This is a genomic window from Pedobacter nototheniae (genome assembly GCF_032678625.1).
Lineage (GTDB): Bacteria > Bacteroidota > Bacteroidia > Sphingobacteriales > Sphingobacteriaceae > Pedobacter > Pedobacter nototheniae_A.
Map to the genome: position 1 here is coordinate 461,060 of NZ_JAVTSO010000001.1, position 57,671 is coordinate 518,730.

Here is a 57,671-nt window from a genome sequence, read left to right on the forward strand (position 1 = left end):
GTAAATTCCAGTTTTAAAACACCAACAGAATACGACCCGGAAATTGTTACCGACCTGATTAACAACAGCCAGGCCTCCATAGAAAATTTAAGAAAAAATATCATAACCAGATCAGGAACGGATTTATTTGATTTTATACGAGAAGATACCCAGGAATTAAAAAAGGTGCTGTTTAATCCGCAAAGTTTGGCTGTGATTATGGCTGCAATGAATGCTTCTTCATGGATTAATGAAAAGATGGACGCCTGGCTGGGCGAAAAAAATGCTGCAGACACTCTTTCTCAATCTGTACAAAATAACATCACCTCCGAAATGGGACTGGCCTTATTGGATGTAGCAGATGTAATCCGTCCTTACCCAACCGTGGTTGAATATTTAAAACAAGCAAAAGAGGATAATTTTTTAGATGGATTGATCGATTTTGACGGCGGAAAAAAAGCGCAAGAATCAATTTATGCTTATCTAAATAAATATGGAATGCGTTGTGCCGGTGAAATAGATATAACTAAAACACGCTGGAGTGAAAAACCTTTTACACTTATTTCCATAATTCTAAATCACATTAAAAACTTTGAACCCAATGCAAGCGCCCAGAAATTTGAACAAGGGCAACGAGAAGCGCTGCATAAAGAGCAATGGATGCTCCATCAGTTAATGCAATTGCCCGATGGAGCACAAAAAGCCAGGGAAACCAAGCAAAAGATCGATCTGATCCGCAATTTTATGGGGTATCGTGAATATCCGAAATATGGATTGGTGAATCGTTACTTCCTTTATAAGCAGGCTTTACTAAAAGAAGCCGAAAAACTGGTACAGACTAAGGTAATCTACGAAAAAGAGGACGTATTCTACCTCACTTTTGAAGAGTTTAGGGAAGTTGTACGCTGTAATAAATTAGATAAAGAAATGGTAAGTCAGCGAAAAGAAGAGCTTAAACGCTATGAAAAACTAAATCCGCCGCGGGTAATCACGTCCGATGGCGAGGTGATTACAGGCCAATACAAAAAAGAGAATCTCCCGTCAAAAGCAATTGTGGGTTTAGCCGTTTCTTCTGGAATTATTGAAGGAAGAGCAAGGGTAATATTAAATATGGATAATGTGCATCTGGAAGATGGAGATATACTGGTTACCTCATTTACGGACCCGAGCTGGACACCACTGTTTGTATCGGTAAAAGGTTTAGTTACTGAAGTTGGCGGATTGATGACACATGGAGCAGTTATTGCACGTGAATATGGCTTGCCGGCAGTTGTTGGGGTAGAAAATGCAACCAAGCTGATTAAAGATGGGCAGCGCATCAGGGTAAATGGAACACAAGGCTACGTAGAAATTATTTAAGCAGCTGATTTATTATAAATGCCCGCTTAAAACTAAAAAGCTTCGGCATAATGCCGAAGCTTTTCTTGGTAAGCCATTGAGGTTTTAGATGATTAATTAGCCTTATTTTTTAATAAAGCGCCGCGGTAGCATCTTTATCTTTTTGAGATAATACAGTCGCACCAGAATTACACTGCCCACCATTCATAAGTGATGATGCGTCTGTTCCGGTTACACCCGGAACATTGGTGGCTGATGATTCGCCTTGTGCAGACCAGTTGGTGTGTCTGAATGAAATACAATGTCCTAATTCATGGCAAATTGTTCTTGCCCGTTGTGCGAAAGAATTTCCTGCAATAGCCGTTTTATTGATGCGAACAAGCGTACCTGCTTTTCCAGCCGATGGAAACTCCGCCATGCCGCAGGTAACATAACCCGGAGGCGCTGTTAAAGCTTCGTTTTTGATTAAAATATCATACGTGCCGCTGGTTACAATATTAAAACGCAAAGTAGAGCCTGCTACTCCATTCCATTGAGCAATGGCGCTGGTTATTTCGCTATTCATAGAAGTCATGGATGGATCTACAAAAACTCTGATGTTTACTTTATTGGTGCTGTTTACGATACTGCCTGTATAATACTGCTCTGTTTTTGCACCTCCAGTAGATGTTGGCACCTCCATATTTTTAGGGAAGAGAATATCTTCTTCCACAATATATTCATTACCGTTATCTACAATACTGGAAGCCGGAAATCCAAGATCTTTTATGTACTGAAGTACTTTTTCCGAATGGTTTGCAAGTGGTTCTGCATCTGGCGTAATAGAATCTTTTTTCTTACTACAGGCAACGATTACCATTGCAGCAAACGCAACAAAGGCAATTTGTTTAAAAATGTTTTTCATAGGTTTAATAAGTTAGGTTGTTTTCAATGGCTTACTGAAACAAATATAATGTAACTAAATGTTTACATTTTAGTAGCCTTAATTAAATTTACACGAAACAACTACGCATACGCCAGAGGTTACAACGAACACCTATATTAATTTATTTTTTTACATAAAACACTAATTTTCAATATAAAACAAATTAAACAGCCATAAATATTTTACATTTCAAATAGAAATCGAATCCCATATTTTATTTATAAACACACAAGGAGTAAAACTAAACAGGTATATTTAATAGACCATAATTCATCACAGGAAAAATCTAATTATGAGCAAGAATAAAGAAATTGTAAATCGTTATATGGAAGGATTTAACACCAACGATCATTCAAAAATTCTTTCCTGCTTAACCAATGATATAATTTGGGAACTTCCAGGTGTTTATTTAAGAACCGGTAAAGAGGCTTTTGATCGGGAAATTGAAAATGAACATTTTATTAGCCCGCCAGAAATAGCAATAAGCAGGTTAATTGAAGAGAATAACATCGTAATTGCCGAAGGAGGTGTTAAAACAAAAAGAAAAGATGGTGAAGTAATCAATCTGGTATTTTGTGATGTATTTGAGATGGAAAACGAATTAATCAGAAAATTAACCAGCTACCTGATGAATAAACCAACTTAATGTTTAAAACATATTTCGTTAAGTTCTGTTAAATTTATGAAAGCCACCCTTTTAAAGTATAACTTCCCCAATACGTTTTAAACATGAAATACATTTTATCACTCGCAATAATTATTATTTCTACCCAGGCTTTTGCTCAGCAGCTAAGTGGCCAGGCAATGGATTTAGTTACCAAACTACCCGTTGTTAACGCAATGGTTATTTATGGCTCACAGGTTTCTAAAACAGGTAATGATGGTAAATTTATTTTAACCAGGCTCGGCACCTCTCAAAAAATCACCATTAAGCACATCGGCTACGAACCTTATGATGTAAATCCACTGAAAAAAGATAGTGTTTTAATCTACCTTACACCCATTTCAATTGATTTAAGTGATATAACCGTAAACGCGAGAAAAAATTATTCTAAAGAAATTTCAAAACTGCAGCAAGAATATGCCAATATGCAGGTTTACCAGGCCCCTATGTTCGGCAATGTTCTGGTGCAAAAAGGCTTACGAGGAAAATCAGAATTCGCTGGTTTAGCCTCAAACTCCACTTCGAGTATTGCCTCGGTGGATTTACTAAAAGTGGCAAGTTTATTTAAGCGTAAGAAACCAGTTCCTACAAACCTTAAAACAGCTCAAGAAATTGCGGAGGATCAAAAATATATTGAAGAACATTTTTCTGAAAAAACAATCACTTCAATTACCGGATTGCAGGGAGACTCGCTCCAAAATTTCATACAGAAATACAGACCATCCGTTTCTGAAATTAAACAGATGAATGATTACGAAATTTTGACCTATATTAAAAAGAGTTACACCGCATTTATGAAACCCAACTAATATTAAAATAAATATGACAGGAAATAATGTAATTATTACCGGTACTACTGGAATGGTTGGCGAAGGTGTATTGCATGAGTGCTTACAAAACCCAAAAATAGATCGTGTACTGATTATTAACCGTAAACCCTCCGCCTATAGCCATGTTAAATTAAAAGAAATTATACATGCCGATTTTTTTGATTTTTCAGCAATAGAAAAAGAGCTGACAGGATACAACGCCTGCTTTTTTTGTTTGGGTATAAGTTCAGTTGGAGTTGCTGAAGAGGAATATTATAAAATGACCTATTCCTTAACCATGCATGTAGCCAAAACACTTAGCAAGTTAAATGAAAACATGACTTTTTGTTACGTTTCCGGGGGTGGTACCGATAGTACCGAAAAAGGAAGGGTTGCCTGGGCGAGGGTAAAAGGTAAAACAGAAAACGATTTAATGAAATTACCTTTTTTACAAGTCTTTAACTTCCGCCCCGGTTTTATAAAACCCACAAAAGGATTAAAACATACGCACAAATTTTATAAATATATTAACTGGTTATTCCCGATTGGAAGAGCCATTTACCCTAAAGGTTTTTGCACGATGCAAGAATTAAGTTTAGCCATGATAAATACCCTCGATCGAAAAAATGAAAGAAAGATTGTAGAAGGGAAAGACATTATTGAAATGGCTAAAGCATAATTTAAAAATTATTTTTTCATTCTATTTCATACTGCCATAGGGTTGTCAGTTGCCTGCGTTTAATTTGTAAAAACAAATACAACTATGATACAGGAACAATTAAGACCAAAAACTATGGTGAAAGGAAATGCCATTACGGAGTTAATGAAGAATTATGCCAATTATAATTTTTGGGCAAACATGATGCTTGTAAACTGGCTTAAAAAACACCCGGAAACGCTGCTTGAAAAAGAAGTTAAATCAAGCTTTACAAGTGTTAAAGCAACCTTGATTCATATTTTGCAAACCCAGGAGTATTGGTTTTCTATTATAAGTAAAACAACCTTTTTTAAATCCTCATATTACTGTGATGTACATGAAGTATTTGATTTGTTGCTCCAGCAATCGGAAACATTAGCCAATTATATTAATGATCTGGAAATTGCGGCACTTGAAGAAAATGTTTTTGTTCAAAGCCCATGGTTTCATTCAAACTTCCAGAACTTTGAATACATACTGCAGGTATTTAACCACAGCACTTACCATCGAGGTCAAATTATCACTATTTGCCATAATTTAGGAATTACGGATGCTCCAATGACAGATTATAACTATTACAATGTAAACGCAAGATAATAGCGCAGCTTTAATTAAATTAATTTGTCACTTGAGCTTGCCGTGGGTTAGCCTAAGCATTTCGGCAAGCTCAAGATGACGGTTTTCTTATAGACAGGTTTTATTAGCTTTTGTGCTCGCGTTTCCGCTCATTATCTTTATTTGAAGTTTGATCAGACCGCTGGCCACCGCCATTAGTAATGCCTTGAATTTTCTTATCCGTTTTTACATCGTGGTTGGCTCTGTCGGCTATTGAACTCCCCTGCGTGGTTGGGTTGTTTTTTGGTGTGCTTGTGTTTTTCATGGCTTTATAATTTAAGTTAACAAGAATTACAAGAAGCGTTATATATACAACCACAGGTTAAGTATTATGTTTTATTTTTTTAAAACGGCTTAACTGTTATCATTTTCAACTATTTATTGTATAAAATCAATTACATGGACTGGTTTTTGTTTAATTGAGCTTTTGATTACTAATTTAGCACATCAGATAGACAACAAAACACACGTGAGAAAAATTTTAATTATCCTTGTTATTTTATGCTCTGCCGCTTTTTCGGGCTTTGCACAGCAAAAAACTTATTTAGAAATGTTAGCCAATCAGCCTAAATGGGTTGATTCTGTTTTTAATAAATTAAACCGCAGAGAACGTATTGCCCAAATGTTTTTTGTTAGGGCTCATACCAATTTGGGTAAAAAGTATTCTGACTCTGTTGGCGTGGTGATCAAAAAAGAACAACTTGGAGGAGTTGTATTTTTTCAGGGCGGGCCCGGCAGACAGGCAGCAGTAACCAATGCTTATCAAAAAGTAAGTCGTGTACCTTTAATTATTTCGAACGATGGCGAATGGGGTTTGGGCATGCGCTTAGACAGTACCATTTCCTATCCTTACCAAATGACTTTAGGCGCCATCCAGAATAAAGAATTACTTTATAAAATGGGGCTTGAGGTTGCTAAAGATTATAAACGTATGGGGATGCAAATGAACTTAGCACCCGATGCAGATGTAAATAATAACCCTAAAAATCCGGTGATTAATTACCGCTCTTTTGGCGAAAACAAATATAATGTGGCTTCGAAAGTTGGCGCTTACATGAAAGGAATGCAGGATGGTGGTTTGTTAACTACACTTAAACACTTTCCGGGGCATGGCGATACAGATGTAGATTCGCATTACGATTTACCGCAGCTTAACTTTAGTGCAACCCGCTTAGATACTTTGGAAATGTATCCGTTTAAGGAGCTGATTAAACAAGGCGCATCGGGCATTATGGTTGCGCACATGAATATTCCGGCTTTAGACAATACCCCGAACCTACCATCTACACTTTCTAAACCCATTATTACAGGTATTTTAAAGGAAAAGTTAGGCTTTAAAGGTTTAATTATTTCTGACGCCATGGATATGAAAGGTGTGGTAAAGTATTTTAAAGACGGAGAAGCTGATTTAATGGGTATTATTGCCGGTAACGACATTGTGGAGCTTTCTGAAAATAGCGACAGGGCCATTAAATTGGTGCGTAAAGCGGTAAGACAGGACAGGATTGACATGAAGGTTATTGATGCCAGTGTACGTAAAATTTTAACGGCTAAATATTGGGCTGGATTGTACAAAAGAGATACAGTGGTAACCCAGGGTGTTGTTGCAGATGTAAACCGTAAAGCCAGCAATGCACTTGTACAGGAACTTGCCAATGCATCAGTTACTTTACTAAAGGGTAAAGATTATATTAAAAACCTGATTCCAATCAGAAGAACGGCCATTATTAGTATTGGTGTACCATCGGTAACGGTTTTCCAGAAAGAAATATCCAAAGGATTTTATAATTCGGTTTATTACGTATTGGATAAAGATGCTACTGCGAGTCAGATTTCAAACATAGCCAGAGAAATTGGTGCTTTTGACCAGGTTATTGTAGGCATTCACGATAGCCGCTCAAGACCGGCAAATAATATTCCTTTAAATGCAGGAGTTAAAAATTTCATTACAGAACTTGCTGGTAAAAAAGCTGTTTTCGCATTATTTGCAAATCCATATAATTTGGCCGGTTTACCAGGATTAGAAAAAAGTAAAGGCTTGGTTGTAGCTTATCAAAAAGAAGATTATATGCAGATATCTGCTGCAGCAGTAATTAACAGCAGGTTGGTTCCCACAGGTAAATTACCGGTTAGTATTGCTCCTTTTTATAAATTTGGCGACGGTTTATAAGGCTTTTCTAAAACAATTTCAGGTCTAAAACACTTATCATAGAATAAAATATAAATGTTATGATAGACCCAAAAGATAACTATTCGGACGATCCGAATGATGCATTACGCAGAGAAGATGGTGTTGATGGGATAGAAGAGATTAGTGGCGACGATATCAGCATAGAACATGACAAAGATATGCTTGACCAGGCTGATGAAGCATCCAAAGCCTCTTATGAGCTCAATCTGGATGACAATGAGAATGAAGAAGATTTAGATGATTAAAAAACAAAAGCCGAAGATGATTGATCATCTTCGGCTTTCTTATTAAGGATTTACATCCTGAATTTTGCTCTTTTACCTTATTTCGCTTTCGCCTTATAAGTTTCCGGATTAACCGCTGTGGTTGTCCAGCCCTTTAAAAATGAAGTGATCTTTTTAACATCATGTCCAACTTTTCTTTTTCCATTTGCAGCAACTTCTTCACTTTCTAAATACGATGAGTTTTCGATATGCAACACTTTTCCTTTACCATCTAAAACTAAAAACACAGGGAAACCAAAACGTTGAGGATAACCTAAATCGGCTAAAACACTTTCGTTTTTATTCTCCGGGCTATAATTCACCAATACCGTTTCAAAATTGTCGTTAATATATTTTTTCAATGTAGCCGTACTATCTACCAAATTGTGGAAAGCAATACACCAAACACACCAGTTGCCACCAACCTGAATTAAAACATGCTTGTTTTCCTTAGCCGCTTTCGCAACCGCTGCTGCAATATCTGCTTTAGCATTGGCTTGTGGGTTATAAATATGAACAGCATCTTTTTTAGCCTGTCCGAATGATGCAGTAGAAATAAATACTGCAACCAATAAAGTTAATATCGTTTTCATAATCTATACAATATGATTTTACAAATGTAACAAAGCTTGGTATGGTTATAGATTATTCGCAAATTCTTTACAGAGGGAGTACATTAAAAGAAGAAATACAACCCTGCAATGGAATTAAACAACTTTGTTATCATCCATCTTGCCGTTTTACATAACCCTCAAAAGATTATATTTGCCTTTCAATGGATTTTTTAGATATACATACCCATAAAGCTGCTCAGAAAAAAGATGTAACCAGCATCCAGAGCTTGTCGTTAACCAGCGATATCTTTTTGGCTATGCCTAAAACCAAGCCTATCTCCATTGGTTTGCATCCCTGGTATGCAACCATCGATAAATTGGATACACAGTTGAAGTATTTGAAAGTTTTGGCAAAGCAGCCCAATGTAAAAATGATTGGCGAATGCGGTTTAGATAAACTAAGAGGGGAGAGTTTAGAAAATCAAACGATCATTTTGGAGCATCAAATTGCAATTGCGGAGCAGCTAAATAAACCCATTATTCTGCATTGCGTAAAGTCTTTTTCAACGCTGATTGAAATTAAAGAAAAGCTAAAAGTAAAAGTGCCGATGATTATTCATGGCTTCAATAAAAACGAGGAACTCGGCAAGCAATTAATGGCTAAAGGCTTTATGTTATCATTTGGCAAAGCCATATTAAACCCCGATTCGGGCGCGGCAAAGCTGCTGTCCACAACAGACCATTTCTTTTTAGAAACTGATGAGGTGGAAATTTCAATTGAGGAAATATATGAAACTGCAGCAAATTTAAAAAACTGTAGTGTAGAAGCCCTTAAAGCTTGTATTTTTGCCGACTGGAAAAAATTAAACTTACTATAATAAATCCGCTGCATACACACTAAAAGGATATTATTTTCTTTGTGTTTATGTGCTATAAAAACAAAGTTGTATGTCTGATATCACCTGGCTTTCGCGCTCTGCCCTACTTGTTGGAGATGCTGGAATCGAGAAATTGCAAAGCAAGCACGTTTTAGTTATTGGACTTGGCGGTGTTGGTTCTTTTGCTGCCGAATTTATTTGTCGATCGGGCATTGGCGAAATGACGATTGTGGATGGGGATGTAGTTGATCCAACCAATAGAAACAGGCAACTACCTGCTTTGGCTACCAATCATGGTGTTAGCAAGGCACAGATTATGCAGGAACGTTTATTGGCTATTAATCCAGAATTAAAATTACATGTAATAAATGCTTTCTTAACACCCGAAAAATGCAGGGAAATTTTGGAAGCCCGATACGATTACGTAATGGATTGTATAGATAGCGTAATGCCAAAAATCACTTTACTTTCTACTGCCTTGGAAAAAAATATCCCTATTGTAAGTTCAATGGGAGCAGGAGGTAAAATGGACCCAACAAGATTACGAATTACTTTACTTCCGGATACTTACCAGTGTGTTTTTGCAAGCTATATACGTAAAAGGTTAAATAAACTGGCCAATGCCGGAAAAATCAAAGCTGTTTTTTCAACAGAGGAAATGGATAAAAACGCGATGATTATGACAGATGGAAGCAACTTTAAAAGATCTGCATACGGTACCGTTTCTTACCTACCCGCAGCTTTTGGAGGTGCCTGTGCATCTGTAGTTGTACGCGATTTACTGAATCTTCCTATTGAAATGGCAGAACGTCCGGCGCGGATCAGCCACAAGGTTTTAGCTAAGAAGAAAAAGAAAAGCGCATAAATTTTCTTCAACACATTGTTGATATCATGATTTCGGGAAAATTTTAATTTGTTGTACGTTTATTAACCAGCAACCCTTTAAGGTAACCTCCAAATAAATCGAGACGAAAATTAAAGGGGTGTAGTAATAATATGCAACAAAAATTTTAGCCTCCAATACCTCCAGGAGTATTTAAAATACAAATACCGGTAGTGATTAAAAATATAAAATAAAATGCCCCAACCCCTTAAAATCCTTCAAGCTTCTGCCGGTTCAGGTAAAACATTCAGTCTTACTGCGCATTACCTGATCTTGCTTTTTAGCGGCGAAAATAAATACCGCGAAATTTTAGCCGTAACCTTTACCAACAAGGCTACAGAAGAAATGAAATCCCGGATTTTAGAGGTACTTGTTGGGTTGGCAAAAGGAAATCCCTCAAAAAAAATAGAAGATTATCGAAAATTAATCCTGCTTGCTTACCCCAATTTCAGTGCGCAGGAATTACAATCAAAAGCAGATAAAATTTACCGCAAAATCCTTCACGATTACAGCCGCTTTTCGGTAAGTACTATCGATGGTTTTGTGCAAAAAGTAATCCGCGGTTTTGCTTTTGAGCTTGGTTTAAACGCTGATTATAATTTAGAAATGAATTATGACAAGGTGAAAGACGATTTGGTTAATAAACTGGATGAAGCGCTGAACGACAATAAACAGCTTTTGCAATGGATTATTGATTTGGCCATTGAGCGTATTAGCGACAATAAAAGCTGGAATTATAAAATTGAACTTTATAACTTAATAGGTGAAATTTTCTCCGAACGCTTTCAGGTTTTTGAATCTGCTGTTGAGGCATTAGGACTTGAAAATATCGACGATCTTTTTAAGAAATACATTAACCTTACTAAAGCTGAAATTAAAAATTTCGAAGAAGAAGTGGTCAGATTGGCAACCGATGCACACGATGCGCTTAGTGTTTTAGGCGTAGAAAATGAGCATCTGAAGGGAAAATCAAGGAGTGCTTTGGCGAAGATTATTTTAGTTGCACGAGGCGATTTTTCAAAGATTGAACCCCTCTTTAAACACATTGATGAACCTGAAGAATGGTTCCAAAAGAACACAAATTTCCCTGAAGCTTTCGAAATTGTAAACCCAATTTTAAAGCAGATAAAAACCCATTATTTAGATTATTTACCAAATTACAGTCTTGCCATTGCCTTTAACAAAAACCTGTATTATTTAAGGTTGATGCAGGAAATCGCTGTTTTGCTTAAAGAGTACCGCGCTGAGAACGACAACCTGTTAATCAGCGATGCACAGAAATTAATTTCCGGAATTACAGAAGATGCAGGAGATAACCCTTCCTTTATCTGGGAAAAAGTTGGCAATAGGTATCGTAACTTTTTGTTTGATGAGTTTCAGGATACCTCAACAAGCCAATGGGGAAGTTTTAAATCGCTTTTAACCAATGCCATTGCTACACCAAGCCAGGATTTAATCGACCATTTAATTGTTGGAGATACAAAACAATCTATTTACAGGTGGCGTAACGGCGATTGGAATATTCTGCATAAACACGCAAAATTAGATGTTGGCGCCCATAATGTGGTAGAAGAAAGTCTGGAAGAAAATTATCGCAGCACCGAAAACATCATTACTTTTAATAACTTTCTTTATCGGTCCATTCCCTTAACCCTGCAAAGCGAGTTAAACCAAAATTTAGCTGGCAAGCCAGAAAGCATTTCTTCCTGGTGGAACGAGCAGCATTACAGTCAAATTATTACCGATATTTATGCCGGATCAACCCAAAATTTTGCCTCAAACACCTTAAAAGGTGGAACAATAAAAATAAAAAAATTTGGTAAGGAGCAGGCCCTAAACGAAGCCCGTTTTACCGAGACCGTTTTTAGGGATGTTGCCATAAATGATGTGATTCAGGAAATTTTCCGTCTTAAAGACGAGCAAAATTACGCCCTGAAAGACATTGCCATTTTGGTGCGTTCCAATAGCGAAGCCCTGTTGACTGTTCAAAAATTAATGGAGCAAAAATTACCTGTCCTCTCAGGAGATGCCTTGTTAATTTCCAACAACTCTGCAGTGGGTTTAATCATAAACACCTTAAAAACCCTGATTGGACTGGATGCTCAAACGGCTCTTTACAAGGCAAATTGTATTGCACTTTACCACTCGCTCCACAATAAGGAAGCAAATGCCAATCATTATTTAAATCTCAATAACACCTCGTTAAGCGCACTAAAAGCCGTATTACCTCAGTCGTTATGCGAAAACTGGCAATCCTGGTTGCAACTCCCATTACCAGAATTGGTCGAAATTTTAATTGAAGTATATGGTTTAAAAGACCTAACACAGCACCTTCCTTACCTGCTGGCTTTTAGAGACTTAGCTGCAAATGCAGGGAAACTTGGCGAGAAAGGTATTATTTCCTTTTTAACCTGGTGGGATGAAGATGGTGTAAGAAAATCACTTCCCTCACCTGAAGGAGCTGACGCCATTCAGATTATCACCATCCACAAATCTAAAGGACTGGCTTTCAGGGCTGTTTTCGTTCCTTTTTGTAACTGGGAAATTAAAGGAAAAGCAAATTCAACATTCTGGGTTTCATCAGAAGACACCGTTTATAAGGAACTTCGCGGAATTCCTTTAAAGTACAACGAAGATTTGGCTGATTCTGCTATTGCAAAGGCATACTATGAAGAATTGCTCTACAATAATATGGATGCGCTAAACATGCTTTATGTAGCTACAACACGTTCAAAAGATTATTTATACATCGCCACTATGGCTAAGAAAGAATTAAAACTGACGAACATGGGCGATGTAATTAATTTTACTTTTGAAGATAATTTTGATGAAAATGGTGCATATGAAATTGTAGATTATATCCAGTACGAAAGTAAAGCTGAAGAAAGCAATTTTATTAACTTAAAAAGTTATCCAACCACTACGCGCCTATCCGAACTTTATGTTCCATCTGAAGAAAAACATTTGAAACATTTGGTAAATATCGAAAAATCGGGAAGAAAGGGCACTCTGCTGCATGATATTTTAGCAAATGCTATTACCGAAAAAGAAGTTAATGATTACATTACGAACCTGGTTTTACAGGGAATTATACAAGAAGAAGAAAAATTACTTTTAAAGGAATCGGTAATGGAAGTTTTAAACCACGAAGATTTAAAGCTGATTTTGCAAAGCGCAACAGAAAGCATTACTGAAAAAAGTATTATCGATACGCATGGCAAACTACACCGCCCTGACCGGGTTTTAATTAATGCGGATGAAGTAATTATCCTGGATTATAAGTTTACCCTGGAAGAAAGTAACAAACACATTGAACAGGTTGAAAATTATAAAAACCTGTTAGCCCAAATGGGTTACAGCAATATAAAATCTTATTTGTTTTATGCACTAAGCAGCCGCTTAAAATTAGTATAAAATGAAAGAAGCAAATAACTTGTATGTCGGTAAAATGATAATTGAATTACAACTAAATAATAAGGCTTACCACTCAAATCTTTAATTTAAACATGAAACCATTTTTACAGGAAGTTGCCGAAGATTTAGTGAGCAGATTTAAAGATCAGTTGCAAAATTGCGCCATTGTTTTTAACAACAAACGTCCATCTGCATATTTACAAAAACATTTGGCAGATATTATACAAAAGCCATTTTTCAGTCCATCTATTTATACTATACAAGAGTTCTTTGCAAACTCAACCAATTTTAAAATTGCCGATTTTTACCTGCAGTTTTTCACCTTACATAAAATTTATAACCAGCTTTTAACAGAGGAAAAACTCGAAACCATTTCTAGTCATAAGTTTTTTCCGCTGGCTAAAATCATTTTAAGTGATTTTAATCAGATCGACAGCGATTTAGTTGATGCCGAAAAGCTGTACCGTGATTTAGAAGATATTTCAGTCATCAATAAAGAATTTGATTACCTGAGTCCCGAGCAATATGAATTTCTTTCTCAATTCTGGACCTCTTATTCAGAGGGTAAACATAAAAAACAGCAGGAATTATTCATTAAGATGTGGCGCAGGATGCCCAAACTTTACCATAAATTTCATGCAACTTTAAAAGAACAAGGTTACTTAACCAACGGCTCGGTTTATCGCCATTTGGCTGATGACATTAATAACCATCAGGAATTTCTTTCAAGTTTTGATAAAGGAAAAATCGTTTTCGTTGGATTTAATGCTTTAAGCAGTGCGGAGGCCAAGATATTTACTCAACTACAGGAAGCAGGAAAAGCTCTTTTTTATTTTGATGCCGATAGTTACTACCTGGACGACCAGGCACAGGAAGCTGGTTTATTTTTAAGAAAAAACATCAATCAGCTTGGCCTGAAAAATGTTTTTGAAGGACATGAGAGTTTAATAAAAACGGCCGAACACCATGTAAATGTTTTCAAAGTGCAGGGCCAATCCGCGCAGGCAAAAATTCTCAACAACATTTTAGAAGAGGATTATACCGGCGCTGAAACTATTGGAAAAACAGTTGTTGTTTTGGCAGATGAAAGTTTGCTCATCCCAACCTTGCAAACCATTCCAACTTCAACCAACGGCAAAGAAATAGACCTTAACGTTACCATGGGTTTTGCTTTGGCTACTTCGAGTATTTTTGGCCTGGCCGATTTATGGCTGAGCAGTCAGCTCGAAATTTTGCACCACCATAAAGTTTCCTATAAAAGTGTCGAAGCTTTTTTAACGCATCCACTGGCAGGATTAAGTCAAAAAATGCGTGATAAGATTCAAACAGCCCTGTTAAATGAAAATGAGGTCGAAATCGACCATCAACGTTTATTAAGACAAAGCGGGTTATTTGAAGTTTTCTATAAAAAAACAGATAAGCCAGAAAACGTAGTAACCTATTTATCGAATGTTCTTGATTTTGTTTTAACCCGCTTATCGGATACGAAAACACTTAAAAAGATTGATGCTGAATTATTTGTTAAAACCATCCAGGAATTAAACCGCCTGCACGATACTTTTGGCAAACACATAGGTAAGGAAGAAATTCCTTTTGTAATTTATCTTGTCCAAAAATCACTACAAGCCATTTCAGTTCCGCTTTCGGGCGATCCACTGAACGGAATCCAGGTAATGGGTTTACTTGAAACCAGAAATTTAAACTTCGACAAGGTTGTTATTTTAGGCTTTAATGAAGGTATCATTCCTAAATCATCCATCGGTAATAGTTTCATTCCCGATTCCATTCGCCGTGTTTATGGCTTGCCCGTTCTGGAAAATCTCGACGCCATTTCATCTTACATGGTTTATCGTTTAATGCAAAGGGCAAAAAACATCAACTTTGTTTACAACAGCCTTACCGATGAATCGACCTCGGGCGAGGCCAGCAGAATTTTAAAGCAATTGGAATATGAAAGTGGCTTTGGCTTTACTTATAACGAGTTGAACCTCGACATTAAAACCGAATCGTTTAAAGATATTCAGATTGAAAAAACAGGAAATGCTTTTATTCAGGAAACGCTGCAAAAATACCTGGATAAGAAAAAAATACTTTCTCCATCAGCCTTAACGCAATACATTTCTAATCCCATTGATTTTTTCTTCAATTACATTGCCGGAATTAAAGAGCCCAAAGAAATCAGCGCCGTTGTAGAAGCAAATGAAATTGGTTCTATTTTGCACAAAGTGATGGAATATTTCTATCAGGATTTAAGGCCTGCAGAAATTACCGCCGAACGAATAAATGAACGCAAGAAAAAAGTACCCGAACTGATTCAAAAAGCTTTTAACTCCGTTATGTTTAATAATCCTAACAAAGTTATTGAATACAAAGGCATGCAAAAGGTAATTTTATCCATTGTAGATGCTTATGTAAATATTATTCTGAATCAGGATATATCGCAAACACCTTTCAATATTATTAGCTTAGAACAAAAGGTAGAAGCAGAAATCAGTTTCCCGCTAAACGGAAAAGAAGAAAGCGTAAAAATATTCGGTTATATCGATAGGGTCGACGTTAAAGATGGCATCACAAAAATTATCGATTATAAAACCGGGAGCGACAAACTGGCTTTTAAAGATATTGATGAATTGTTTAATTCGGACGGAAAACACATCAATAAAGCCCTTATCCAAACCTTACTTTATACTTATGCTTACGAGCAGTTTTCGGGCAAAACCTGTGTAGAGCCCAATTTATATATTGTAAAAACGATGAATAAAGATGGCATCTGGTTTAAAACCGGCAGACAGAATTTATCTGGAGATTTCCTGGAAGAAATTAAACCCCAATTTTTAGACCGTTTAAGAGAAAAATTAGCTGAATTGTTTGGCGCCCCATATTTCAAGGCCAGTGAAGTGCCCGATAATTATAAATATTCCATTTATAAAACCTTGTTTGGTAAATAAACCTCATCGTTATTGACTTCCATAAATGGCGATGAATGGTAGAATCAAAAAATCCATCATTCAAAAATTTGAATTTGTAAAAAAGAAGAACTTAAAAATGCTAAACCTAAATTTCACCAGCTTCCCCAATTTAGAAACCGAAAGATTAATTCTTCGGGAACATGCCATTACTGATGCAGACAGCCTATTTGCAATGCGAACCAATGAAACGGTGATGCAATATATCGACAGAGAAAGGCCTAAAAATATTTTTGAAGTAAAAACCTTTGTTAAAGCTTTTAATGAAGGTTTTGAAAAAGGAGATAACCTTGCTTGGGTAATTGCCTTAAAAGAAAATCCGGAACAAATGATTGGAACAATTGGTTACTGGCGAACCGATTATGCCAACCACAGGGCAGAGATTGGTTATATGCTGCACCCCGATTACTGGCGAAAAGGAATTATATCTGAAGCACTCGTTAAAACCATTGCCTTTGGTTTTGAAAACATTAATCTCCATTCAATCAAAGCAAATATTAATCCGGAGAACGATGCATCAAGACAGATTTTAAAAAAACACGGCTTTGTTCAAGAAGCCTATTTTAAAGAAGACTATTATTTTAGAGGACAATTTTTAGACAGTGAAATTTATGGTCTATTAAACCCCAATCACTAAATTTAAATTATGCTTAAAGCTGCAACCCCAATTCTTGCCTCCCTAAATGCCGACGAAACCATAAAATTTTATATAGAAAAATTAGGGTTCACTTTTCATAATAACTGGGATGGCTATTTAATTCTTAGTAAAGATGAAATTGGCTTACATTTTTGGCCAACTGAAGATGAAAGTATTCCTAAAAACACAGGTTGCTACATTTATGTAACTCATGTTGATGAACTGTATGCAGATTATCAAAAACAAGGCGTTATACATCCAAACGGAAAAGTAAAAGATATGCCCTGGGAAATGCGCCAGTTTTCTATTTTAGACAACAATGGCAATATCATCCACTTTGGAGAAGATATTTCGAAAAAAGCATAAGCTTTAATACAAACACCATTTCAAAAATACAATTACCCAATATTATTTTACACTTCGGGCAAAAATCAATAAATATAGACTTTAAAATCCTGCCAAAATCTTATTAACTAAGCATAATTATTACAAAACACACGCATGATTGCCTTTGGTTTCAAAGCGATTAATAATTATATTTGCCGCTGTTATTAAAATTTACAATGAGAGAAATCCAATTTAGAGAAGCACTACGCGAAGCCATGAGTGAAGAAATGCGCAAAGATGACCGCGTTTTTTTATTAGGTGAAGAAGTAGCAGAATATAACGGAGCGTACAAAGTAAGTCAAGGCATGCTTGATGAATTTGGTGCTAAACGAATTATTGATACCCCAATTGCCGAGTTAGGTTTTGCAGGTATAGCAACTGGTGCCGCAACAGCTGGCCTTATTCCAATTGTAGAGTTTATGACATTTAACTTCTCATTGGTAGCTATCGATCAGATTATCAATGGTGCGGCTAAAATTTTATCAATGAGTGGCGGTCAGTTTTCTTGCCCTATGGTATTTCGTGGTCCAACAGGTAACGCAGGTCAGTTAGGCGCACAACACTCACAAAACTTCGAAAACTGGTATGCAAATACGCCAGGATTAAAAGTTGTTGTTCCGGCTACCCCTTATGATGCAAAAGGTTTATTAAAACAATCCATTATTGATCCGGATCCAGTTATTTTCATGGAATCTGAAGTAATGTATGGCGATAAAGGTGATGTACCTGAAGGTGAATATTACATCGAATTGGGTAAAGCAAACGTGGTAAAACAAGGAACAGATGTTACCATTGTAACTTTCGGTAAAATGTTAACCCGTGTTGTAAACCCTGCAGTTGAAGAATTGGCTAAAGAAGGAATCAATGCAGAGGTAATCGATTTACGTACCGTACGTCCTATTGATTATGCAACCATTATAGAGTCTGTTAAGAAAACAAACCGTTTAGTTGTTGTTGAAGAAGCATGGCCATTGGCTTCACTTTCTGGTGAAATTGCTTTCAACGTACAAAAAAATGCATTTGATTATTTAGATGCGCCAGTTTTGCGTATTACTTGTGCTGATGTACCACTTCCATATTCTCCAACTTTAATTGCGGCCAGCTTACCAAACGCTGAACGTGTAGTTAAAGCGGTAAAAGAGTCTATGTATGTTAAAAAATAATTAGTCATTAATTCAGACTGTCCGTTTGAATTAATTCAAGATTAATCTTAAAATACCAAAATCCGCTACGTTAAATCTTAGCGGATTTTTTTATTAAATTTTAACCGGTTACACATATTAACGTAGTCCGATAATTATTAATCCTTCGTTTTTGGTTGTTCCATTATTTCCGCTAACAAATCAATGCCCCTGGAATTAAGGTCTAAAATTGTAAAACACAGGCTAAAACGAGAATATGGAGTAAACTAAAAAGAAGAAAAACAATTAAGTAATCCATACTTCATCTTCTTTTTCAAAAACCCAGATACCCTTTACTTTCTTTGCATAAATATAAGTACCCATTCCCCATCCCCTATCTTTTGAAATTAAAATGGACTGTTCAAAATAGTATTTTGCCCTATTCCGTTCTTTATTAAAAATAACCCGGCTAAAAGTTAAATTCCCATTATAATTAACATCCGATTCGGCATTTTTTTTACTTGTGTTTATAATTTCAAATCCGTCTATATTAGTGGTTTTGAATAATTGGAATGGAAAAGCAATGCTTTTTTTGATGTATTTACCCTGCTTTTCGTAATAAAGAGACCTAAATTTATTCATTGAGAATAAAGAGTCAGTAACCGTATATTTTCGTCTTCTTTTCACTGGTGTATATGGAAGTTGCTTTGCACTAAGGTACATCTCTTTAAAATCATTTTTGGAAACCCAAACTATTCCATTTTCGAAAGTATTCAAGATTACTGTAACTTCTTCGTTTACGTTGTCATGCTTCTCCATCATTTTATTTTGACAGCCAGCACAAAATATTAAAAGTAGTATAAAAGCATTTTTCATTTCTTAAAGATGATGCCTTTATTTCGTTTTTCCATAAAGGTTATATATTTCTTAATGATACAGAACCAGGAACCCAGGAAATAAATAAATTTACTCACAAAATTCGGTGGAAAACTTCATTTTAAAAATCCTGAATTTTCATAAATCCTGATTAGATTTGCCTCCCATAATTTTAGAAAAAGAAAATGCAAGCTCATCATAAAACCATCGCATCTGAATTAAAAGTTGCGGAAAAACAAGTCACGGCTACCATCAGTTTATTAGATGAAGGTGCAACTGTTCCTTTTATTTCCCGTTACCGTAAAGAGTTAACCGGAAGTTTGGATGAAGTACAGGTTGCGGCTATCCGCGACAGAATGCAGCAACTTAGGGATTTGGATAAACGCCGCGAAGCGATTTTAAAATCGATGACCGAATTGGGCAAACTGACGCCGGAACTAAAAGAACAGATTAACGGAGCAGAAACCATTTCTTTATTGGAAGATATTTATTTGCCATACAAGCCTAAACGTAAAACAAGGGCGAGTATGGCTAAAGAAAAAGGATTAGAACCTTTAGCTTTACAAATTTTTGAGCAAAATGGTTTCGACTTAGAAGCCGCGGTAAATCAATTTATTGACGCTGAAAAAGGTGTAAACTCTTCAGAAGAAGCTTTAGCTGGCGCAAGAGATATTATAGCCGAAATGATCTCAGAAAATGCAGAAACCCGCACAAAAATGCGCCTTTACTTCCAGGAAAAGGCCGAATTTAAAGCTGAGGTAATTAAAGGCAAAGAAGAAGAAGGTATAAAATATAAAGATTATTTCGAGTGGAACGAGCCTGTAAAAACAGCTGCTTCACATCGTGTTTTAGCCATGCGCCGTGGCGAAAAGGAGTTAATTTTGCGTCTTGACGCATTGCCTCCAAGTGAAAATGCCATTGTCATCTTAGAAAATCAGTTTATTACCTCCAATAATTCTGCCTCAAAACAAGTTCAGCAAGCTTTGGAAGATGGTTATAAACGTTTGCTTGAACCCGCCATGGAAACCGAACTCCGTGTGTTAACCAAGCAAAAAGCTGATGAAGAAGCCATTCGTGTTTTTGCTGAAAATGCGCGTCAGTTATTATTGGCGGCTCCAATGGGACAAAAAAATGTTTTAGCCATCGATCCGGGTTTCCGTACTGGATGCAAAGTGGTTTGCCTTGATAAGCAGGGGCAGCTTTTAGAAAATACAGCCATTTATCCGCACACTGGACAGGGCAACGTAAGAAATGCCGAATTGATTGTGCAGGAACTCTGCAAAAAATATGATGTTGAGGCTATTGCCATTGGCAATGGAACGGCCGGCCGGGAAACCGAAACGTTTGTACGTAGTTTAAACTTACCCAATGTTACCATTGTAATGGTGAATGAAAGTGGCGCTTCTATTTATTCAGCTTCAGAGGTTGCCCGGGAAGAATTTCCAACACAAGACATTACTGTTCGTGGTGCCGTTTCAATTGGCCGTCGTTTAATGGATCCCTTAGCCGAACTGGTAAAAATAGACCCTAAATCTATTGGTGTGGGGCAATACCAGCACGATGTTGATCAAAATAAATTACAAGCCAGCTTAGATGATACGGTAATCAGTGCCGTAAATGCCGTGGGTGTTGAATTAAACACTGCATCGAAACAAATTTTAGCTTATGTATCTGGCTTGGGGCCAACACTTGCCCAAAACATTGTTGATTATAGAAATACCAATGGCGCCTTTAAAAATCGTGAAAGCCTTAAAAAAGTTCCCCGCTTAGGCGATAAAGCTTACGAACAGGCTGCTGGTTTCTTACGCATCCGCAATGCAGAAAATGTTTTAGATACCAGCGGCGTTCACCCGGAACGCTATGCAGTTGTAGATAAAATGGCAAAAGATTTAGGTACAACTGTTTCTGCCTTAATGAAAGATACACAGCTGCAAAAGCAAATTAAACCTCAACAATATGTAACGAATGAGATTGGCTTGCCAACCTTAACAGATATTTTAAAGGAACTTGCAAAGCCCGGTCGTGATCCACGTGAACAGTTTGAAGCTTTTAGTTTTACCGATGGGGTAAATGCCATTTCAGATTTAAGAATCGGAATGAAATTACCTGGCATTGTAACCAACATCACTAATTTTGGTGCCTTTGTTGATATAGGCGTACATCAGGACGGATTGGTACACACCAGCCAATTGGCCAATCGCTTTATCGCCAACCCAAATGATGTAGTTAAAGTACATCAAAAAGTTGAAGTAACGGTTATGGAGGTTGATGAAGCCAGAAAAAGGATTTCCCTATCTATGAAGACTGAAGAAAATTCAAAGCAAAAAGATCAAAGCAAAAAATCAAGAGAAGAAAGACCAAAGCAAGAACACAAACCCAACAATAGTAAGCCTCATTTCAAGCCTCGAAACGAGCCTAAGGATGCAGATGGTGATTTACAGGAAAAATTGGCCAAGTTAAAAGGCATGTTTAAATAATATCTTCAACCACCTTAGACAGCTCATAAAATTTATGATGTCTAAGGTGGTATTTTATATATAACTTACTATTCTCTTCTCTAACCTTCACAGAATAAAACTCGAACAAAAACAGCAATTCTATAACTAAGCATTTTTTATCGCCTCCGAAACTCAGGTGATCTTAAGTGTCTAAGGTGGTTTATATATAACTTACCTCCCTCTTCTCAAACCTTTAAAAAATAAAGCTCGAACAAAAACAGTAATTTTATATCTAAACATTTTTTTATCGCCTCAGAAACTCAGGTGATCTTACGTGTCTAAAGTGGTATTATATAATTATTCCCTTTCTTCTCAAACCTTAAAAAAATAAAGCTCGAACAAAACAGCAATTCTATATCTAAACATTTTTTTATCGCTTCAGAAACTCAGGTGATCTTAACGTGTCTAAAGTGATTAATATAGGAGTCATTACCTTTCCGGTAACTTAGGTTCACAGTAATCATTTTAATCTACAAGGCATCTCCTCTAAGCTCCAGTCTTTTCTTCGGTAAACTTTCCGGATACTGCGTTTGAATAAAAGCAATCATCTGCTCCCTTACATGGCAACGCAAATCAAAAGCCCTCGATGAATTGGAGGCACTCATTAAAAAACGTACTTCTATAGATCCGTCTTTATTGCTGTCTGTAACCTGAACTACATTTACACGCTTATCCCAAAGCAGATTAGTTGTTAAAAGCCTGGTTAACTCCTGCCTTAAAGGTTCTATCTTGATGGTATAATCTAAATAAAGAAAAACAGTACCTAATAAATCAGCCGACACACGGGTCCAGTTTTGAAAAGGCTTTTCAATAAAATAAGTAATCGGTAAAATTAACCTTCTTTGATCCCATATACTTACCACAACATAGGTTAATGTAATTTCTTCCACCCTGCCCCATTCACCTTCCACAATCAAAACATCATCTATTCGGATCGGTTGAGTAAAGGCAATCTGAAAGCCTGCCAATAAATTCCCTAATGATTTTTGGGCCGCAAAACCAATAATAATTCCACCAATACCAACACCAGTTAATAAGCCGGCTCCAATTTTTCGCATACTCTCAAAACTTAAAAGAATAATGGCAATGGTGACCAGAATAATTAATGAAACAATAATCCTGCGGATAAATTGCATCTGCGTCCTGATTTTACGTTCCTTTAAATTATTCTCTTTATTTAAATCATATTTGAGATAGAAATAATCTTCAAATACATTAATAACCCGGATTAAAATGTAAGCGAATGTAATGGTTAACGCAACTTCAACCATTTTTGAAACCGGATTTCTAAAAACAGGCTGCATTTCCATTAATGATAAAGAAAAGTTAAGCAGCAATAAGGGGATAAAAATACCGAATGGATTCCTTAAATGTTTAATGGTAGATTTGATGAGAATGAAATCCCACCATTTAGACAGAAGCAGAAAAGTCCTGTGAATAATATAGGTAATTAAAATACCAATAAAAACAGCAATGCTTCCGATAATAAAGTTCTTTAAAAATAAGGGAATAGGGTAGCCAAAAGCTTGATCTAAATACTGCATCAATAAAATGGTTTGGTAGAAAAGTAGAAATGATTATTGCTCTTTTACTAACATCCACGCTTTAGGATTGTTTGGGAATAAAATTCAATATCCCCTCCGATGCTTAAATCTAAACTATAAAGACCCTTTAACTACTGCCTTTTTAATAAAGATAAAACCCACCAAACCAATACTTAAAAAAGCCAACCATATATAATTATCAATTGGGCAATTTATAATTGTTAACGTCATAATAATACCACAAGAACCACCTACATAACAATTTCTATACGTATAGGGAGGATTTATTGACGGGCTGAAACACCTGGCTCCGGGAGCAGAGCCCGCAATTGGCGAGCCATATACAGGTATTGTTGTACCAGTAGTGTTAGCAGGATTACAATATGCAGTTGTATTAGGAACAGTTGCTCCAGTTGGGGTACTATAAACGGGGGTAGTTGAAGGAAGATTTACGCCCCCATTGTTCACGATCACACATCCTGAATAAGTCTGACCTTTAACGGAGTAAATAGTTATAATCAAAAAAACAAAAAATATAGACAACTTTAACATAACCAACTTTAACATGACTAAGTTAATTAATTTTAGCTTAAACCACTAAGAGAAAAAACATATAATCGGTTTAACTATTTTAATAAATTATTGAAAAACAAATGCGGATTAAGAAAACGCATTGATCACATGCCTGATGATTTGTAATTTTTCGAAGAAAGCACTATTTTAGATGCTAATCAGATAATATGAAAAAATACGTTCTCTTACTCACAACCTTATGTGTATTATTTTTTGCGTGCTCAAAAACTAATAAAAACGATCCGGCCGCAATAGACCCATCTAAGAAAATTGATAGGATATTAATATCGCCAGAATATTTACTCCAGTTAAAATCCATTGATTTATATATTGGAATAAGATATTTTAAAGATTATACAGATAAGGACGAGGTTACTGTTACCTTAAATAACACAAAAGGTGTAGTTACCTCTGAAACAGTTGGCACCGTAGATGGAACAAATCTACTATTCAGGATACCTGGAATTACTCAAGCTGGAGATTATAAAGTAAAGTGCGTAGTTAAAAACAATCAAAATTCATTAGAAAAAGAACTTACTTTAAGGGTTGTAAACGATTTTAGCCTAAATACGGTTTGGAATAGTCTTGATAAAAACTATGCATCATCATTTTCCAGCTATGCTGATAGATTGAAACAAACCAGCACCTATTTACTAAGAAGCATTACCAATACAGACACACAAATTCAATTTGGTTCTTATATAGAGAATTTTGATAACACAAATTTAAATGTAGGTAAATCTTTTATCGCGGCACTTCCTGGCAAATACAGCTTAACCTATAACAACCAAAACTTACAAGAAATTAAGATTATTAATGGAGAGCCTAATCAAAATGCTAACTTTATAGTTTCAAAGTTCTACACAGATCTTACAACAGCTTATGGTAATTATACCTCCCAAACAAACAACGGAAGCGGAAAAATCACCTTATATAAGAGTGGCAGTTACACCATAACCGTTACTGAAAGTGCAAGCTTGATAAGTACCGTAATTACTAAAATTTAAAGCATTAAATACCGCTTGTAAACAAACTTCCATATCTATTTGAAACAGTTAAACTGCATTATATAAATACGTTTTAAAAATTTTCTGACATTTTAATTAATAAAAATGAGTACAGCGATTTTTAACTGTAAAATCCTACAATCTTAAATCCTAAACTTTTTTCAATCAACTATTTGATAATAAAAGTATTCTGCCTATCTTTGCAGTCCCTAATTTTATGGGGTAATAAATAATTGTTTAATAAATTAAATACAAGCAAGTGAATACGTTAAGTTACAAAACTGTCTCGGCCAATGCTAAAACTGTAAACAAACAGTGGATTGTAGTTGATGCGCAAGGCGAGATTTTGGGGCGCTTGTCATCGAAGATCGCTATGATCATCCGTGGTAAAAACAAGCCTGAGTACACCCCACACGTAGATTGCGGAGATAACGTTATCGTTATTAATGCAGACAAGGTTAAATTGACAGGAAACAAATTCAGCCAAAAGCAATATGTTTCATATACTGGTTATCCAGGTGGTCAACGTTTTATTTCTCCTAAGGAGTTAATGGCGAAACACCCTCAACGTGTAATTGAAAAAGCAGTAAGAGGTATGTTACCTAAAACTAAATTGGGCAAAAAATTGTACACCAATCTTTTTGTTTATGCAGGTGAAACTCATCCGCATGCAGCTCAATCTCCAAAAACCATTAAACTTTAAGAAATGTCAGTTACTAACACTTCAGGCAGAAGAAAAACAGCTGTTGCACGTATCTACTTAAAAGATGGTGCTGGCGCAATTACCGTTAACGGTAAAGATCACAAAGTATATTTCCCTACTTTACCTCTACAATATATCGTAAACCAAAGTTTAGAAGTTTCTGAACTTGTTGGTCGTTATGATATCAATGTAAACGTACAAGGTGGTGGTATCAAAGGACAAGCAGAAGCTGTTCGTTTAGCTATTGCTAAAGCGATTGTTGAACTTGATGCGGAGAAAAAACCTGCTCTACGTGCTAAAGGCCTAATGACGCGTGATATGCGTATGGTTGAGCGTAAGAAACCAGGACGTGCTAAAGCTCGTAAGAAATTCCAATTCAGTAAACGTTAATCACAGGAGGCAAAGACAATGGCAAGAACAACTTATCAAGACTTATTGGATGCAGGTGTACACTTTGGTCACCTTACCCGTAAATGGAATCCAAAAATGGCTCCTTACATTTTCATGGAGCGTAATGGAATCCACATTATAGATTTAAATAAAACCTTAACTAAAACTGAAGAAGCTGCGGCTGCGATTAAACAAATCGTAAAATCAGGACGTAAAGTTTTATTTGTTTCTACAAAGAAACAAGCTAAAGGAATCGTAGCTGAACAAGCTAAAAAAGTAAACATGCCTTTCGTAACCGAACGTTGGTTAGGTGGTATGTTAACTAACTTTGCTACTGTTCGTAAGTCAATCAAAAAGATGTCTAACATCGATAAAATGACTAAAGACGGTACTTATGCGATTTTATCTAAAAAAGAGCGTTTAATGATTCAACGTGAGCGTATTAAATTAGAATCACTTTTGGGTGGTATTGCTGATTTAAACCGTTTACCTGCAGCTTTATTCTTAATTGATGTTAAGAAAGAGCACATCGCAGTAACTGAAGCATTAAAATTAAACATCCCAACTTTTGCGATGGTTGATACAAACTCTGATCCTTCTAACATCGATTTCCCTATCCCGGCGAATGATGATGCTACAAAATCAATCTCTTTAATTACTGACGTAATTATCAAAGCTATTGAAGAAGGTTTAGATGAGCGCAAACGCGAAAAAGATGATGAAGCAGAAAAAGAAGCAGTAGCCGTTAAAGCTGCAGCTGATGCGCCTGAGGTTAAAGAACCAAGACGTAAAAAAACTGCTGAAGCTGAAGTTGAAGCATCTTCAACAGAAGAAACTAAAACAGAAGAATAGTAATATTTTTTAATTGCAGGTTACTGGTTTCAGGTTTTAAGTTAGCTTAACATGAGTTTAACTTTCGGCTTGTAACTTGTAACCTGTAATTGTTATAACAAGATTGTAAACTTTAAAAAAGGAAATAAAATGTCTACAGTACAAATTACTGCCGCAGATGTAAATAAACTACGCCAACAAACTGGTGCTGGTATGATGGATTGCAAAAAAGCTTTAGTAGAAGCTAATGGCGATTTCGAAGCTGCGGTTGATTTATTGCGCAAAAAAGGTCAAAAAGTATCTGCTGCCCGTTCTGGAAATGCTACTTCTGAAGGTCTTGTATCAATCAATGTATCAGCTGATGGTACAAACGGTAAATTAGTTGCTTTAGCTTGTGAAACTGAGCCAGTTTCTAAAGTTGAAGATTTCCGTAATTTAGCACAAGCTGTTTTAGCAGCAGCAGTTGCCAACAATCCAGCTTCTGCTGAAGAATTATCAGCAATTGTTTTGGAAGACGGACGTACTGTTGCCGAAACTATAACTGAATTGACTGGTAAAATTGGAGAGAAAATAGTTATTCAAGAGTACGCAAATGTATCTGGAGAAAAAATCGTTTCTTATATCCACTCTAACGGGAAAATGGGTGTTTTAGTCGTATTTGAAGGTGCTAACGGTGTAGATATTACTGAAGCTGGTAAAGATGTTGCAATGCAAATTGCTGCAATGAACCCAGTTGCTGTTGATAAAGATGGTGTTGATCCTGCTACTATCGAGCGTGAAATTGAAATCGCTAAAGATGTAATTCGTCAAGAAGGTAAACCAGAAGAAATGGTAGAAAAAATTGCTGCCGGTAAACTGAATAAATTCTATAAAGACAGCACTTTATTAAACCAGGAGTTTGTTAAAGATAGTTCTGTAGATGTTCGTAAATTCTTAGACAATACGGTTAAAGGATTAACAGTAACTGCTTTCAAACGTATACAATTAGGTGCATAAGCATTAACACAATATAAAAAAGGTCCCGATGCAAATCGGGACCTTTTTTGTTTCATTCAAAAACCTACTTCCGCAAAGCGGTGTAACTTCCTACTTCCTTACCCGAATCATCGAGCATACTTGCTGTTAGCTTATCTTTATCAGCCTTTATTTTGGTTATGGTTCTGGTACCTTTTTGTGGCCCACCACCAATAATTAATGGATAATGGTTGAGGTTCTTATCTGGCTGGTGAACCATATATTTATGCGTGTGCCCACTTAAAACGAGATCCACCTTCCCTTGGTTTAACAAAGGCTCAAACAATTGAGTGCAATGTATTGGTCCGTGTGCATCGCCCGAAAAACGCGGCGGAATATGCATCAATACAACCCGGAAAGGTGCTTTTTTAAATTCTTTCGAATTTATTTCTGTTTTAAACCATTCGGCCTGTTGAATTCTATAATCATCGAAGTTTACAATACCCGCATAAACCGGATGTGCATCTTCTTTATCTTCTCCTGTATCTAAAATTACGAACCGAACCGGTCCTAATGTAAAAGCAGCATGCCCAACATGCATGTAGTATTGAGCAAACTCTCTTGCAAATTTACCGCGCGTTTCGTGGTTACCACGTACATAAATAAATGGCGTATGTTTTGCAAAATTATCTACACAAGGTTGCAACATGTGATCGATAATCTGTTTTTCATCCGTTTGGTAATCAAAAATATCGCCATTAAAGAAAATAAAATCCTGTTTAGCATCCGGAATCAAACCCAATAAATGTGGAATTGACTCAGGCCGATCGTGTATATCATTCATCATTAAAAACGACACCTCACCTTTACCCTGGTCTGCATTTATAAATTCTTCTACATTACTGCTTAAACTTTCGCCATAGGTTAATTTGTACGGCTGAAAATCTTTAATCTCTTTCGAAACGATTTTATAGTAGTACTTTGCTCCTGGTTTTAAATTAGAAAGCGTTACTGCATTTAATTTGCTATTGGCCTGCATTAATCCAAGTTCGGCCTTTCCATAGGCTTTTTGGTTTAATTGATCGGCTTGCTCACCAAACTCTACCCAACCCGCAGCATTTTTGTTGGTTAACCAAAGAATAGTCATCGAGTTATTAAAATTGGTTTGAAGGTATGGGCCAACCGCTATTTTAAATGCATCTTCCCGTTCGGCTACATCTGCAAGTGTTACCGATGGGGCAACCAATGTTGCCGCACTTAAAGTTAATCCTGCCTTCAGAAAACTTCTTCTATTGCGTTGATTTTCATTCATTTGTTTTGGTTTATCTTATTAATCAAATATATCGCTACAATATTTAACTTTGAATGTGTAAGATTAAATTTACTCAAACGTTTGATATGCCTAAGATAATCCCGAATACTTCCTATTATAGCGACAATAAATTAAAAACCAATCAAGACATTGAAATCGAGGGCACTAAAATTGTAGCGATCAGGCCAACAACATCAGCAAGCAACGGTCAGTCTATTACGATGCCTGGCTTTATAGACTTGCAGATTTACGGTTCAGGAGACAGGTTATTCTCTGCCGATCCAACTATCGAATCGTTAACCATAATGGAAGATGACCTGTTGAAAAAGGGCACAACGGGTTTCTTAGCCTGTATTGCAACCAATACCCCCGAGGTTTTTAACGCCTGTATCAAAACCGTTAAGGCTCACCGTTCATCGGCTAAAAATTGCCTGGGACTACATTTAGAAGGGCCCTTCTTAAATCCAAAGCGATTAGGGGCACATGTTCCGGCGTTTGTGCGCAAAGCATCGCTCGATGAGATTAAACAATTACTTGATTTTGGCGATGGAGTAATCAAAATGATTACCATTGCGCCCGAGCTTCAGGATGATGACGTAATTGAGTACCTGTTGGATAACGGTGTAGTGGTTTCTTTAGGCCACAGCAATGCCACCTTCGATGAGGCTACCGCCGCTTACAATAAAGGCATACAAACCACCACGCATCTTTTTAACGCCATGAGTCCCATCCACCACCGTGAACCTGGGATTCCAACAGCTGTTTTTAGCCATCATAAAGCTATGGCAAGTATTATTGCTGATGGGCAGCACGTAAATTTTGAAGTGGTAAAATTTGCTCAGAAACTCTTAAAAGAACGTTTGTTCTTAATTACCGATGCTGTTACAGAATGCGCTTCTGGGCCTTACCAACACGTGCGCAAAGGGAATAAATACGTAATGCCTGACGGAACACTTTCGGGCTCATCTTTAACCATGCTGGAAGCTGTTAAAAACTGTGTATACGAGTGCGAAATAGACTTAGCTGTTGCTTTAAAAATGGGAACACTTTATCCAGCACAATTAATCGGCATAGAAAATTTAACAGCAACAATCGAAGCAGGGCACCAGGCTAATCTGGTTATTTTAGATGAACAACTTCATCTAAAAAAAGTAATTTTTAAAGGCGAAATCCTATCAAACTAAATATTTACATCAATTGTTAAAAACCATAGCCGGTAAGTAAAAAATTGTTAATATTTTTGGGGTCATGAAGTACAAACGCATTCTACTAAAACTTAGCGGCGAGTCGCTAATGGGCGAAAAACAATATGGAATTGACAATGAGCGTGTTAAGCAATATGCTGAAGACATAAAAGCTGTACACGACAAGGGTCTCGAAATCGCAATCGTTATTGGTGGTGGAAATATTTTTAGAGGTTTAAGCGCCGAAAAAAGTGGAATGGACAGAGCACAGGCCGATTATATGGGTATGCTTGCAACTGTAATTAACTCTATGGCTTTACAGGATGCCTTGGAAAAAGTAGGATTGAAAACCAGATTACTTACTGCAATTAAAATGGAGCAGATTTGCGAGCCTTTTATTCGCAGAAGAGCTGTTCGTCACCTGGAAAAAGGCCGCATCGTTATTTTTGGTGCAGGTACTGGTAATCCATACTTTACTACCGATTCTGCTGCAGCATTACGTGCAATCGAGATTAAAGCCGATGCCGTTTTAAAAGGTACGCGTGTAGATGGTATATATACCGCAGATCCTGAAAAAGATCCGAACGCCACAAAATACACTGAAATTTCTTTCAGAGAAGTTTATGCTAAGGGACTTAATGTTATGGACATGACGGCCTTTACGCTTTGTGAAGAAAATAAGGTTCCAATTATTGTTTTTGATATGAACAAACACGGTAATTTTATGAAAATTGCCATTGGAGAGCCTATCGGTACTTTAGTAAGATAAAAATTTGAAACGCTGATTTTTCTATTTTACCACGAACTTGTTTACAAGCTTCTTTCAATTATCGAAATAGATAAATAATATTTATATTTTTGTAGAAATACACACAATTATGAATGACCTCATAAAGTTACAATTAATGGATGCCCAATCTTCAATGGATAAAGCTATTGATCATTGCGAATCTGAATTAACTAAAATCAGAGCTGGAAAAGCTTCTGCAGGAATGCTTGATGGTATTTTTGTAGATTATTATGGCGCATCTACTGCACTTTCGCAGGTAGCAAGTATAAACACTCCAGATGCGAGAACATTAATTATCCAACCCTGGGAAAAATCCCTTTTGGTGCCTATAGAAAGGGCTATACAAGAAGCTAATATTGGAATCAATCCTCAAAATGATGGTATTGTAATTCGCCTGGTTGTACCGCCGCTAACCGAAGAACGTCGTAAAGATTTAGTTAAAAAAGTTAAGGAAGAAGCCGAACGTGGTCGCATTACTGTTCGCAATATCCGTAAAGATGCCAACACTAAAATTCAAAAATTAAAAGGTGATGGTGTTTCTGACGATGAAATTAAAACTGGTGAAGGCGAAGTGCAAAAATTAACTGATGCTTATATCATTAAGGTTGATAAACACGCAGAAGCTAAAGAAAAAGATGTTATGACTGTTTAATCAACAGGAAACTAAATATTTTGAATGGGCTCAGATTTTCTGAGCCTTTTTTATTTTAATTAGTTGATTTCTTTGAACTGGACCCTCTTATATTCAAAATAGCCGGCAGTACAGATTCTGTATACGATGAACTTCGTTTATCCGAATTGAGCTTTGACAATAAAGTTTTCATAATTCTTTCCGCAATTGCTTCAACAGGCTGCGCGATTGCCGTAACTGGTGGGTTACAAAACTCCAGTAATTCAAAATCATCAAAAGAAACAACGGCAAGGTCTTCCAGGATATTAATTTCCATCTGCCTAAATGTTCTTAAGCCATCCATGCAGATGTAATTTGCAGCAAAAATAACGGCATCTAATCCTTCTTCTGTGTTAAAAAATTGAGCCATCTGTCTAATCGAGTCAGCAGAATCTATGTAATTCAATTTCTTAATGTGTATCGGGAGATTATTTTCATTAATCGCTTGCTCATACCCAGCTAAACGATCGACCATTTGCTGCTGATCGCTCTCAATAGTTATGAAGCCTATATTTTGATAGCCATTCCCTATTAAATGCTGAGTAGCCTCATAAGTGCTTCCCTGGTTATCGATAACAACATAATCTGACTTTAATTCGGGCACATATCGATCAAACAACACCACAGGCTGGTTAGACTCAATTAATTTACTGATCTCTCCTTCCAAACCTTCTGGAAGGGCAATAATATAGCCATCTACATGCCTGTCTTTAAAAATCTGGAGTAGTTCTAATGCTTTCTTTTTATCGTTTCTGGTGCTGCTGAAAAGAATTTTGTATCCCATTTCAGATGCTTTTTCATCAATAAACCGTGCAATACCAGAGAAAAAGGGCTCAGAAATATCATCCACTAAAAACCCAAGGATCATTGTTTTACCTGTTCTCAGGCTTTTCGCCAGTGCATTTGGTTGGTAGTCGAGCTTTTCAACCAAATCCATAACTCTTTTCGCCAGCGCATCGCTGATATTCTTTTCTTTCGCCTTTCCGTTAATAACAAAAGATACGGTTGTTATGGAAACATTTAACTGACTGGCGATATCTTTGATTAGAATTTTCTCTTTCATTACTGCTAATACAAACTGCTACATGATTTGGAGGGAAATATAATGATTTATTTGCACTGCTGAATTGGATTGTCTGGAAAAGTTAAATCGTTAGGCTGAAAAAAGAGATAAAATAAAAAGAGCAATCCATCCAGATTGCTCGATTAACTAACTTATTATTCATAAAAAATGCTGTTGGGGAAGGAGTCGAACCTTCAAGGGGTAGTTAGCTACAGTTCAAAAAATTAATTGTGGTCAACCCAATAAACTGCGTTTGTCCCATTATTCCCCACCACCGAGACAAGGAGGCGTGTCTGCCAATTTCACCACCCAACAATTTTAGTCATTAGTCCAAAGCCTGCAGTCGTAAAGTCTACTGGAGACTTGGACTCATGACTTAGGACTAAAGCCGCTGTAGGGGAAGGAATCGAACCTTCAAGGAGTGGTTAGCCATTGCTGGTTTTCCATATTCTCCGCCACCGAGACAAGGAGGTGTGTCTGCCTGTTTCACCACCCTACAGTATGTTAAGCATTTTAAAGAACGTTCCTTTTTGTTAATTGCTTGATACAAATGTAAAGGAACAAGCAATATCTTGCAAATATTTTAAACATTTAATTTTATTTTTGTGATATTAATAAATTATGTTAAATTTGGTTATCAAAATCAAAAAATATGCTTAAAAAAGACAATTCCAATTTAGAAATTGACAACTTAGACATCGATATATTGAAACAATTGATGCAGGATGCGACTAAACCTTATACAGAAATAGCAAAAGATTTGATCGTTTCGGGTGGTACAATACATGTCAGAATGAAGAAACTTCAGGAAATGGGCATTATAAAGGGTTCGCATCTGATAATCGATCCTCAAAAAGCTGGTTACGATATTTGCGCTTTCCTTGGTATTTACCTCGAAAAAGGAATTCAATATAAAGATGCTGTAGCCCAATTGAGTAAAATTAAAGAGGTGGTAGAACTGCATTATACTACTGGTGCATATAGCATGTTTGCCAAAATTATATGTAGAGATACGAATCATTTACGACATGTGCTAAACGAGGAGATACAAGCAGTTAATGGCATTCAGCGTACAGAGACATTAATTTCACTGGAAGAAAGTATTAAAAGGCAAATAGAGTTAGGGTAAGCTTAGGGGTTAAAACCGTAGAAAATTTAAAGTTAGTTTAGTATCATGCAGTATTTATACCAAGCAAGGCCAAGGCACGACTTCTCCGTTAAGCTTTTAAACCGGCATGGCCAATGTTTCGGTTGGCACTGAAAAAGACCTATTACTAACTTTAAAAGAAATATTGCAAGCCGGCAGTTTTTGTTTCTTTTTGCTATCAAAAAGAAAAGAAGCCTCCGCGGCAAGCGAATAGATAGTATTGTCTTGGCCAGACAGGCTTCGTACCTTTTTCTTAACAAAAAGGTACCCAAAAGTCAAGGCTTGCATCCTTTCTTGAATAGCAGCATCAGAATTCCAATAGCGGCAATATGAGGCTTAGTCCATTTCACAACCCTACGCCCGCTGCATATTCCCTTGGTTATTCAAAGTATGAAAGGGAATACAAGAATTCTAATGTGCTCTCCTTCGAAATGCTGCTATGCCGGATGCGTTCTTAGGTAAAACCAGCAGAAAATTTAAGGTTAGTTTTGCGTGATGTTGTATTTATGCCCAACAAGGCCAAACCACCATTTCTCCGTTAAGCTTTTAGACCGGCATGGTCAATGTTTCGGTTGGCACTGAAAAAGACCTATTACTAACTTTAAAAGAAAGATTGCGAGCCGGCAGTTTTTGTTTCTTTTTGCTGTCAAAAAGAAAAGAGCCCCGCGGCAAGCGGAATAATTGTCTTAGCCAGACGGGCTTCGTACCTTTTTCTTAACAAAAAGGTACCCAAAAGTCAAGGCTTGCATCCTTTCTTGAATAGCAGCATCAGAATTCCAATAGCGGCAATATGAGGCTTAGTCCATTTCACAACCCAACGCCCGCTGCATATTCCCTTGGTTATTCAAAGTATGAAAGGGAATACAAGAATTCTAATGTGCTCTCCTTCGAAATGCTGCTATGCCGGTGGCGTTCTTGGGTTAGATAAAAGGAAAAATCGATAGCCAGTTTAGCATGATGTACAATTTCAATTAACACCCAACAAGGCCAAAGCACCATTTCTCCGTTCTGCTTTTAAACCGGCATGGTCAATGTTTCGGCGGGCACTGAAAAAGCCTCACCAATAACTTTAAAAGAAAGATTGCAAGCCGGCAGTTTTTGTTTCTTTTTGTTGTCAAAAAGAAAACAAGCCCCCCGCGGCAAGCGGATAGTATTGTCTTAGCCAGACGGGCTTCGTACCTTTTTCTTAACAAAAAGGTACCCAAAAGTCAAGGCTTGCATCCTTTCTTGAATAGCAGCATCAGAATTCCAATTGCGGCAATATGAGGCTTAAGCCTTTTCACAACCCTACGCCCGCTGCACATTCCCTTGGTTATTCGGAACGTTAAAGTTTGTTCAAGAATTCTAATGTGCTCTCCTGCGAAATGATGCTATGCCGGAGGCGTTCTTAGGTAAAAACAGTAGAAAATTTAAGGTTAGTTTTGCATGATGTAGTATTTATGCCCAACAAGGCCAAACCACCATTTCTACGTTCAGCTTTAAACCGGCATGGTCAATGTTTCGGCGGGCACTGAAAAAGCCTCACCAATAACTTTAAAAGAAAGATTGCAAGCCGGCAGTTTTTGTTTCTTTTTGCTGTCAAAAAGAAAAGAGCCTCCGCAGCAAGCGGATAAAAATTACTGAACTAAAAATTTATTTCAGCAGTTGATAAGCAATCAACGCAGCTATATAAGCCATACCTGTCATATACGACAGCTGGATAACCGGCCATTTCCAACCCTTTGTTTCGCGATATACAATTGCGATTGTACTCATGCACTGCATTGCAAAGGCGTAAAAAAGCATTAAAGAGATACCAGTTGCAAATGTATAAACCGGCAAACCCGTTTTGCTGTTTACAGAGGCACTCATTCGCTCTCTTATTGTACTGCTATCTTCTTCCCCACCATCAACACTGTAAATGGTAGCCATGGTACCTACAAAGGCTTCACGCGCGGCGAAAGAGGTTATTAACCCAATTCCAATCTTCCAATCGTAACCCAACGGGCGAATTGCAGGCTCGATAAAGTGGCCAAGAATACCCACATAAGAATTTTCAAGCTTCTCTGTAGCGACTAAGACCTTAATATGGTCAGTATTTTTCGTTGTATCGGCTAAAGCTGATTCATATTTTTTATCAATGTTTTCGAAACGGTTTCCTGGTCCAAACGAAGCCATTACCCAAAGGATTATAGAAATGGCAATAATTACTTTACCTGCTTCGAAAACAAATGTTTTTGATTTCTCGTACATGGTGTACAAAACATTTTTCCACCTTGGCATGCGGTAAACGGGCAATTCCATAATGAAATAAGACCGCTCTTTAGTTTTGATTATTATTTTCATTACCCAGGCGACAATAATTGCCGCTACAAAACTAATCAGGTACATAACCATTAATGCCAAACCCTGCATATTAATAACCCCAAGTATATTTTTAGAGGGTATAATGATTGATATTAATAAAATATAAACGGGTAAACGGGCAGAGCAGCTTATTAAAGGTGTTACCATGATGGTAATCATTCTGTCTTTCCAGTTTTCGATATTTCTGGCGGCCATAATGGATGGTACCGCGCAGGCTAAACCTCCAATCATGGGTACTACAGATTTACCGTTAAGTCCCACCTTACTCATAACTTTATCCATCATGAACGTAACCCTGGCCATGTATCCCGTATCTTCCAAGATGGAGATGAAGGCAAATAATATGGCAATTTGAGGAATAAAGACAAAAATCCCACCTAAACCTGCTACCACACCATCCAATACCAGATCGGTTAACATTCCAGCGGGCAGATATTCGTGTCCATATTCTGTAATCCAGCCAAAACCGGTTTCTATCCATGCCATTGGATAGGATGACCATGCAAATATGGCATTAAAGATGATGAAAAGAATGAGCAGAAAAATGGCAAATCCCCAAACTTTGTGGGTTAAAACAGAATCTAACTTATCGCTGAAAGAAAATTTTTGAGCTATTCCTTTATCTGTTACAACATCAGACAAAATTGTGCTTAAATGTTTATAACGGGCAATCGTTTCTGCCGCCTGGGCTTTAGAAGATTCGAACTGATGGGATTGTTCTATCTCTTCAATTTCAACCTGATCTTGCTCGCTAAAAAAAGTCAAATGCTCATGCTGGTGCAAAACCTGCAACGCATAATAATCATTATCGGTATTAATTCTTTGTTTTATAGCGTTAATGGCATCTGGTGCAAGAAAATGAAGATCAACATCATTAATCTGGGTGGCTATTTTTGTGGTATTGGCTACCGCTTTCTTTAATTTATCAATTCCAATATTATTACGGGCAGAAATGGTAACCACCTGAACACCGAGTTTTTCTGCCAGTTTATCTCCATTAATTTCGATTCCTTGTTTGGCTGATAAATCGACCATATTTAAAGCTAAAATCATTGGAATTCCCAGATCTGCAACCTGAGAATATAAAAGCATATTACGTTTAAGGTTGGAAGCATCGGTAACTAAAACAATCACATCAGGATGGCTGCTGTTATTTTTATCGGCTAAAACCTGAAAAACAATGCCTTCATCGCTACTTTTAGGATACAAACTGTATGTTCCGGGTAAATCTATAATTTCAACTTCCCTGCCTTCGCCAAGTTTGGTAAAACCTGTTTTCTTATCTACAGTAATTCCTGGAAAATTTCCGATTTTTTGATTTAACCCGGTTAAACGGTTAAAAAGAGTAGATTTACCTGTATTGGGATTTCCAACTAATGCAACTTTAATATCCAAACCAGCTTATTTATTGAATGATAATAACTTCGGCTTCGCTTTTACGTAAGCAAAGCTGATATCCTGCTACACGAATGGCCATTGGGTCGCCAAGTGGAGCAAAACGCTCTACTTCTACAACTTCGCCAGGTAAGCAGCCCATTTCCATAAGCTTAACTGACATTTCCAAATCTGTAAATGCCACTATTGTTCCTTTTTGCCCAACCTTTAAATGCGAAAGTTTCATGTGCTAAATTTGGCGCAAGTTAACCTTTCTTTAGATTTATTCCAAATAAGATAAATCATCTTAAACTAAGATTTGCCTAAAAGGCATCAGAAAACGCATATTGTTGTTACATGAATTAATCTGGACTAATTGTTTCTTCTGCCTCCGCCAAAGCCACCTCCATTTCTTTGCCGGCCTTCGCCCGGCATAATTCTATTCTTACCGCCCATCCGGTTTAGCGAATAGGTAAATGAAAACATAAAATACCTTTTTAAAACATTATAACTTACATCCTGAATGGTGTTATTATCAGCGGTTCTGCTTATCCCCTGATTTTCGTTCAAAACATCATTTACCGCTGCCTTAAAAGTTCCGCGGTTTTTAAAAAATTGTTTACTCAGGTAAGAATTCAAAATGGTAAAATGAGTATCAAAGCCTTCTCCCCTTCCTGTATTTTGATTATAATCGGCATCTACGGCCCATCTTATTTCACCAGGAAATAAATAGCTAACACTTATGTTTGGGCTAAAGGTATAGTATTGGGTATTTGCATTTGATTGCACAGAGTAGGTTGCCCGGTTAATAGATCCACTTATGCCTGCTGCTAAATCCAGCTTATCTAAATTCGATACCAATCTGTATCCATTGCTAACCGACCAGCTGTTGGTAATGTTTTTCAGGGAATTTGTAAAGTTTACATCTCTATTGTAATTACCACTTAAATTGATGTGGAAATTAAGTTTATTCTCGGGCATAAAGGGCAGGCTAAGCGAGGAAGAAACGGAGCCCGAATATGAGCCATTTACGTTTACAGGCAATATAGCCAGCTTACCTTCATCCTTTCCGCTTTGAATTAAGCTGCTGCTATTGGCAATTTTATTTGAGGTTTGTCTTAAATTCAAATTAACAAATAACGACCTGTTTTTACCTACTGTAAAGGTATTATAAGCGATGCGTAAGGTATTGTTAAACTCGGGCTTTAAATCCGGATTACCCACCGGAATACTTTGTGTATTGGTATTGTTCGGTATAGGCTGTAACTGCTGGATGGTGGGCTGCGTAGTGCTGCCTCTATAGTTAACAACAAGACGCTTGCTATTGCTAAAATTATACCTGAACATTGCCGATGGTGTATAATTGTTAATGTTTTGTTTTAATAGAATACCCCGGCTAACGTTATCATTCGTCCTGTCGGTATTTTGAAAGGCCAAACCTACATTCCAGTTGTATTTTTTTGCGGTTTTATTAAAGCTAAATCCGGCAGCATTGGTTAATATCGTATTTTCATAAGAGTTACTGTAGGTTAAATCTAATAAATCATACTGCAAGGTTAGCGGATTAAAATTATAGGTAAATCGATCAGATTTATTGTGATTATATCCGTTCTGATAGTTAAACTCAAGGCTTAAGGTTTTAGAAAGTGGTTCTGTATAAACAATTCTGGTTACCTGGTTTAAAGATTCGCTTTGCTGATCGTTAAATTGATTGGTAATTTTTTGTGTGGTTACTCCTCCATTGATATTTTGATCTGAAATGTTATTGTAATTATCGGCATCGTTGTTATTAATGCTGGTATTAAAATTCAGGGACAATGTTCTACCTCGTTTCATAAACTTTTTACGTAAAAGAATATTGTTACTCACTGAAGGTGCCGTATTGTGGTTTTTTAACTGCTGGGTCCCGGTTATTTTGTAGGTATTGTAATCTCGGGTATAATCGCTGCTGTTTACGCTTTCATTATCTGTGTAGCTTAATGCCGGCTGTACCCGCAAGGAAGTTAACGAATCCAATTTCGTATCAACCATAAAATTAAGCCGGTGATTTAACCTGTCGGAAGTGTTATTTTGATTATTGTTAAAAACCGTTGTTTCAGTACCCAGCAGGTTTTGGGTTACGCTATTTCTTAAAATGAGATTTTCTGATTTATTGTAAAAATAACTCATGTTAATTTCGGTTTCATCTGTATAACGATCAGCAAAATTAAAACCCGCAGCATTTGTATTCGTAATTCCCGCCCTGCTGGTATTCCCACCTGAGTTTCCACCTAAACCACCGCCAAAGTTTTGTTTATTTACGTTGTTAAACTGAGCAATTGCGCTGATTTGCTGCTCCTGGTTAAACCGATTAATATTTGCATTTACATCATAACGATCGTCAGATCCATAACCCACCGTAGTGTTGCCGAAATAGCCATTTTTTTTATCCTTTTTAGTGGTAATGTTAATGATTTTAGTCCTCGTTCCATCATCAATTCCAGTAAACTGAGCCTGATCTGAAAGTTCATCAATAATCTGGATTTTATCAATCATATCTGCCGGCAGGTTTTTAGTCGCTAATAAAGGATCATTGCCAAAAAACTCTTTTCCATCTACCTTAACTTTGGTAATGGTTTCGCCCTGTGCTTTTACTGTACCTGATTTATCCACCTCAACGCCCGGCAGCTTTTTCAGTAAATCTTCTACAACAGCATTTTCAACAACTTTAAAAGAACTTGCGTTAAACTCTAACGTATCTTTTTTTACAACGATTGGCGCTGCTTCGGCTTTTATTTCAACTGTTTGAAGATCGATGCTTTCTCCGGCAAGGACGATATCGCCCAAATTAACATCTGCAATATCCGCGGAAATGGTGAAATCTTTATTGGCGTTTTTTAAACCGATAAATGCGGCATACAAACGATAATTTCCTGGTTTTAAGTTTTTGAAGATAAATTTTCCATCTGCAGCAGTTGTATTTGCACCAACAACGCTGGAATCTTTTAAGTTTTTTAGGGCTACTGAAGCGTAATCAATAGGTTGTTTATCCTTCGACTGGATAATTCTACCGGTAACAGTACCGGTTTTTTGTGCGTAAACAACAGAACATGAAAATATAAACAAAAGCGTAAAAAGTTTCTTCATTTGGTTAATTAATGTGTGTTGCTATTTAAGACTGCATGTTAAATAAAAGGTTTGTTTAGATGAAGTAACATTTGGAATACAAAAAATAAGGGACATAAAAAAAGTCCCGGTTTGCATCGAGACTTTTAACTTCTTAATAAATTGAATTACATCCTCATGCGAGAACCTCCATTGCCTCCTCCACGTTGTCCGGGCATTTGCATATCCGACCCCATGTTTCTGCCTCCAATACGTGTTAATGAGTAAGTAAAGGAGAACATATAGTAGCGTTTAAGCACATTATAATTCAAATCGGTAATGGTATTGCTTGTAGATGTACGGCTAATTCCTTGATTTTGGTTTAATGCATCATTAACAGCGATTTTAAAAGTTCCACGGTTTTTGAAAAACTGACGGCTGATGTATGAATTAACCAAAGTATAATCTGTATTATAATCAGCACCTCTGCCTGTATTTCTAATATAATCCAGGTCAATTGCTAAACGAATGTTACCTGGAAACATATAACTTACATCAAAACTTGGGTTGATTGTATAATACCTTGTATTTAATTCTGACTGAGCAGAATAAGTAGCCCTGCTAATGGACCCACTGATGCCACCTGTTAAGTCCAGTTTATCTAAGTTTGTTACAAATTTATAGCTATTGGTTATGCTCCAGTTATTGGTAATGTTAGAAATATTGCTGGTTATATTTGTTCCTTTTGAATAGCTACCACTTAACGTTGCATTTAAATTTAATTTATTATTGGGTAAAATGGGCTGACCTAAAACGATGTTTGCATTTCCACTATAGTTACCATCTACGTTAATGTATTTTGAGGCAATTTTACCGTAATTCACATCATTCTGATCGGTTACAGGGCTTTGACTTGATGCAAATGCGTTAAAGGTTTGCGTTAAATTAAGGAATACGGCAAAGAAGCGCATTTTTGCGAAAGCAAAGTTATTATACCTTACCGTTAAAGTATTGTTAAATGCAGGCTTTAAATCAGGGTTACCCAAAATAACAGACTGCGTATTTGTATTATCCGGAATTGGCTGAATCTGATCAATTGTAGGTTGTTGAGTTGTTCCTCTATAATTAATCACCAATCGTTTACTGTTGCTAAAATTATACCTGAATTGTGCTGATGGTGTTAAATTTACAAAGTTTTGGGTAAATACTGCTCCGGTAGTTAAGTTTGTATTTTCCCGGTGGGTTTGTTGCCCGGCTACTCCAATATTCCAATTGTATTTCTTCTCATTGGTGGTAAAACTCATTCCAACCGCATTGGTTAGCGTTTGATTTTCAAAACTGTTAGAATAAGTATTATCCTTTAAATCGAAGTCGCCCGTGGCGGCATTGAAATTGTAAATATTACGCTCCGAATTACTGTTATTAATTCCATTTTGATAGTTAAATTCTAAACTTGTTGTTTTAGATAAAGGTTCGGTATATACTACCCTGGTATTGTTAACAATGCTATTGCTGCTTAAATCATTTAACTGATTGGTTAATTTTGGCGTGGTTACACCATTAACTGTATTATTATCTAAAATGTAATTCAGATTGGACGCATCGCTATCATTAATTGAAGTATTAATGTTTAAAGAGAGGGTACGGCCCCTGCGTTTAAATTTCTTTCTAACTAAAATATTATTACTGATAACAGGGGTAGAATTATCGGTGGTGTAACTTTGGTTACCTACCGTGCTGGAAGTACCAGAAGCAATAATATTATTTCTTGTATAGCTATTTAAACTTAAGCCACTATTTTCAGTGTATGCTATGTTTGGTTGTATTTTGATACTTGTGCTCGAATCTAATTTGGTATCAATCATAAAGTTTAACCTATGATTGGTTTTATCTGTATTGCTATTCAGATAATTGTTTACGTTTTGAGAAGTATTTCCTAATAAGGTTTGGGTTAAGCTGGTTTGTTCATTAAAAACTGAAGATTTATTGAAGAAATAACTTCCCTGAATTTGAGTACCGTCTTTATAGGTATCGCCAAAGTTTAAACCTGCAGCATTAGTTGTGGTAATACCACCGCTACCCGAACTGGAACCACCACCAGAGCCCCCGCGGCCGCCGCCGCCTCCACCACCAAATCCATTACCAGCGCCACCACCGCCACCAAAATTCTGTTTGTTTACATTATTAAACTGACCTATAAAACTAAATTGCTGGTCGTTATCAAATTTATTAACGTTTAAGCTGGCATCATAACGATCGTTTGAACCATAACCTACGGTACTGTTTCCGAAATAACCTTTCTTCATACCACTTTTTGTTGTGATATTTAAAATTTTGGTTCTGGTTCCGTCATCTATACCTGTAAATTGTGCCTGATCTGAAAGTTCATCAACCACCTGAATTTTATCAACCATATCTGCCGGCAGGTTCTTGGTAGCCAATAAAGGGTCGCTTCCAAAAAACTCTTTACCATCTACTTTTACTTTGGTAATGGTTTCGCCCTGCGCTTTTATACTACCATCTTTAGCCACCTCTACACCGGGCAATTTCTTTAATACATCTTCTACAACAGCATTCTCTCTTACCTTAACAGATTTGGCATCGTATTCTAATGTATCTTTCTTAACCACCACAGTGGGCACCTGCCCAACTATATTTACGGTATTTAAATCTACTCCGTCATCAGCCATTGCTATATCGCCTACATTAACGGCTGCTTTAGCAACATCCACATCTTTTGTAGTTGTTTTTAAACCTAAAAAGGCAGCATAAATCCGATATTTTCCAGCCGGGATATTACTAAATGAAAAAGTTCCATCCGGGTTGGTTTGACCGGAAGCAACTACGCTGGAATCTTTTAGGCTTTTAATTGCCACAGTGGCAAAGTCTATTGGCTTTTTATCCTTAGCGTTTACTAATTTACCACCTATGGAGCCTGTATTTTGGGCATGCGCTACATAACCACAAAATATAAGAACAAGTAATATTGCTCTTTGAAAGTTCTTTTTCATTAAAAAAATTTAGATATACTAATACAAAACTATGCTATCAGACTGCGGCAAAGCTTAAAGGTTTGGTTAAGATTTGTTAAAAGTAAGGTAACATTTTAAATACAGCCTAATCGGCTCCCCACATATTTAAAATCAGGAAATGCAAAAATTGCTATTTACGCTGTGCGGGATAGCTTTGATAGTATACTTTGGGGCAGTTGCATCCCTTTTTAAAAATGCCACATCCACTCAGGCTAATAACCACTATTAAGCAAATTAAACTAATTATTTTTTTCATTAAAATTTAATTTATGCAATAAAACGTAACTAAAAACAGCCATGCATGCACCAAGCATATCACAGGTAAAATCCCACCATTCGGCAGATCTATAGGTAAAAACTTTCCATTGCAAAAGTTCTATCCCACCACCAATTATGGCATTAATCAGTAAAATTTTAAAAATCGTTAAGGTTCTGAAGCCAAAACTATGCTGATATTTTATTTTACCGTAGAACAGCAGTACAGAAAGTACAAAAAAGAAACCCAAATGGGCCAGTTTATCAAATCCCTGGAAGAAAAAACCTCCGCCTTTTGTTTCAGGCATTTTCATATTACAAAGCACTAAAACTATAAGCGTCCAGAATATGGCCCACTTTTGCTGTTTTAGTGCTTTGTACATGGATTATTATGCGCCTACTAAAGCCTGGTAAGCTTCTGCAGTTAATAAATCTTCAATTTCAGCTAAATCACTTAATGATACTTTTACCATCCAGCCTTTGCCATATGGATCAGAGTTTACCAGTTCTGGATTATCATTTAATTCTGCATTAACTTCTAATATGCTTCCGGTAACAGGCATAAACAAATCAGATACTGTTTTTACAGCTTCAACTGTTCCAAAAACTTCTTCTTTAGCTACTTCTTCACCTACCGAGTTAATGTCGATGTAAACGATATCGCCTAATTCGCGTTGTGCAAAATCAGTAATTCCGATAAATGCTTCGTTGCCTTCTACCTTAACCCATTCGTGGTCTTTAGTGTATTTTAATTCTGATGGAAAATTCATTTGTTCTTTATTAGTTTGTGCCAAAGTTAAATAATATTTTGAATAGGATTTAAGATTCTTCTTTTTTCCGCTGCCCTTTATTCTCCCTAATTGAAGGTAAACCTTAAACTAAATCCAAAATTACTGAATGATGTATTAAATGTTTGCGAGGTATATGGTTTTGTGATATTAGAATCATAAAATAATTTAATGTTAAATTTCTGATTCAATACATAATCTACACTTGGCCTTAAACTAATGTTTTTAGCCCCCGATGATACTTCTGATGTGGTTACATCAGCACGGTAAATAACCGTTTTATTATCCCGGATAGCCACATCCAGCTTGAAATCCATATTGTTATCCATTTTCACGCTTTTGAACCATCCGAACGGAAAACGGAATTTATTGGTCCGGTAGCCTAAACCAAATACCATATTATTTTCAGATAATTGCGCCAGCTGACTATTGGCTAAGCTTAAGCCTAATAATCTTGACCGGTTTAACTCAAATGTTGCTGTAACATTATTTTTAAACCTGGTATCAATTCCAATTAATGGTGAAAAATATTCTGATATGGTTACTTGTGCAAACTGGTATTCGGGTAAAAAATTCTGATTTGCATCTCTAATATTAGCAAAACCATTATTTTCATCGTAACGCAATAATGAGTTAAAACCATTAATGTTATAGGTAGACCGGTACCCGTGTCTGATATCAACAGATGATAATTTATCTGCAATAAACGGAATGCGTGTTAAACCGCTGTATGTTAAATTCCAGTTTGGCAATGGGATACTTGGAAATGAACTTAATTTTGATGAATTGGCATCTTTACCTGTATATGCAGCCATAAATGCAGAAACTAAAACATCCTGGCTCTCTTTGCCATAACCATCGGCATAACCACCTGTTGCTACACCTCCTGAATTCGGGTTTCTTGCGCCCAACCTTCTGGATATAACAATCCTGTTAGCCATAAACTGATTAAACAAGGTTGAGATTACACTGGAATTATTTTCTTTAAAAGCTGTACCAATTGCAATGTAAGAAACGCTGTAATCGCCTGAAGTAACTCCGCTTAAGTTAGCAAAAGATGAGGAGCTTGAAATGTATCTAAAGTTTGATGAATAGTTTTTAGACTGTACTTTATTGGCTCTTATTGTAATCCTTAAATCGCGGATTGGCTCAAGCTGCCCCGTAATGTTTAAGTCCTCACGCATTGTATTAATGTACAAATTCGTTTGCAAGGTATCAGTCGTAATCCAGCCACTGTTTACGGCCATTTCTCTAATATCTCTCTGGCTACCAAACACAAAACCCAGGCCGGGAGCACCAAAATTATCCAAACCAAAAAATCTTGTTTTAGGCAGATAACCCGGCAGATAAATACCTTTTGTTTGCGTGTATGCCGCGTTAATATTTTTTAAGCTGGTTAACAAATTAATAAAGAAATTTTTGGCTTTGCCTCCATCCTGATTATTGCCCGCATTTCTGATAAATCCAAACTTATTATATAAAGTTGTTAAATTTAAGGTCGGATTAATTTGAAGATTTCTACTGTTTTGAATGGTATTTCCCAAATTAATATTAGGATCAAGCAAGGTAGAAAGTGGCTCAGTTTGCCAGTTAAAGTTTGTTCCGTACCTGGTTTTAATGTTAATCCAGTTTAAACCTGGAATTTTTTCAATTGGTAAATTATAAGTCACATTCAGGTTGTGGTTATAATCTGTGGTACGGCCTAAACGGATTAAATTTTGCCAAACCGTATCTCTTTTCGCTCCTTGGATTCTTCCGTCAGGTTCGTCGATAATTGAATAGTTTGTTGCATTAAAATCCAGCTGTAAAGAACGGGTTAAATTCCAGGCCACCCCGTAAATCCGGCTCATTCTAAAGTTTTTATTGTACGTGGTTCCATACCCGTTCTGGTATTGCGGAATTGTATTTAAAGGATCATTATTCCTTAACGTATTTTCAGAATATAAACGGTCTACATCAACCCTAAAGTTAATGGCACTTGGAAACAGGCTGATGTTAAAATCTTTTAAAAGCGCCAGCATATTCGATTTTATAATCTTTTCGAAAGGCGCTATTGATTTTGCTTCTTTTGAATAATTATACTGCAATGAAGCCCGGTAAGTATTTTGTATACTGCTCTGGTTTATAAAATCGCGATGGTTATATTGAGTATAAGCATAACTTGCAGCAAAGTTTTCTATATCCCATAAGTGTACAGGCTTGCTATTATTCGTTCGCTCTTTTCTAACATTTGTAAAGTTGATACTTCTTCTTACGGTATAATCCTGTGCAAAATTTAATATAGAATCTTTTTGTGCTTTGGTAGATTGATCCAGGGCATTTTTCAATTCAATATCTGGTGTGCGGGGGTTATACTGTGGCGTAGAAACCTGTTTTGAATAACTTACAAACATCGGGATTTTTACACCTGACTTTTGAGGTAAAAATTTACCGAGTTCTACTGCCGATGAAACATCAAACAGTACATTATCGGCCCGGTTTCTTTCGCTGACTTTAGAATCTATCGAACCAAAACCGATGGTTGATTTACTTGCCGAAATGTTTACGTCGGCAAAATCTGCAAGTTTAAGGTTTAACCTACCTGTAGCGGCCCAACCTCCTCTTTCATCAAATTCAGTTAAGCGCAATTCGTTGAACCAAACCGTTACACTTTTATCCTGTGCTTCCGACTCAGGGTTTGTCAAATCGCGTATTTGATTTTTAACACCAAGCATGTAAACCCTCACCTTACTCATATCGGGCTGTCCTTTTACAATTATGGTTCTTACACCATCAGAATACGTAAACGGAATATTAATTGGCCAGGGTTGTCCGTTAGAAAGTTTAGCAACATTACGGGCCAGCTTAGCATTCTGGAAAAGTTTAAGTTCAATATCCATCCTGTTGTCTTCCGGCCAAATGGCATCCGGATCACTTGTTCCTGGCGGAGTAATTTTTAATGGTAAATTGTATTCGTAATAGTTATCCTGGTTATCTGTTCCTATTCTTAGAAATGCTGCAACATCGTTATTATTGATCACCAGGTTATTTACGGCCTCCGCATGGATAAACATTTCTAAATGTTTGTAAGAACGGAAATCACTGTAAGCCGTTTTAAAAGCGGCCCTTCCATAACCATCTCTCAGATTTTTGACTGTTACCGATAAAGATTGTTCATTTAACCGTGTATCTCCGCGATAGTTACTGTAATCTCTTTCTCTAAGAATCCCGGGAGGGGTAACATAAGGTATTGGACTTCTTTTTCCATTTTCCTCAATATTTACTGTTGCCACCTCAATAGTCGAATTATCAGGCGTTAATACCGGCAAAGCTGGATCCACGATAATTTCTGAGGCTTCATTTTTTACATTATATTCTCTCCACTCTCCACGAATCAATTGTAATTTTGCAAAACGCATTACGGCGGTATCTGCAAAATTGGTCATAAACATCCTGAAAAAACGTATTGATTTAAAATCCTGAATATTTCCAACTTTTTGCTGGTAAGAGCCGATTGGCACCCTAAACTGGTACCACGAAACCGATTGTGTATTTCCATTGGCAAGTTTAACTTGCGAGGTAACTTTATCGGTAATAAAATTTTGACCAACCACTAAATCAGCCGGACGCATAGATACTTTATACTGAAAGTATTCATCACTTTGCGTCATATTATTATCGCGGTTAATATCTTCTCCATCAGGCAGAGAAGTGGAGGCTGAGTTTTCAATTCCCAATTCATCCTGCGATTGCTGCGAAGTTTTAGAGTTTCCCTCTGTTCCGTTATATCTTTCGTAACGTTTTAAAATACCCGCATTAATCTGATCTAATGCTGGCCCTCTGAAATAAGCATAATTATCGGAGGATGGATCGGCATCTAAAGCTGTTCCTGCAGCCGCATTTAGCTGGCCTTTAATCTGGTTAATCTGTGCAGCAAATTTTGCCCTTTCATTGGCATCAGATAAACCGTCTAAACCCACATCCTGAGCCCTTCTGGTATCGGGATTATTATCAAAAGCCTGTACTACCGGCTGTAATTTTGGTACGCGCCCCCAGTTTGTTTCATCGTACTGACTTGGATCATCATTGCCTGGCAAACCATTCTCTAAAGATTTACGTCCGTCTTTTAAAATATCTTCTGATATATTACCAAGATTGAAATAAACATCTCCTCCTGCCGAATTTGGTTTGTAGATAAATGGATCCAATACCCAAAACTCAATAAAGCCAATGTTTAATGCTTCGAAATCGTTGGTTTCTATTTTACGCTGAAAACCACCCCAGTTATTTTGAGGTTGTAAAAGAGCTCCATCGGACCGGAAGCCAAAAGGGCGATAGTTATAAGGACCACGAACCGTTGGGTAATAGGCTACATCCAATGTGGTTATGTTTAAAGCCTGCCCGGTTGCCGTTTCTTTAAATGGAAAAACTTCCTGTTCTATAACTTCCCTAACGTAATGGTTGGACAATTCGTTTTTGTTGTTCCGTATATTTGCCGGTGTAGTTGATGCAGAAGAATTATAGAAAGTTGGATCAATATTATAAAAAGCAATTCTTGCGCGGTTATATCCATAAGCAAGATCGTTTATCAAACCCGATTCAGGAAATAACTGCGGTGTACCGGATAATTGCCATGAAATTGCACTCTTCAAATCAATTACAGATCTTGAAGCTTCAAAATCATCAAGGTAACTTACACCATTTTTACTGCCCGCAAAATTTAACGCATTTGGATGGCCAGGAATGAGCTGTGCAAACTCGCCGTAAAAAGTAACACTTGAAGGTGCTTTTGTTGAAATTAAAGGAATTTTATCAACCAGTTTTGTTAAAAATCTTGATGGCGAACTGTAGTTAATATCTGCACCCCAAATGGTATTTGAAATCGGCTCTTCACCCAAATTTACCTTTTGGGTAAGCGGCTTCTCGGTTAAATTCATAATAGTACCGCCCAAATTTAATTTGTTATTTACGCGATAATCTAACCGGGTTCCAAATAGCGAGCGTTGCTGTAAACCAAAAAGCTCGTTGTTTTCTGTGGTAATATTAATTGGCTGGCCCGAACTTAAAAGTGCCTGGTTAATGATACTTACCCGGCCACCCTGATAATCGACTGTAAAATCCACGCCTTCAATTAATGGAATGGTACCTGCCGAAACCTTAACAGATCCTGCCGGAACGTTGATTGAGTTTAAACTAAATTCAGAAGAAAATTCAGACTGATAATTTCCTTTAAGTAAATACCTGTTCTGGTTCTGAAATAATTGTTTGGCAATTGTTTGAGTCGAATCGTATAAAGCGGTATAAGTATATTTATCGATTAAAGCCTGCTCACTTGGTAAAAACTTTGCAGCCAAATCACTTCCGAAAGGTTCAATTATTGGAAAAATAATTCGCCCTCTTGTTGGATCAATAGTTACATAACCGGTGTTGGTATTGTTAATTAAATTAGAAACACCGTTTGAAGAAAAACCCGAACTCAGGTTATTGTTATTGTTGCTTGAATTGGTAGAAGAGAAAAATGAGCCAAAAGCATTACCTGCGGTTACAAAATCGAAAACACCATCTGGCTTTCGTTCGTTTTGCTGGTTCAGGCGGTCAAGCTCCGTAATGCTAATCCATTGCTTATTGGCAAGATTTTGCCCTTCGTTCATAATTGGCGTTTCAACACCCGTTTGGTTATCTATTCTATAAATATCCAGTTTAAAGTTTTGATTGCTGATTTGATAACCTCCAATGGAATAGATGTTTTTCATCATCAAATCCCAGGTAGGCAAATTAACTTTCGTGGTTTCGTTTTTTAATAATTTGGCAAATAAGACCTTTGGATTGCTCGCATCAAAAGTAACATCTGTAGAAAACTCTCCCACCTGGTACTCTACTCCATTATAAGTATAGCGATAAGCCACTGCTAAAACTTCGTCAGAATTTAATGGATTGTTTAAAGAGATGTAACCCAATTGAGGCTGATATGTATACTCCCGTTCCGTTAATTTTCGGGCGTATGTTAATTTTGCATAATTATCTGTTCCTGCCCTTGCTCCTCCAGTTGTCTGGAAATAAGAAATAATTGAATTATCGTTTGTAAATCTTGCGTTTGGCGGAAGGTTTTGAATTAAATTATTGGATTGCTGTGCAAAGCCATTGGCTGTTGTTCCTGCTGGCAGTACAGAGGTACCCCCAATTATTCCGGTATTGTAAGGTGCATTTTCACCTAAATCCAGTAAGCCCAATACGTCTCTTGAATCTGTGGTACTACCTGATTTATTGGTGATCCAGACCTCAATTTTAGTAATTTGAACAGGAGAGGTAATTATTGGGGCATTAATTAAGTTTTTGTTGTAGTTGTTGCGAAAATATTGTGCTAAAAAATAATGCCTGTTGGCTTCGTAAGCATCTGCACTGATGGAAAAAGCATTTTGCTGAGATCCATTTGTAATGTTAATCTGTCTGGATTGAGATTTTTGCTGCGTGTAAACACTTGTTACATTTAGTTTTCCAAATTGTAATTGTGTTTTAACCCCAAATAAGGCTTGTGTACCGGTAATTAAGCTCGTATTTAGCGGCATGCTTACGTTACCAATTTCAATTTTCTTGATGATTTCATCAGGCGAACCTGTGTATTCAAGCTTAATCTGGTTTTCGAAATCGAATTGCGCTTCGGTATTGTAATTACTCTTAATTTTTAATTTAGTACCAATATTACCCACAAGGTCCATCTGGATTCTCTGGTTAAAATCGAAATTGGTTTGTACCCTTTGGCGTTCATTAAAAAGTGGATTTTCATTTTTATTTACCCTTCCTAAAAAGGTTAATTCAGCTTCTCCACGGGGCTGAATATCAATGGTGGTTCCGCCAAAAAGCTTCTCAAAAGATTTACTGTTTACCTGTATCTGAGGAATAACTCCTGTTGTGCGGATGTCGCTTAATTCCGCATTGGAAATGCTGCGCCAGTTTTCTCTTTTAATCTCACTGTTAACCAGTCGCTGATACTCATCGATGGTTAGATATTGTGTTTTCGTTACATACCTGTCGCCAACTAACTCTTTGACAATGTATCGTTTATTTTTAGCATCGTATTCAACAACTCTTTTTATGTTGCCGGGCAAAGGATAAAATCCATTTGCAGATGAGCTTATCCCAAGAAGCTGTTTTTCACGTAAACTAAAGTTATTTTTGGATATAGTAGTGTCCGCTTTGCCGGGAACAACCTGTGAGAGGGCGTTTAGAGTAGCAAATAAGAAAATTGGGACGAGAAATAGGTGTGTAAAAATTCTCTTCAAAGGCCGTTAATTCTATAATTTTTTTAAAGCTTGTTTAATTAGTTGCTCTACCGAAAGGGTTCCTTCTGTCACTTTTAATATCTGGTCTATAGTTTTTTCGGCGGTTTGTTTGGCAAATCCGAGCATTACCAGTGCTGATAACGCTTCATCTTTAATTGTATTGTGTTGAGGCATAGAAATTAATGAATCTACACCTTCCTTTTTTAGCTTGTCCTGTAGTTCTAAAACCAGGCGTTGTGCGGTTTTTACACCCAAGCCTTTAATCCGTTGAATTAAAGGAAGATCGGCATGCACAATTGCACTTTGTATTTCTACAGGCGTAATTGATGATAAAATCATCCGACCGGTATTCGGGCCAATGCCCGAAACCGAAATCAGATGTAAAAATAAACGGCGTTCGCCCTCATCGGCGAACCCGTATAATGTATGAGCATCTTCTTTTACATGCAACCAAGTATATAATTTACACCTTTCTGATTCGCCAAGGTTGCTGTATGTATTTAAAGATATATTAATGTGATAACCTATACCTCCGGCCTCCACCACAACATAAGCCGGGTTTTTGAAGACTAATTTACCATCGATATAGGCGTACATGTTGTATTATTTCTTAGTTGTTTTTCCAAATATACCGTTTCGTTTCGATGTTCCAGCAATTTCTTCTTTTGCTTGTACGTCAACAACCGCGATGGTAACCATATTTACAATTTCACGTACCGAACTTCCTAACTGAACAATATGTACCGGCTTATTTAGCCCCAATAAAATTGGGCCAACAGCTTCCGCGCCGCCCAGTTCCTGTAAAAGTTTGTATGCAATATTACCTGACTCTAAGTTAGGAAAAATTAATGTATTTGCAGGCGCATCTGCCAATGTGCTAAAAGGAAAATTATCCTTTAACAATTCATTATTTATGGCAAAATTCCCTTGCATCTCTCCGTCTACAACAACTTCAGGATGGTTTTTATGAAGCAGTTTTACTGTTTCCCTTACCTTGTTAGGGGTTATTCCATCATTTGAGCCAAAGTTAGAATAAGATAGTAAAGCAATACGTGGCTTGATGTTAAACTGTTTTACCGATTTATCAACCAATAAAGTAATGTCTACCAATTCTTCAGCTGTTGGATCTACGTTTACTGTTGTATCACCAAAGAAAACAGGGCCTTTTTTGGTCATCATCATGTACATACCTGCAACACGTTTAACACCAGGCTCTACGCCTATTACGTGTAAAGCCGGTTTAATGGTCGATCCGTAGTTTTTGGTTAAGCCTGAAATCATTGCATCAGCTTCGCCAAACTCAACCATGGAAGCACCAAAATAGTTACGATCGCGTAATAATTTAGTCGCATCGTTTAACGAAACACCTTTACGCTGACGTTTTTTGAATAATGCTTCTGCATATTTATTCGTTTTTTCTGTTTCCTGCATTTGGTCGATGATTTGAACACCTTCCAGTTCCAGCCCATGCTCATTTATAATGGCCTGAATTTTTTCCTTGTTCCCCAAAAGGATAGGAATCGCGATGTTATCATCATTTACAATTTGAGCCGCTTTTAAAATTTTATAGTTATCTGCTTCTGCAAAAACCACACGTTTAGGATCAGATTTTGCCTTAATGGTAATGGCACGCATAATGGCGTCGTCCAAGCCTAATCTTTTCCTTAACTCTTCTGAATATGCATCCCAATCGCTAATGATTTTACGGGCAACACCACTTTCAATAGCCGCCTTTGCCACCGCAATTGATACTTCGGTAATCAACCTGAAATCTACTGGTTTAGGAATGATGTAATCTTTACCAAATTTTAAGTTACGGGCATTGTACGCTAAGTTTACCGCTTCTGGAACTGATTTTTTAGCCAATTCTGCAATGGCTTTTACCGCAGCAATTTTCATTGGTTCATTAATGCCTGTTGCGCGAACATCTAAGGCGCCACGGAAAATGTATGGAAAACCCAAAACATTATTCACCTGGTTAGGATAATCAGAACGGCCGGTTGCCATAATAATATCTTTACGGGTACTGATGGCCAATTCGTAAGCGATTTCCGGATTAGGGTTTGCCATTGCAAAAACAATCGGATTTTTAGCCATAGAGCTTAACATCGGCGCAGTAACACAATCTGCAGAAGACAAACCGATAAATACGTCAGCATCTTTTAAAGCTTCTTCTAATGTGCTTATTTTTCGGTCTGTTGCAAACTCTGCTTTAATTTCGTCAAGCACTTCACGGTCTTTACGGATTACTCCGGAACGATCACACATCACAATATTTTCCTTCTTTGCACCTAAAGAAACATATAATTTGGTACAAGAAATTGCAGCCGCACCCGCACCATTAACCACAATTTTAACCTTATCCATTTTCTTTTTCTGGATTTCACAGGCATTAATTAATGCAGCTGCGGATATGATTGCGGTTCCATGCTGATCGTCGTGCATAACCGGAATATTCATTTCTTCTTTTAAGCGGCGCTCAATTTCGAAACATTCAGGTGCTTTGATATCTTCAAGGTTTACGCCACCAAAAGTAGGTTCTAAAGCTTTAACGATTTTAACAAAATCATCAACATTTTTAGTATCCAGCTCTAAATCGAAAACATCGATATCGGCGAAAATTTTGAAAAGTAATCCTTTACCTTCCATAACTGGTTTTCCTGCTTCAGGACCTATATCTCCAAGGCCTAAAACGGCTGTACCATTACTGATTACCGCAACAAGATTTCCTTTTGCGGTATATTTATAAACATCTTCTTTATTTTCTGCAATTTTTAAGCATGGCTCGGCTACTCCTGGCGAATAGGCCAAAGTTAAATCGCGTTGCGAATTTGTCGGTTTTGTCGGTACAACTTGTATCTTTCCCGGGCGGCCCTGCGAGTGGTAATCCAGCGCATCTTGCTTTCTATTGGTTTTGCTCATTTCGTAACTTATTAGTGACGCCGCAAAGGTACAATTCTTTTACGAGGCATAAAATAAATATGCTTATCAAAAACATCACTCAAAGTTGGTAATTGTTTAGTTAATCAGTCCAATATTCTGTAAAATGGCTAAACTGAATAAATTTATTTATTACATTTTCGCGGCCACCCGAAAAACAACGACCTAAACTCTTCCCATGGCCGGATCGGTAAAACTTTCCTTACCCGTTTCTACTTTGCCCGCAAATCGTTGCATAAATAAACTGCTTGCAGTTGTTTTGATTTCAAAATCATACCAGCCAAAACTGGGTTGTAAATTCAAGACAATCACTTCTTCGGTTTTTGATTTGATTATCTTCTGCAAATTATTGCTTTTATAAGCCAAATCGTTCAGCTGGATACTTAAAGCATTACTGCCTTCATTTTTGACTGTTAATTTTATATTTCCCGTTGGAATTTTTGTCAGACGGTTAATTTCCGTTTCTGCAATTATAGATAAAAGCGGATCGTTAGCCGTGCCCGAAAACTCACGGTAAAAACCATTAGGCCCATTTAAGCGCAAATGGTATTGTCCACCCTCAAATGCATTTAACGGCCAGGCATATTGCAATTCATCATTGGCTTTTACAGCAAACGACCAGTTTCTGCAAATTTCTTCCGACTGGTTTTCGGCTTTAAATTTTCCTGGTGCGTATACTGTAAAAGGAGATCCGGCTGCCTGATTGTTAAATATCTGGTTTCTTGCAGCCATATTAATCTGAAAACTTTGTTTATCATCAGAAAGCAGGCCACCCGCCAATAGCTGATAAGGCAAAGCGCATGATTTACGAACTCCTTTTTCCTGCTGCGACATTAAACTTCCGTATAACCCTTTATTTGCATTTTTAAGGTCGGCTTCTTTAATCTGTTTAAAACCTGTTGGCTCTGCTTTAAACTGTGCATTATAAATGGTTTCGACAAAAGCATTGCGCTTTAAAAAGGGAAGTTTTTCTGATTTCGCATCAAATGGTGCAAATGCAGAAGTTAAATTTCCTGAAATTGCTCTTCTCCACTGGCTTATGTTCTCCAGTCGAAGTTTTTTATTATATTTTTTATTTACAAACTCTTCCAGAAACTGAAGCGTTGAAGTATGGTCAAATACCTGTGAGCAAACTTTCCCTCCTCTGCTCCATGGAGAAGCAATTAGCATAGGTACTCGAAACCCCAAACCAATTGGAGCCTCGCGCGCCTGTTTTTCCGGTACGCCTTGTTTCAATTCGTTTACCAAACGAACATGTTCAATTTCGGTTTCTATGCCATCAGAAACTTTTCCCGTTTCGGGCTTATTATTATCTGGGATAGAGAATGGGGGTACATGGTCATAATAACCATCATTTTCATCATACGTAACAATAAAAATTGTTTTCTTCCATACTTCCGGATTTTTGGTTAAAACATCCATCACTTCAGAAATATACCAGGCGCCGTACCATGGAGCGCTTGGATGATCCGAAAAATTTTGAGGTCCGGCAAGCCACGAAACCGTACGCAACGTTCCATTATTTACATCTGCCCTGAACTGGTGCAAAACATCACCTTGCGGTACAGTTACTTCACGCTCTTTACCACCATCGTTATATTTAAGACTTGCAATACTTCTATAACCTGGGTCATTTTTATTCACCACAAAAGCATGATAAAATAAATTTTTCTCCTGGTCAGATAATTTATTAAAATTTTTCTCACTCCAAATTTCAAGTTCAGCAGTGGCATCATCAAGTGCCTTTAACTTATTTTTAAGGTCTTTTTGAATCTTCTTTGATGCGGCATCACTTGAAGGACTTGCTTCCTGAAGTTTATTAATTTCAGCAGGTAGTGTTTCTACCTGTTTTTGAAGATTTTCTACATACTTATCTTTAAACTTAACATTATAGGCTTTAAAAAATTCGAGCAAATTACAGCCAAAATTAGAAAGCCACGCGCGTTCTTCTCCTTTAAAACCTCCGCCACAGCTGGTTTCATTCTGGTAAAATTTCCAGTTAACCTTATTTTCTTCCAGCAGTTCAGGGAAAGTTTTCCATGGGTGTTTCGCATATGCAAAATCATCATTTCTAATATTTGCCTTGGGGATCCCATTCTCTTCATGTGTTATTTTTCCTGTCCAGAAAAATGACCGGTTTGGTGTGGTACTGGTCATGGCTGAGCAGAAATTTTGATCGCAAACCGTAAATGCATCTGCTAAGGCATAATTAAAAGGAAGATCTTCTCGGGTATAATGCCCCAAAGTAAGCGGCATGTGTGCATAGTTTTTGTTTCCGGATTGTTTTGCAGATAACCATTGATCGTATTTCCCCTGATTATAGGCATCTACCTGGCTGGCACGCGAATGTGGCAAAGAGCCCATCCAGGTAACTTTAGTATCTTTTATGTTTAATCTAAATGGTGCGTAAGTATTTCCTACAGCATCGGTTTGGAACCAAACCGGTTTTTTATTTGGAAGATCAATAGCCCTTGGATCATTAAATCCTCTAACACCTTGAAGGGTACCAAAAGTATGATCGAAAGAACGGTTTTCCTGCATCAGGATCACCACATGCTCAGCATCCAGAAAGGTACTGCCCGGTGCCGGGTTTATAGCAAGTGCTTTTTGAATTGATGAAGGCATTACAGTAGCTACGCCTGCTGCGCCCGAAAGAAGTAAAGATTTACGGAGAAATTCTCTTCTGGTATCCATGTTTTGTTTAGAAATAATTTAGGACAAGTTTAGTCC

Annotated in this window: 42 protein-coding genes and 2 tRNA genes (1 of these 44 cut by a window edge); 24 read left to right on the forward strand and 20 right to left on the reverse strand. The window is 37.0% G+C overall.

What is annotated here, in order from left to right:
- Positions 1 to 1,338 carry the end of a PEP/pyruvate-binding domain-containing protein gene (locus R2Q77_RS02080; RefSeq protein WP_316802053.1) on the forward strand. The gene continues 1,866 nt to the left of window position 1, outside the view, so 1,338 of the gene's 3,204 nt are visible here — the last part of the coding sequence; its start codon lies off the left edge, out of view; its stop codon occupies positions 1,336 to 1,338.
- Positions 1,339 to 1,447: 109 nt separating this feature from the next.
- Here the strand turns inward: R2Q77_RS02080 and R2Q77_RS02085 are convergent, their stop codons facing one another.
- Entirely contained in the window at positions 1,448 to 2,221 is a 774-nt protein-coding gene (locus tag R2Q77_RS02085) for a M57 family metalloprotease (protein ID WP_316802054.1), read from the reverse strand.
- Positions 2,222 to 2,534: 313 nt separating this feature from the next.
- On the opposite strand from R2Q77_RS02085, the gene R2Q77_RS02090 reads away from it, so the two are divergent.
- From R2Q77_RS02090 to R2Q77_RS02105, 4 genes are all read left to right on the forward strand, one after another.
- Entirely contained in the window at positions 2,535 to 2,888 is a 354-nt protein-coding gene (locus R2Q77_RS02090) for a nuclear transport factor 2 family protein (protein ID WP_316802055.1), read from the forward strand.
- A gap of 83 nt (positions 2,889 to 2,971) precedes the next feature.
- The gene (locus tag R2Q77_RS02095; protein WP_316802056.1) at positions 2,972 to 3,715 is read left to right on the forward strand and encodes a hypothetical protein; all 744 of its coding nucleotides are present in this window, start codon (positions 2,972 to 2,974) and stop codon (positions 3,713 to 3,715) included.
- 13 nt (positions 3,716 to 3,728) lie between these two features.
- The gene (locus R2Q77_RS02100) at positions 3,729 to 4,394 is read left to right on the forward strand and encodes an NAD-dependent epimerase/dehydratase family protein (protein WP_316802057.1); all 666 of its coding nucleotides are present in this window, start codon (positions 3,729 to 3,731) and stop codon (positions 4,392 to 4,394) included.
- Between the two features lie 84 nt (positions 4,395 to 4,478).
- Positions 4,479 to 5,009 (forward strand): DinB family protein, encoded by a 531-nt coding sequence (locus tag R2Q77_RS02105; RefSeq protein ID WP_316802058.1) that lies wholly within the window; start codon positions 4,479 to 4,481, stop codon positions 5,007 to 5,009.
- A 103-nt stretch (positions 5,010 to 5,112) separates the two neighbouring features.
- On the opposite strand, the gene R2Q77_RS02110 is transcribed toward R2Q77_RS02105, so the two are convergent.
- Positions 5,113 to 5,292, reverse strand: a complete 180-nt coding sequence (locus R2Q77_RS02110; RefSeq protein WP_316802059.1) for a hypothetical protein — start codon at positions 5,290 to 5,292, stop codon at positions 5,113 to 5,115.
- A 204-nt stretch (positions 5,293 to 5,496) separates the two neighbouring features.
- Between R2Q77_RS02110 and R2Q77_RS02115 the strand changes: the two genes are divergently transcribed.
- Together R2Q77_RS02115 and R2Q77_RS02120 are read left to right on the forward strand one after the other, a co-directional pair.
- Positions 5,497 to 7,197 carry a glycoside hydrolase family 3 protein gene (locus tag R2Q77_RS02115; protein ID WP_316802060.1) on the forward strand — a complete coding sequence of 567 codons (1,701 nt, stop codon included), beginning with the start codon at positions 5,497 to 5,499 and terminating at the stop codon, positions 7,195 to 7,197.
- Between the two features lie 59 nt (positions 7,198 to 7,256).
- The gene (locus tag R2Q77_RS02120) at positions 7,257 to 7,463 is read left to right on the forward strand and encodes a hypothetical protein (RefSeq protein ID WP_316802061.1); all 207 of its coding nucleotides are present in this window, start codon (positions 7,257 to 7,259) and stop codon (positions 7,461 to 7,463) included.
- Between the two features lie 77 nt (positions 7,464 to 7,540).
- Here the strand turns inward: R2Q77_RS02120 and R2Q77_RS02125 are convergent, their stop codons facing one another.
- Positions 7,541 to 8,074 carry a thioredoxin family protein gene (locus R2Q77_RS02125; protein ID WP_316802062.1) on the reverse strand — a complete coding sequence of 178 codons (534 nt, stop codon included), beginning with the start codon at positions 8,072 to 8,074 and terminating at the stop codon, positions 7,541 to 7,543.
- 182 nt (positions 8,075 to 8,256) lie between these two features.
- On the opposite strand from R2Q77_RS02125, the gene R2Q77_RS02130 reads away from it, so the two are divergent.
- The 7 genes from R2Q77_RS02130 (at position 8,257) to R2Q77_RS02160 (ending at position 18,363) form a co-directional block, all read left to right on the forward strand.
- Positions 8,257 to 8,913, forward strand: a complete 657-nt coding sequence (locus tag R2Q77_RS02130) for a TatD family hydrolase (protein WP_316802063.1) — start codon at positions 8,257 to 8,259, stop codon at positions 8,911 to 8,913.
- Between the two features lie 70 nt (positions 8,914 to 8,983).
- Positions 8,984 to 9,778 carry a tRNA threonylcarbamoyladenosine dehydratase gene (locus tag R2Q77_RS02135; RefSeq protein ID WP_316802064.1) on the forward strand — a complete coding sequence of 265 codons (795 nt, stop codon included), beginning with the start codon at positions 8,984 to 8,986 and terminating at the stop codon, positions 9,776 to 9,778.
- 213 nt (positions 9,779 to 9,991) lie between these two features.
- Entirely contained in the window at positions 9,992 to 13,210 is a 3,219-nt protein-coding gene (locus R2Q77_RS02140) for a UvrD-helicase domain-containing protein (RefSeq protein WP_316802065.1), read from the forward strand.
- Positions 13,211 to 13,302: 92 nt separating this feature from the next.
- Positions 13,303 to 16,158 carry a PD-(D/E)XK nuclease family protein gene (locus R2Q77_RS02145; RefSeq protein ID WP_316802066.1) on the forward strand — a complete coding sequence of 952 codons (2,856 nt, stop codon included), beginning with the start codon at positions 13,303 to 13,305 and terminating at the stop codon, positions 16,156 to 16,158.
- A 31-nt stretch (positions 16,159 to 16,189) separates the two neighbouring features.
- Positions 16,190 to 16,813 carry a GNAT family N-acetyltransferase gene (locus R2Q77_RS02150; RefSeq protein ID WP_316802067.1) on the forward strand — a complete coding sequence of 208 codons (624 nt, stop codon included), beginning with the start codon at positions 16,190 to 16,192 and terminating at the stop codon, positions 16,811 to 16,813.
- 9 nt (positions 16,814 to 16,822) lie between these two features.
- Positions 16,823 to 17,179 (forward strand): VOC family protein, encoded by a 357-nt coding sequence (locus tag R2Q77_RS02155; protein WP_316802068.1) that lies wholly within the window; start codon positions 16,823 to 16,825, stop codon positions 17,177 to 17,179.
- 197 nt (positions 17,180 to 17,376) lie between these two features.
- Positions 17,377 to 18,363 carry a pyruvate dehydrogenase complex E1 component subunit beta gene (locus R2Q77_RS02160; RefSeq protein ID WP_316802069.1) on the forward strand — a complete coding sequence of 329 codons (987 nt, stop codon included), beginning with the start codon at positions 17,377 to 17,379 and terminating at the stop codon, positions 18,361 to 18,363.
- Positions 18,364 to 18,627: 264 nt separating this feature from the next.
- Here the strand turns inward: R2Q77_RS02160 and R2Q77_RS02165 are convergent, their stop codons facing one another.
- Entirely contained in the window at positions 18,628 to 19,143 is a 516-nt protein-coding gene (locus R2Q77_RS02165; protein ID WP_316802070.1) for a hypothetical protein, read from the reverse strand.
- Positions 19,144 to 19,382: 239 nt separating this feature from the next.
- On the opposite strand from R2Q77_RS02165, the gene R2Q77_RS02170 reads away from it, so the two are divergent.
- Positions 19,383 to 21,674, forward strand: a complete 2,292-nt coding sequence (locus R2Q77_RS02170; protein ID WP_316802071.1) for a Tex family protein — start codon at positions 19,383 to 19,385, stop codon at positions 21,672 to 21,674.
- 491 nt (positions 21,675 to 22,165) lie between these two features.
- Here the strand turns inward: R2Q77_RS02170 and R2Q77_RS02175 are convergent, their stop codons facing one another.
- Together R2Q77_RS02175 and R2Q77_RS02180 are read right to left on the reverse strand one after the other, a co-directional pair.
- A complete protein-coding gene (locus R2Q77_RS02175) occupies positions 22,166 to 23,239 on the reverse strand; it encodes a mechanosensitive ion channel family protein (RefSeq protein ID WP_316802072.1) in 1,074 nt (357 codons plus the stop codon).
- Positions 23,240 to 23,353: 114 nt separating this feature from the next.
- A complete protein-coding gene (locus R2Q77_RS02180; RefSeq protein WP_316802073.1) occupies positions 23,354 to 23,761 on the reverse strand; it encodes a hypothetical protein in 408 nt (135 codons plus the stop codon).
- Between the two features lie 218 nt (positions 23,762 to 23,979).
- Here R2Q77_RS02180 and R2Q77_RS02185 point away from each other — a divergent pair, with 218 nt between their 5' ends.
- The 5 genes from R2Q77_RS02185 to tsf all read left to right on the forward strand — a co-directional run bounded on the left by R2Q77_RS02185 (position 23,980) and on the right by tsf (position 27,739).
- Complete coding sequence (locus R2Q77_RS02185; protein WP_316802074.1) at positions 23,980 to 24,819, forward strand: hypothetical protein; 840 nt, start codon at positions 23,980 to 23,982, stop codon at positions 24,817 to 24,819.
- A 259-nt stretch (positions 24,820 to 25,078) separates the two neighbouring features.
- On the forward strand, positions 25,079 to 25,522 hold the full coding sequence (rplM, locus tag R2Q77_RS02190) for a 50S ribosomal protein L13 (RefSeq protein ID WP_316755352.1): 444 nt from the start codon (positions 25,079 to 25,081) through the stop codon (positions 25,520 to 25,522).
- Positions 25,523 to 25,525: 3 nt separating this feature from the next.
- Entirely contained in the window at positions 25,526 to 25,912 is a 387-nt protein-coding gene (rpsI, locus tag R2Q77_RS02195) for a 30S ribosomal protein S9 (protein WP_131536357.1), read from the forward strand.
- An 18-nt stretch (positions 25,913 to 25,930) separates the two neighbouring features.
- Complete coding sequence (gene rpsB, locus R2Q77_RS02200; protein WP_316802075.1) at positions 25,931 to 26,764, forward strand: 30S ribosomal protein S2; 834 nt, start codon at positions 25,931 to 25,933, stop codon at positions 26,762 to 26,764.
- A gap of 129 nt (positions 26,765 to 26,893) precedes the next feature.
- Entirely contained in the window at positions 26,894 to 27,739 is an 846-nt protein-coding gene (tsf, locus tag R2Q77_RS02205; RefSeq protein ID WP_316802076.1) for a translation elongation factor Ts, read from the forward strand.
- 64 nt (positions 27,740 to 27,803) lie between these two features.
- Here tsf and R2Q77_RS02210 read toward each other — a convergent pair whose 3' ends face one another.
- The gene (locus R2Q77_RS02210) at positions 27,804 to 29,009 is read right to left on the reverse strand and encodes an FN3 domain-containing metallophosphoesterase family protein (RefSeq protein WP_316802077.1); all 1,206 of its coding nucleotides are present in this window, start codon (positions 29,007 to 29,009) and stop codon (positions 27,804 to 27,806) included.
- Between the two features lie 86 nt (positions 29,010 to 29,095).
- Between R2Q77_RS02210 and nagA the strand changes: the two genes are divergently transcribed.
- The 3 genes from nagA to frr all read left to right on the forward strand — a co-directional run bounded on the left by nagA (position 29,096) and on the right by frr (position 31,635).
- The gene (gene nagA / locus R2Q77_RS02215) at positions 29,096 to 30,193 is read left to right on the forward strand and encodes an N-acetylglucosamine-6-phosphate deacetylase (RefSeq protein WP_316802078.1); all 1,098 of its coding nucleotides are present in this window, start codon (positions 29,096 to 29,098) and stop codon (positions 30,191 to 30,193) included.
- 64 nt (positions 30,194 to 30,257) lie between these two features.
- On the forward strand, positions 30,258 to 30,962 hold the full coding sequence (pyrH, locus tag R2Q77_RS02220) for a UMP kinase (protein WP_316802079.1): 705 nt from the start codon (positions 30,258 to 30,260) through the stop codon (positions 30,960 to 30,962).
- Between the two features lie 109 nt (positions 30,963 to 31,071).
- A complete protein-coding gene (frr, locus tag R2Q77_RS02225; RefSeq protein ID WP_316802080.1) occupies positions 31,072 to 31,635 on the forward strand; it encodes a ribosome recycling factor in 564 nt (187 codons plus the stop codon).
- A gap of 55 nt (positions 31,636 to 31,690) precedes the next feature.
- Here the strand turns inward: frr and R2Q77_RS02230 are convergent, their stop codons facing one another.
- The 3 genes from R2Q77_RS02230 to R2Q77_RS02240 form a co-directional block, all read right to left on the reverse strand.
- Positions 31,691 to 32,716 carry a LacI family DNA-binding transcriptional regulator gene (locus R2Q77_RS02230; protein WP_316802081.1) on the reverse strand — a complete coding sequence of 342 codons (1,026 nt, stop codon included), beginning with the start codon at positions 32,714 to 32,716 and terminating at the stop codon, positions 31,691 to 31,693.
- A gap of 171 nt (positions 32,717 to 32,887) precedes the next feature.
- Positions 32,888 to 33,031 (reverse strand) — tRNA-Asp (locus R2Q77_RS02235).
- Positions 33,032 to 33,107: 76 nt separating this feature from the next.
- Positions 33,108 to 33,215 (reverse strand) — tRNA-Asp (locus R2Q77_RS02240).
- Between the two features lie 153 nt (positions 33,216 to 33,368).
- On the opposite strand from R2Q77_RS02240, the gene R2Q77_RS02245 reads away from it, so the two are divergent.
- The gene (locus R2Q77_RS02245) at positions 33,369 to 33,845 is read left to right on the forward strand and encodes an Lrp/AsnC ligand binding domain-containing protein (protein WP_025145395.1); all 477 of its coding nucleotides are present in this window, start codon (positions 33,369 to 33,371) and stop codon (positions 33,843 to 33,845) included.
- 1,650 nt (positions 33,846 to 35,495) lie between these two features.
- On the opposite strand, the gene feoB is transcribed toward R2Q77_RS02245, so the two are convergent.
- The 10 genes from feoB to R2Q77_RS02295 all read right to left on the reverse strand — a co-directional run bounded on the left by feoB (position 35,496) and on the right by R2Q77_RS02295 (position 57,635).
- Positions 35,496 to 37,604, reverse strand: a complete 2,109-nt coding sequence (gene feoB / locus R2Q77_RS02250) for a ferrous iron transport protein B (RefSeq protein WP_316802082.1) — start codon at positions 37,602 to 37,604, stop codon at positions 35,496 to 35,498.
- Positions 37,605 to 37,614: 10 nt separating this feature from the next.
- Positions 37,615 to 37,830: a FeoA family protein gene (locus R2Q77_RS02255; protein WP_316802083.1), complete on the reverse strand. Its 216-nt coding sequence runs from the start codon at positions 37,828 to 37,830 to the stop codon at positions 37,615 to 37,617.
- Positions 37,831 to 37,955: 125 nt separating this feature from the next.
- Positions 37,956 to 40,709, reverse strand: a complete 2,754-nt coding sequence (locus R2Q77_RS02260) for an outer membrane beta-barrel family protein (RefSeq protein ID WP_316802084.1) — start codon at positions 40,707 to 40,709, stop codon at positions 37,956 to 37,958.
- Between the two features lie 146 nt (positions 40,710 to 40,855).
- Complete coding sequence (locus tag R2Q77_RS02265) at positions 40,856 to 43,678, reverse strand: outer membrane beta-barrel family protein (RefSeq protein WP_316802085.1); 2,823 nt, start codon at positions 43,676 to 43,678, stop codon at positions 40,856 to 40,858.
- A 260-nt stretch (positions 43,679 to 43,938) separates the two neighbouring features.
- Complete coding sequence (locus tag R2Q77_RS02270; protein ID WP_316802086.1) at positions 43,939 to 44,337, reverse strand: VanZ family protein; 399 nt, start codon at positions 44,335 to 44,337, stop codon at positions 43,939 to 43,941.
- 6 nt (positions 44,338 to 44,343) lie between these two features.
- Positions 44,344 to 44,724: a glycine cleavage system protein GcvH gene (gcvH, locus tag R2Q77_RS02275; protein WP_316802087.1), complete on the reverse strand. Its 381-nt coding sequence runs from the start codon at positions 44,722 to 44,724 to the stop codon at positions 44,344 to 44,346.
- An 86-nt stretch (positions 44,725 to 44,810) separates the two neighbouring features.
- Entirely contained in the window at positions 44,811 to 52,001 is a 7,191-nt protein-coding gene (sprA, locus tag R2Q77_RS02280) for a cell surface protein SprA (RefSeq protein ID WP_316802088.1), read from the reverse strand.
- Positions 52,002 to 52,013: 12 nt separating this feature from the next.
- Positions 52,014 to 52,598, reverse strand: coding sequence for a Holliday junction branch migration protein RuvA (gene ruvA / locus R2Q77_RS02285; RefSeq protein ID WP_316802089.1), 585 nt, complete (start codon positions 52,596 to 52,598; stop codon positions 52,014 to 52,016).
- A 6-nt stretch (positions 52,599 to 52,604) separates the two neighbouring features.
- Positions 52,605 to 54,923: an NADP-dependent malic enzyme gene (locus R2Q77_RS02290; RefSeq protein WP_316802090.1), complete on the reverse strand. Its 2,319-nt coding sequence runs from the start codon at positions 54,921 to 54,923 to the stop codon at positions 52,605 to 52,607.
- A gap of 183 nt (positions 54,924 to 55,106) precedes the next feature.
- On the reverse strand, positions 55,107 to 57,635 hold the full coding sequence (locus R2Q77_RS02295; RefSeq protein ID WP_316802091.1) for a phosphocholine-specific phospholipase C: 2,529 nt from the start codon (positions 57,633 to 57,635) through the stop codon (positions 55,107 to 55,109).
- Positions 57,636 to 57,671: the final 36 nt, after the last annotated feature.

What these genes read in the sequence shown, in the direction of transcription:
- R2Q77_RS02150 (WP_316802067.1), top strand. Translation starts at nt 16,190, where the DNA reads ATGAATGGTAGAATCAAAAAATCCATCATTCAAAAATTTGAATTTGTA.
- R2Q77_RS02260 (WP_316802084.1), bottom strand. Translation starts at nt 40,709, where the DNA reads ATGAAGAAACTTTTTACGCTTTTGTTTATATTTTCATGTTCTGTTGTT.
- R2Q77_RS02145 (WP_316802066.1), top strand. Translation starts at nt 13,303, where the DNA reads ATGAAACCATTTTTACAGGAAGTTGCCGAAGATTTAGTGAGCAGATTT.
- R2Q77_RS02245 (WP_025145395.1), top strand. Translation starts at nt 33,369, where the DNA reads ATGCTTAAAAAAGACAATTCCAATTTAGAAATTGACAACTTAGACATC.
- R2Q77_RS02095 (WP_316802056.1), top strand. Translation starts at nt 2,972, where the DNA reads ATGAAATACATTTTATCACTCGCAATAATTATTATTTCTACCCAGGCT.
- R2Q77_RS02110 (WP_316802059.1), bottom strand. Translation starts at nt 5,292, where the DNA reads ATGAAAAACACAAGCACACCAAAAAACAACCCAACCACGCAGGGGAGT.
- rpsB (WP_316802075.1), top strand. Translation starts at nt 25,931, where the DNA reads ATGGCAAGAACAACTTATCAAGACTTATTGGATGCAGGTGTACACTTT.
- frr (WP_316802080.1), top strand. Translation starts at nt 31,072, where the DNA reads ATGAATGACCTCATAAAGTTACAATTAATGGATGCCCAATCTTCAATG.
- R2Q77_RS02105 (WP_316802058.1), top strand. Translation starts at nt 4,479, where the DNA reads ATGATACAGGAACAATTAAGACCAAAAACTATGGTGAAAGGAAATGCC.
- R2Q77_RS02130 (WP_316802063.1), top strand. Translation starts at nt 8,257, where the DNA reads ATGGATTTTTTAGATATACATACCCATAAAGCTGCTCAGAAAAAAGAT.
- R2Q77_RS02255 (WP_316802083.1), bottom strand. Translation starts at nt 37,830, where the DNA reads ATGAAACTTTCGCATTTAAAGGTTGGGCAAAAAGGAACAATAGTGGCA.
- R2Q77_RS02265 (WP_316802085.1), bottom strand. Translation starts at nt 43,678, where the DNA reads ATGAAAAAGAACTTTCAAAGAGCAATATTACTTGTTCTTATATTTTGT.
- R2Q77_RS02185 (WP_316802074.1), top strand. Translation starts at nt 23,980, where the DNA reads ATGAAAAAATACGTTCTCTTACTCACAACCTTATGTGTATTATTTTTT.
- R2Q77_RS02100 (WP_316802057.1), top strand. Translation starts at nt 3,729, where the DNA reads ATGACAGGAAATAATGTAATTATTACCGGTACTACTGGAATGGTTGGC.
- R2Q77_RS02295 (WP_316802091.1), bottom strand. Translation starts at nt 57,635, where the DNA reads ATGGATACCAGAAGAGAATTTCTCCGTAAATCTTTACTTCTTTCGGGC.
- R2Q77_RS02140 (WP_316802065.1), top strand. Translation starts at nt 9,992, where the DNA reads ATGCCCCAACCCCTTAAAATCCTTCAAGCTTCTGCCGGTTCAGGTAAA.
- R2Q77_RS02210 (WP_316802077.1), bottom strand. Translation starts at nt 29,009, where the DNA reads ATGAATGAAAATCAACGCAATAGAAGAAGTTTTCTGAAGGCAGGATTA.
- gcvH (WP_316802087.1), bottom strand. Translation starts at nt 44,724, where the DNA reads ATGAATTTTCCATCAGAATTAAAATACACTAAAGACCACGAATGGGTT.
- R2Q77_RS02175 (WP_316802072.1), bottom strand. Translation starts at nt 23,239, where the DNA reads ATGCAGTATTTAGATCAAGCTTTTGGCTACCCTATTCCCTTATTTTTA.
- R2Q77_RS02270 (WP_316802086.1), bottom strand. Translation starts at nt 44,337, where the DNA reads ATGTACAAAGCACTAAAACAGCAAAAGTGGGCCATATTCTGGACGCTT.
- R2Q77_RS02170 (WP_316802071.1), top strand. Translation starts at nt 19,383, where the DNA reads ATGCAAGCTCATCATAAAACCATCGCATCTGAATTAAAAGTTGCGGAA.
- pyrH (WP_316802079.1), top strand. Translation starts at nt 30,258, where the DNA reads ATGAAGTACAAACGCATTCTACTAAAACTTAGCGGCGAGTCGCTAATG.
- R2Q77_RS02135 (WP_316802064.1), top strand. Translation starts at nt 8,984, where the DNA reads ATGTCTGATATCACCTGGCTTTCGCGCTCTGCCCTACTTGTTGGAGAT.
- R2Q77_RS02125 (WP_316802062.1), bottom strand. Translation starts at nt 8,074, where the DNA reads ATGAAAACGATATTAACTTTATTGGTTGCAGTATTTATTTCTACTGCA.
- R2Q77_RS02090 (WP_316802055.1), top strand. Translation starts at nt 2,535, where the DNA reads ATGAGCAAGAATAAAGAAATTGTAAATCGTTATATGGAAGGATTTAAC.
- R2Q77_RS02085 (WP_316802054.1), bottom strand. Translation starts at nt 2,221, where the DNA reads ATGAAAAACATTTTTAAACAAATTGCCTTTGTTGCGTTTGCTGCAATG.
- R2Q77_RS02290 (WP_316802090.1), bottom strand. Translation starts at nt 54,923, where the DNA reads ATGAGCAAAACCAATAGAAAGCAAGATGCGCTGGATTACCACTCGCAG.
- nagA (WP_316802078.1), top strand. Translation starts at nt 29,096, where the DNA reads ATGCCTAAGATAATCCCGAATACTTCCTATTATAGCGACAATAAATTA.
- R2Q77_RS02155 (WP_316802068.1), top strand. Translation starts at nt 16,823, where the DNA reads ATGCTTAAAGCTGCAACCCCAATTCTTGCCTCCCTAAATGCCGACGAA.
- R2Q77_RS02230 (WP_316802081.1), bottom strand. Translation starts at nt 32,716, where the DNA reads ATGAAAGAGAAAATTCTAATCAAAGATATCGCCAGTCAGTTAAATGTT.
- R2Q77_RS02165 (WP_316802070.1), bottom strand. Translation starts at nt 19,143, where the DNA reads ATGATGGAGAAGCATGACAACGTAAACGAAGAAGTTACAGTAATCTTG.
- rpsI (WP_131536357.1), top strand. Translation starts at nt 25,526, where the DNA reads ATGTCAGTTACTAACACTTCAGGCAGAAGAAAAACAGCTGTTGCACGT.
- tsf (WP_316802076.1), top strand. Translation starts at nt 26,894, where the DNA reads ATGTCTACAGTACAAATTACTGCCGCAGATGTAAATAAACTACGCCAA.
- ruvA (WP_316802089.1), bottom strand. Translation starts at nt 52,598, where the DNA reads ATGTACGCCTATATCGATGGTAAATTAGTCTTCAAAAACCCGGCTTAT.
- R2Q77_RS02160 (WP_316802069.1), top strand. Translation starts at nt 17,377, where the DNA reads ATGAGAGAAATCCAATTTAGAGAAGCACTACGCGAAGCCATGAGTGAA.
- R2Q77_RS02120 (WP_316802061.1), top strand. Translation starts at nt 7,257, where the DNA reads ATGATAGACCCAAAAGATAACTATTCGGACGATCCGAATGATGCATTA.